Raw genomic sequence first — 57,671 nt, 5'->3', positions numbered from 1 at the left:
TGGGACGACAGGCGCTCGAGTTCGCTGCGGGTCTGCTTCCAGCGCTGCGCGGCCAGTTGCACCTGGCGGGCGAGTTCCTGGCCCGCGGCGTACTCGTCGAGCAGGCGGCGGTGGGTGTCGACCTTGAGCAGCGACTGGTGCTCGTGCTGGCTGTGGATGTCGATCAGCAGTTCGCCCAGCGCCTTGAGGTCGCCGAGCGGGCAGGGCGCGCCATTGATGTAACCGCGCGAGCGGCCTTCGGCGGTGATCACCCGGCGCAGGATGCAGGGGCCGTCAGTGTCCAGGTCGCGCTCGGCCAGCCAGGCGCGGGCTTCGGCGATGTCGCCGAGATCGAAGCTGGCGAGGATGTCCGCCTTGTCGGCGCCGGGGCGCACCACGCCGCTGTCGGCGCGATCGCCAAGGGTCAGGCCCAGGGCGTCGAGCATGATCGACTTGCCGGCGCCGGTTTCGCCGCTGATGACGCTCATGCCGCCGTCCAGCTCCAGATCCAGGTGTTCGACGATGGCGTAGTTGTGTACGGACAGGTGCACCAGCATGGCGGGGCCTCCCAGAATGTTGTCTGGTTATTTATACAGTGTTTTGTCCGCGGCTGACAATCCTCGTCGCCCGCCTTCGCGGGTGGTTGCGCGGCGAGCCCTTGAAGCGGCGCAATCCGCCCCCATATAGCCGGCAGACGTGCGAGTTGAGGCTCGTCGAATCATTCAGAGGAGAGAGGCATGGCTGACGAACAGAACCAGGAACCGCAGATTCCCGAGGCAGAAGCGGCGCTCGACGCTACGCCGGGCGATGAACTGGCTGCTCGCGTGCAAGCGCTGGAAGAGCAGTTGGCGACTGCGCAGGATCAGTCGCTGCGCATGGCCGCCGACCTGCAGAACGTACGCCGTCGCGCCGAGCAGGATGTCGAGAAGGCGCACAAGTTCGCTCTGGAGAAATTCGCCAACGACCTGCTGCCGGTGGTCGACAGTCTGGAGCGCGGGCTCGAGCTGTCGAGCCCGGATGACGAGGCGATCAAGGCGGTGCGCGAGGGCATGGAGCTGACGCTCAAGCTGTTCCTCGACACGCTCAAGCGCTACCAGCTCGAGGCCATCGACCCCCATGGGGCGCCGTTCAATCCGGAGCACCACCAGGCCATGGCCATGCAGGAAAGCACCAACGTCGAGCCCAACAGCGTGCTCAAGGTGTTCCAGAAGGGCTACCTGCTCAACGGACGCCTGCTGCGCCCGGCCATGGTCGTGGTCAGCAAGGCGCCGGCCGAAGCGCCGCCGTCGATCGACGAGCAGGCTTGAAATCGGCCAGTGTGGCCCCATTTATTGAGTCAAGCGTTTTAGTGCTACCGCAGCTGTCGAGACATGGCGGCGGATATATCAAAGTTTCGGGAGAGTGAAATGGGCAAAATCATCGGTATCGACCTGGGGACTACCAACTCCTGTGTCTCCATTCTTGAAAACGGCAACGTCAAGGTCATCGAGAACGCCGAGGGCGCGCGCACCACGCCGTCGATCATCGCGTACGCCAACGATGGCGAGATTCTGGTCGGCCAGTCGGCCAAGCGCCAGGCGGTCACCAACCCGCACAACACCCTGTATGCGGTGAAGCGCCTGATCGGCCGGCGCTTCGACGAAGAGGTGGTGCAGAAAGACATCCAGATGGTGCCGTACAAGATCGTCAAGGCCGACAACAGCGACGCCTGGGTCGAAGTCAACGGCCAGAAGATGGCGCCGCCGCAGATTTCGGCTGAAATCCTCAAGAAGATGAAGAAGACCGCCGAAGACTACCTCGGCGAGACCGTGACCGAAGCGGTGATCACCGTGCCGGCCTACTTCAACGACAGCCAGCGTCAGGCCACCAAGGATGCCGGTCGCATCGCTGGTCTGGACGTCAAGCGCATCATCAACGAGCCGACCGCGGCGGCGCTGGCCTATGGCATGGACAAGGCCAAGGGCGACCACACGGTGATCGTCTATGACCTGGGTGGCGGTACCTTCGACGTCTCGGTGATCGAGATCGCCGAAGTCGATGGCGAGCACCAGTTCGAAGTGCTGGCCACCAACGGCGACACCTTCCTCGGTGGCGAGGACTTCGACATCCGCCTGATCGACTACCTGGTCGACGAGTTCAAGAAAGAAACCGGCATGAACCTCAAGGGCGACCCGCTGGCCATGCAGCGCCTGAAAGAGGCGGCGGAAAAGGCCAAGATCGAGCTGTCCTCGAGCCAGCAGACCGACGTCAACCTGCCGTACATCACCGCCGATGCCAGCGGTCCCAAGCACCTCAACGTGAAAATCTCCCGCGCCAAGCTGGAGTCGCTGGTCGAGGACCTGGTGCAGCGCACCATCGAGCCTTGCCGCCTGGCCCTGAAGGATGCCGGTATCGACGTCGGCGCGATCAACGACGTGATCCTGGTCGGTGGCCAGACCCGCATGCCGCTGGTGCAGAAGCTGGTGACCGAGTTCTTCGGCAAGGAAGCGCGCAAGGACGTCAACCCGGACGAAGCCGTGGCCATGGGCGCCGCCATTCAGGGCGCGGTACTGGCGGGTGACGTCAAGGACGTGCTGCTGCTCGACGTATCGCCGCTGACCCTGGGGATCGAGACCATGGGTGGGGTGATGACCGCGCTGATCGAGAAGAACACCACGATTCCGACCAAGAAATCGCAGGTGTTCTCCACCGCCGACGACAACCAGAGCGCCGTGACCATTCACGTGCTGCAGGGCGAGCGCAAGCAGGCCGCGCAGAACAAGTCGCTGGGCAAGTTCGACCTGGCCGAGATTCCGCCGGCGCCGCGCGGCGTACCGCAGATCGAAGTGACCTTCGACATCGACGCCAACGGCATCCTGCACGTCGGCGCGAAGGACAAGGCCACCGGCAAGACCCAGTCCATCGTGATCAAGGCCAACTCCGGTCTGTCCGAGGAAGAGATCGAGCAGATGGTGCGTGACGCCGAGGCCAATGCCGAGGAAGACCGCAAGTTCGAAGAGCTGGCCACCGCCCGCAACCAGGGCGATCAGCTGGTGCACGCCACCCGCAAGATGCTCACCGAGGCGGGTGACAAGGCCACCGCCGACGAGAAGGCGGCGATCGAGAAAGCCCTGGGCGAACTGGAAGTGGCGGTCAAGGGCGACGACAAGGCGGCCATCGAAGCGAAGATGAACGCGCTGTCCGAAGCGACCACGCCGCTGGCGCAGAAAATGTATGCCGAACAGCCGCAGCCGGGTGCTGCCGGCGCGGCGGATACCGGTGAAGCCAAGGGCCCTGCGGACGACGTGGTCGACGCCGAGTTCGAGGAAGTCAAGGACAACAAGTAAGCCACGGCTTGCCTGTGTTCCAGCCTGCCGCGCGCTGCGCGGCAGGTGCGATCCGCCACGCGGGGGCTTGCTCCCGCGTTGGTGTGTCTGGACGGTACGAATTTTGAGAGTGCATGAATCCAATGTCTAAACGTGATTATTACGAGGTGCTGGGGGTCGAGCGCGGTGCCAGCGAGAGTGAGCTGAAGAAGGCTTACCGGCGCCTGGCGATGAAGCATCACCCTGATCGCAATCCTGGCGACAAGGCGGCGGAAGAGGCCTTCAAGGAGGCCAACGAAGCCTACGAGGTGCTGTCCGACGCGGGCAAGCGCAGCGCCTACGATCAGTATGGCCATGCCGGTGTCGATCCCCAGATGGGTGGTGGCGGCTTCGGTGGTGGCGGCGCCAACTTCTCCGACATCTTCGGCGACGTCTTCAGCGATTTCTTCGGTGGCCAGCGCGGCGGCCAGCGGGGCGGTGCCCAACGCGGCAGCGACCTGCGCTACACCCTCGAGCTGGATCTGGAAGAAGCGGTGCGCGGCACCACGGTGACCATCCGCGTGCCGACCCTGGTCAACTGCAAGACCTGCGATGGCTCCGGGGCGAAGAAGGGCACCAGCCCGGTGACCTGTACCACCTGTGGCGGTATCGGCCAGGTGCGCATGCAGCAGGGCTTTTTCTCGGTGCAGCAGACCTGCCCACGCTGCCACGGCAGCGGCAAGATGATCACCGACCCTTGCGGTTCCTGCCATGGCCATGGCCGGGTCGAGGAGCACAAGACGCTGTCGGTCAAGGTGCCGGCCGGCGTCGACACCGGCGACCGCATCCGCCTCAGCGGCGAAGGCGAAGCCGGCGCCATGGGTGGCCCGGCGGGCGACCTGTACGTGGTGGTCAACGTGCGCGAGCACGCGATCTTCCAGCGTGATGGCAAGCACCTGTATTGCGAGGTGCCGATCAGCTTCGCCGATGCGGCGCTGGGCGGCGAGCTGGAAGTGCCGACCCTCGACGGCCGGGTCAAGCTGAAGATCCCTGAGGGCACCCAGACCGGCAAGCTGTTCCGCCTGCGCGGCAAGGGCGTGGCGCCGGTGCGTGGCGGCGGTGCCGGCGACCTGATGTGCAAGGTGGCGGTGGAAACCCCGGTCAACCTGGGGCGGCGTCAGCGTGAGCTGCTCGAAGAGTTCCGCCAGTCCCTGGCGGGCGACAGCTCCCATTCGCCCAAGGCCAACGGCTGGTTCGAAGGCGTCAAGCGCTTCTTCGGCGATCTCTGAAACCAGCCGCAAGCTGCAAGACCCGGGCAACCAGAAGTGGTGCGCTTGGCTTGTAGCTTGAGGCTTGCAGCTTGGAGCTGTTTTTATGCGTATTGCAGTCACAGGCGCCGCCGGGCGCATGGGCAAGAACCTCATTGAGGCCGTGCAGCAAGCCGAAGGCGTCATCCTGGGGGCTGCGCTGGCGCGCCCCGAGAGCACGCTGCTGGGGGCGGATGCCGGTGAGCTGGCGGCTGTCGGCAAGCTCGGTGTGGCGCTGTCCGGGAATCTGGATGAGGTGCTCGACCAGTTCGACGTGCTGATCGACTTCACTCACCCCTCGGTGACCCTGAAGAATCTGGACATCTGCCGGCAGGCAGGCAAGGCCATGGTCATCGGTACCACCGGGTTCAGTGCCGCTGAAAAGCAACTGCTGGTCGAGGCGGGCAAGGATATTCCCATCGTCTTCGCCGCCAACTTCAGTGTCGGCGTCAACCTGTGCCTCAAACTGCTGGATACCGCGGCGCGGGTGTTGGGCGACGAGGTGGATATCGAGGTGCTAGAGGCGCATCACCGGCACAAGGTCGATGCGCCGTCCGGTACGGCGCTGCGCATGGGCGAGGTCGTCGCCAACGCCCTGGGGCGCGACCTGGAAAAGGTCGCGGTCTACGGCCGTGAGGGGCAGACCGGCGCCCGTGCCCGCGAGACCATCGGTTTCGCCACGGTGCGTGCCGGCGACGTGGTCGGTGATCACACCGTGCTGTTCGCCGGCGAAGGCGAGCGCGTGGAAATCACCCACAAGGCTTCCAGCCGCATGACCTTCGCCAGGGGCGCCGTGCGTGCCGCAACCTGGCTGCGCGAGCGGCCGGCCGGGCTCTACGACATGCAGGACGTGCTGGGGCTCAAATAGCTGTCCGCACGCCCGTGGCTGGGCGCAGGCAGGCATTCCTGGCGCAGCCACGGGTGCTTCTTGCGCCCCCCGATACCCTGGCGGTGTGCCTGATCAGCGGTTTTTCCTCGGCGACGGCTTTCGAAAATCGGGCTTTTCCTGTAAGCTTCCCGCTTTAGTGTGTCCACTAAAAGTTGCGCAGAATGAATCAGATAAAAAAGCGGGATGACCTTCACACGTCATCCCGCTTTTTTACAATCTGCGTTTGCTCCACGATCTACGGGAGGTCTTCTTGAGTAAGCCAGCCATACTCGCCCTTGCTGACGGCAGCATTTTTCGCGGCGAGGCCATCGGGGCCGATGGCCAGACTATCGGAGAGGTGGTGTTCAACACCGCCATGACCGGCTATCAGGAAATCCTCACCGATCCTTCCTATGCCCAGCAGATCGTCACCCTGACGTATCCGCACATCGGCAATACCGGCACCACCCCGGAAGATGCCGAGTCGGATCGCGTCTGGGCCGCCGGCCTGATCATCCGCGACCTGCCGTTGACCGCCAGCAACTGGCGCAACAAGCAGTCCCTGGCGGACTACCTCAAGGCCAATGGCACCGTGGCCATCGCCGGTATCGATACCCGCCGCCTGACCCGCATTCTGCGCGAGAAGGGTTCGCAGAACGGCTGCATCCTGGTCGGTGCTGATGCCACCGAGGAAAAAGCCCTCGAGCTGGCGCGCGGCTTCCCCGGCCTCAAGGGCATGGATCTGGCCAAGGAGGTCAGTTGCAGCGAGCGCTACGAATGGCGCTCCAGTGTCTGGAACCTGAAGGATGACAGTCATCCCGAGATTCCCGCCAGCGAACTGCCGTATCACGTCGTGGCCTATGACTACGGCGTCAAGCTGAACATCCTGCGCATGCTGGTCGCGCGCGGCTGCCGCCTGACCGTGGTGCCGGCGCAGACCCCGGCCAAGGACGTGCTGGCGCTGAATCCCGACGGCGTGTTCCTGTCCAACGGCCCGGGTGACCCCGAGCCCTGCGATTACGCCATCCAGGCGATCAAGGACGTACTGGAAACCGACATCCCGGTATTCGGCATCTGCCTCGGCCACCAGTTGCTGGCCCTGGCCTCCGGCGCCAAGACCCTGAAGATGGGCCATGGTCATCACGGCGCCAACCACCCGGTGCAGGATCTGGATACCGGCGTGGTGATGATCACCAGCCAGAACCATGGGTTCGCCGTCGACGAGAACAGCCTGCCGAGCAACCTGCGGCCGATCCACAAGTCGCTGTTCGACGGCACCCTGCAGGGCATCGAGCGTACCGACAAGGACGCCTTCAGCTTCCAGGGGCACCCCGAGGCCAGCCCGGGGCCGAACGATGTCGCGCCGCTGTTCGACCGCTTCATCTCCGCCATGGCGGCCCGTCGCTGATCGCTGAGCCCAGGAATTCGAGAGCTATACCATGCCAAAACGTACAGACATCAAAAGTATCCTGATCCTCGGCGCCGGCCCCATCGTCATCGGCCAGGCCTGCGAGTTCGACTACTCCGGCGCCCAGGCCTGCAAGGCCCTGCGCGAGGAAGGTTTCCGCGTCATCCTGGTGAACTCCAACCCGGCCACCATCATGACCGACCCGGCCATGGCCGACGCCACCTACATCGAGCCGATCAAGTGGTCGACCGTGGCCAAGATCATCGAGAAGGAGCGCCCCGACGCCCTGCTGCCGACCATGGGCGGCCAGACCGCGCTGAACTGCGCGCTCGATCTGGAAAAGCACGGCGTGCTGGAGAAGTTCGGTGTCGAGATGATCGGCGCCAACGCCGATACCATCGACAAGGCCGAGGACCGTTCGCGCTTCGACAAGGCGATGAAGGACATCGGCCTGGCCTGTCCGGTCTCGGGTATCGCCCACAGCATGGAAGAAGCCTACGGCGTGCTGGAGAAGGTCGGCTTCCCGTGCATCATCCGTCCGTCCTTCACCATGGGCGGCACCGGTGGCGGCATCGCCTACAACCGTGAAGAGTTCGAGGAAATCTGCGCCCGTGGTCTGGATCTGTCGCCGACCCGCGAGTTGCTGATCGACGAATCGCTGATCGGCTGGAAGGAATACGAGATGGAGGTGGTCCGCGACAAGAAGGACAACTGCATCATCGTCTGCTCGATCGAGAACTTCGACCCGATGGGCGTGCACACCGGCGACTCGATCACCGTGGCCCCGGCCCAGACCCTGACCGACAAGGAATACCAGATCCTGCGCAACGCCTCCCTGGCGGTGCTGCGCGAGATCGGCGTGGAAACCGGCGGCTCCAACGTGCAGTTCGGTATCTGCCCGAACACCGGGCGCATGGTGGTCATCGAGATGAACCCGCGGGTGTCGCGTTCCTCGGCCCTGGCCTCCAAGGCCACCGGCTTCCCGATCGCCAAGATCGCCGCCAAGCTGGCGGTGGGCTACACCCTCGACGAGCTGTCCAACGACATCACCGGCGGGCGTACCCCGGCGTCGTTCGAGCCGGCCATCGATTACGTGGTCACCAAGATCCCGCGCTTCGCCTTCGAGAAATTCCCCAAGGCCGACGCCCGCCTGACCACCCAGATGAAGTCCGTGGGCGAGGTCATGGCCATCGGCCGTACCTTCCAGGAGTCCCTGCACAAGGCCCTGCGCGGCCTGGAGGTCGGCGTTGCCGGTTTCGACCCGAAACTGGATCTGGCCGACCCGGAAAGCGAAAGCACCCTCAAGCGCGAGCTGATCGTGCCCGGCGCCGACCGCATCTGGTACGTGGGCGATGCCTTCCGTGCCGGCAAGACGGTCGAGGAAGTGTTCGAGCTGACCCGCATCGACGAGTGGTTCCTGGTGCAGATCGAGGACCTGATCAAGGACGAGGAGCGGATCAAGACCCAGGGTCTGTCCAGCATCGACCGTGACGCCATGTTCGCCCTCAAGCGCAAGGGCTTCTCCGATGCGCGCCTGGCCAAGCTGCTCGGCGTCACCGAGAAGAACCTGCGCAGCCATCGCCACAAGCTCAAGGTGCTGCCGGTGTACAAGCGCGTCGACACCTGCGCCGCCGAGTTCGCCACCGACACCGCCTACCTGTATTCGACCTACGAGGAAGAATGCGAGGCCAACCCCTCGGGCCGCGACAAGATCATGATCCTCGGCGGTGGCCCGAACCGTATCGGCCAGGGCATCGAGTTCGACTACTGCTGCGTGCACGCGGCGCTGGCCATGCGTGAAGACGGTTACGAGACCATCATGGTCAACTGCAACCCGGAGACCGTGTCCACCGACTACGACACCTCCGATCGCCTGTACTTCGAACCAGTGACCCTGGAAGACGTGCTGGAAATCGTCCGCGTCGAGCAGCCCAAGGGCGTGATCGTGCAGTACGGCGGGCAGACCCCGCTGAAACTGGCCCGAGCCCTGGAAGAGGCCGGCGTACCGATCATCGGCACGTCGCCCGACGCCATCGACCGCGCCGAAGACCGCGAGCGCTTCCAGCAGATGGTCGAGCGCCTCAATCTGCGTCAGCCGCCGAACGCCACCGCGCGCAGCGAGGAGGAGGCCCTGGCGGCATCCAAGGTCATCGGTTACCCGCTGGTGGTGCGGCCCTCCTATGTGCTGGGCGGTCGGGCCATGGAAATCGTCTACCAGGAAGAAGAGCTCAAGCGTTACATGCGCGAGGCGGTGAAGGTCTCCAACGACAGCCCGGTGCTGTTGGATCACTTCCTCAACTGCGCCATCGAAGTCGACATCGACGCCGTGTGCGACGGCGAGCGTGTGGTGATCGGCGCGATCATGCAGCACATCGAGCAGGCCGGCGTGCACTCCGGCGACTCGGCCTGTTCGCTGCCGCCCTATTCGCTGCCGGCGCACATCCAGGACGAGATCCGCGAACAGGTCAAGAAAATGGCCCTGGAACTGGGCGTGGTCGGCCTGATGAACGTGCAGATGGCCGTGCAGGGCGAGGACATCTTCGTCATCGAAGTCAACCCGCGCGCCTCGCGTACCGTGCCGTTCGTGTCCAAGTGCATCGGCCTGTCGCTGGCCAAGGTCGCCGCCCAGGTGATGGCCGGCAAGACCCTGGCCGAAGTCGGCTTCACCGAGGAAATCATTCCGCCGTTCTTCAGCGTCAAGGAAGCGGTGTTCCCGTTCGCCAAGTTCCCCGGCGTCGACCCGATCCTTGGCCCGGAAATGAAATCCACCGGCGAGGTGATGGGCGTGGGCGACAGCTTCGCCGAAGCCTTCGCCAAGGCCCAGCTGGGCGCCAGCGAGATTCTGCCCAACAGCGGCTGCGCCTTCATCAGCGTACGCGACGACGACAAACCGCTGGTGGCCGATGTCGCCCGTGACCTGATCGGCCTGGGCTTCGAAGTGGTGGCCACTGCCGGCACCGCCAAGCTGATCGAGGCCGCCGGTTTGCCGGTGCGCCGGGTCAACAAGGTGACCGAAGGCCGCCCACATGTCGTCGATATGATCAAGAATGACGAAGTCACGCTGATCATCAATACCACCGAGGGGCGTCAGTCGATCGCCGACTCCTACTCGATCCGTCGTAACGCCCTGCAGCACAAGATCTGCTGTACCACCACGCTGGCGGGTGGTCAGGCGATCTGTGAGGCGCTGAAGTTCGGTCCCGAGAAGACCGTGCGTCGCTTGCAGGACCTGCATGCAGGAATCCAGGCATGAACAAGTACCCCATGACCGTCCAGGGCGCCCGCGCCCTGGAAGAAGAACTGGCCCACCTGACCAAGGTGGTGCGTCCCAAGCTCAGCCAGGACATCGGCACCGCCCGCGAGCTGGGTGACCTCAAGGAAAACGCCGAGTACCACGCCGCCCGCGAACAGCAGGGCATGGTCGAGGCGCGCATCCGCGATATCGAAGGTCGCCTGCAGAATGCGGTGATCATCGACGTCACCAGCATCGCCCACACCGGCAAGGTGATCTTCGGCACCACCGTGGAGATCGCCAACGTCGAGACCGACGAAAGCGTGTCCTACCAGATCGTCGGTGAGGACGAAGCCGACATCAAGCAGGGCAAGATCTCCGTCGGTTCGCCCATTGCCCGTGCCCTGGTCGGCAAGGAAGAGGGCGACGTGGTGGCAGTGAAGACCCCGAATGGCCTGGTCGAGTACGAGATTGTCGAAGTCCGCCACATCTGATCCGGCCGCCGCGTCCGGCATGGCCACGACCCTCTGGCTGCTGCTGCAGACCCTCTGGGTCGGTGGCCTGTGGATATTGCACTTCATGGTGCTGCCGGGGCTCTCGGCAGCGAAGCTGGCGCCCTTGCTGATCGAGGAAGTGGCGCGTGCGCTGGTGCCGCAGATGGTGATCGTCACCCTGGTGTGCGTGCTGTTGCAGGCGGGCCTGCTGGCGAAGGTGGCGGGGCTGTCGGCGCTGTGGCGCGAGCGTCGCGGGCAGTTGCTGCTGGCGACGCTGGTCGTGGCGCTGGGCTTGCTGGCCTCGCTCGAGGGCTGGCCACAGGCGCTGTACTTGCAGCGCTTCAGCTATCTGCTGCTGGCGTTTTTCGGGCTGCTGCTGGTGCAGCAGCCGGTGCCGGTGCGAAAGCAGCCATAAGCTGCAAGCTACAAGCCTCAAGTAAAAGCAGCATGGGGCTTGACAGACTTGAGATGCTGGGCGGCATTCTGATTGGCTTGCAGCTTGCAGCTTGCAGCTTGCAGCTTGCAGCTTGCAGCTTGCAGCTTGCAGCTTGCAGCTTGCAGCTTGCAGCTTGCAGGGGGCGGCCATCCGTCTTGCAGCTTGCAGCTGCTTTAACCCTGATAGCGGCTGATATTGGACAGGTTCTTGTTCGGCTTGGGGTTCTTGCGGTACAGCAGCGCCATCTTGCCGATCACCTGCGCCAGTTCGGCCTTGCTGGCCTTGCACAGCTCATCGATCACGGCCAGGCGATCTTCGCGTTCGACGATGCGCAGTTGTACCTTGATCAACTCGTGATCGTTCAGCGCGCGCTCCAGTTCGGCCAGCACGCCTTCGGTCAGGCCATTGTCGGCTACGATCAATACCGGTTTCAGGTGGTGGCCGATAGATTTGAATTGTTTCTTCTGCTCTTGAGTGAGCGGCATAATCTGAACCCTGCGTCTGATCTGGTAAAAAGCGGGCTAGTTTAACCGAGCCTCTTCGGGCCCGCCCAGCTATTCATTATTCGTCCATCCGAGGTGTTTGCGTGGCCCGTTCCAAAACCAGCCAGCGTTGGCTGAAAGAGCATTTCGACGATCCGTACGTCAAAATGGCGCAAAAGGACGGCTACCGTTCACGTGCCAGTTACAAGCTGCTGGAGGTGCAGGAAAAGGATCGAATCCTGCGCCCCGGCATGACCGTGGTCGACCTGGGGGCCGCCCCCGGCGGCTGGTCGCAGGTGACCAGCCGGCTGATCGGCGACAAGGGGCGGCTGATCGCCTCGGATATCCTCGAGATGGACAGCATCGCCGATGTGACCTTCATCCAGGGGGATTTCACCGACGATGCGGTATTCGCCCGCATCCTCGAAGCGATCGATAATCACCCGGTGGACCTTGTGATTTCCGATATGGCCCCCAATATGAGTGGGGTAAGGGCCGCGGATCAGCCGCGTGCCATGTATCTGTGCGAGCTGGCGCTGGATCTGGCCACTCGCGTGTTGAACCCTGGCGGTGATTTCCTGATCAAGATTTTCCAGGGCGAAGGTTTCGACGAGTATCACAAGCAGGTGCGGGGTCTGTTCGACAAGGTGCAGATGCGCAAGCCGCTGTCCTCGCGCGATCGCTCCCGGGAACAGTACCTGCTGGCCAGGGGCTTTCGTGGCCGTGGCGAAGAGTAAAACCAAAGGCGTGGTTGTCAGTCCAAGCGGATAGGTGCATGGTCTGATGTCTCATAAAGGGTTACAGACGGCGTCAGCTATGCGCGGGCGTTTGTAGTAAGTTAGATCGGTACATAACTGGTCGTCATGCGAAGCGCGCTTCGGCAAGGGGCCTGCTTCAGAGGGTAGCTAATTGAACGACATGGCAAAGAATCTGATCCTGTGGCTGATCATCGCCGCTGTCCTGGTGACGGTGATGAACAATTTCTCCAGTCCGAGCGAGACCAACAAGCTCAACTACTCGGAGTTCATCCAGCAGGTTCAGGATGGTGGGGTCAAGCGCGTCACCGTCGATGGCTACATCATCAGCGGCATGCGTTCCGACGGCTCGTCGTTCGAGACCGTGCGCCCGGCTATTCAGGACAATGGCCTGATCAAGGACCTGATGGACAACAACGTCGAGATCGTCGGCAAGCAGCCCGAGCAGCAGAGCATCTGGACTCAGCTGCTGGTCGCCAGCTTCCCGATCCTGGTGATCATCGCCGTGTTCATGTTCTTCATGCGTCAGATGCAGGGCGGCGCTGGCGGCAAGGGCGGGCCGATGAGCTTCGGTAAGAGCAAGGCGCGCCTGCTCTCCGAAGATCAGGTCAAGACCACCTTTGCCGATGTCGCCGGCTGCGACGAGGCCAAGGAAGAGGTCAGCGAACTGGTCGAGTTCCTGCGCGATCCGGGCAAGTTCCAGCGCCTCGGCGGGCGTATTCCCCGCGGCGTGCTGATGGTCGGCTCGCCGGGTACCGGTAAGACCCTGCTGGCCAAGGCCGTGGCGGGTGAGGCGAAAGTCCCGTTCTTCACCATTTCCGGTTCCGATTTCGTCGAGATGTTCGTCGGTGTCGGTGCCTCCCGCGTGCGCGACATGTTCGAGCAGGCCAAGAAGCATGCGCCGTGCATCATCTTCATCGACGAGATCGACGCCGTCGGTCGTCACCGTGGCGCCGGCATGGGTGGCGGTCATGACGAGCGCGAGCAGACCCTCAACCAGTTGCTGGTGGAGATGGACGGCTTCGAAATGAACGACGGCATCATCGTCATCGCCGCGACCAACCGTCCCGACGTGCTCGACCCGGCGCTGCTGCGTCCGGGCCGCTTCGACCGCCAGGTGGTGGTCGGCCTGCCGGATATCCGCGGTCGCGAGCAGATCCTCAACGTGCACATGCGCAAGGTGCCGATGGGCGACGACGTCAAGGCGGCGGTCATCGCCCGCGGTACGCCCGGCTTCTCCGGCGCCGACCTGGCCAACCTGGTCAACGAGGCGTCGCTGTTCGCCGCCCGTGCCGGCAAGCGCCTGGTGGAAATGAAGGAGTTCGAGCTGGCCAAGGACAAGATCATGATGGGCGCCGAGCGCAAGACCATGGTCATGTCCGACAAGGAGAAGCTCAACACCGCGTTCCACGAGGCGGGTCACGCCATCGTCGGGCGCCTGGTGCCCGAGCACGATCCGGTCTACAAGGTGTCGATCATCCCCCGCGGCCGCGCCCTCGGCGTGACCATGTTCCTGCCGGAAGAAGATCGCTACAGCCTGTCCAAGCGCGCCCTGATCAGCCAGATCTGCTCGCTGTACGGCGGCCGTATCGCCGAGGAGATGACCCTGGGCTTCGATGGCGTCACCACCGGTGCCTCCAACGACATCATGCGCGCCAGCCAGATTGCCCGGAACATGGTCACCAAGTGGGGCCTGTCCGAGAAGCTCGGCCCGCTGATGTATGCCGAGGAGGAGGGCGAAGTGTTCCTCGGACGCGGCGCGGGTGGCCAGAGCAGCAATATCTCCGGCGATACCGCCAAGCTGATCGATCAGGAAGTGCGCAGCATCATCGATCACTGCTACGACACCGCCAAGCGGCTGCTGGAAGAGAACCGCGACAAGCTCGACGCCATGGCCGAAGCGCTGATGAAGTACGAGACCATCGATGCCGATCAGATCGACGACATCATGAACGGACGTATCCCGCGCGAGCCGCGTGACTGGACGGGCGGTGGCAGCGATGCCGGCAAGCCGATCGCCAAGTCCGACGAGGCCGATCGCCCGGAGAAACCCATCGGCGGTCCTGCCGCCGAGGTGTAAGGTCCTCCATGTCCGTAGCGCAAAACCCGAACCGGCTGCCGTGTGGCAGCCGGTTTCTTGATTTAAGCCATCCGCATGTGATGGGTATCCTCAACGTCACGCCCGACTCCTTTTCCGATGGCGGTCGCTTCGCCAGGCGCGATGCCGCCTTGCGGCATGCCGAGGGCATGCTGCTGGCCGGCGCCAGCCTGATCGACGTCGGCGGCGAGTCCACGCGCCCGGGGGCGCAGGCGGTCTCGGCGGACGAAGAGCTCGAGCGTGTGGCGCCGGTGGTCGAGGCGATCGCCGCCGAGCTGGATGTGATCGTTTCCGTGGATACCTCCACGCCCGAGGTCATGGCCGAGTCGGCCCGTCTCGGTGCCGGGTTGATCAACGATGTGCGCTCGCTGCAGCGCGAGGGCGCGCTCGAGGTGGCGGCGCGCAGCGGCCTGCCGGTATGCCTCATGCACATGCGCGGCGAGCCGACGACCATGCAGCAGCGCCCGGAATATACCGATGTGCTGGTGGCGGTCGAGGATTTCCTGCGCGAGCGCCTGGCGGTGTGCGCGGCTGCGGGAATCCCGGCCGAGCGCATCATCCTCGATCCCGGCTTCGGCTTCGCCAAGACGCTGCAGCACAATCTCGATCTGTTCCGGCGGATGCCGGCCTTGCATGAGTTCGGCCTGCCCCTGCTGGTCGGTGTGTCGCGCAAGAGCATGATCGGCGCCGTGCTGGGGTGTGAGGTCGATCAGCGCCTGTATGGCAGTCTTGCCCTGGCCGCCCTGGCGGTCGCCAAGGGCGCAACAATTCTACGCGTGCACGATGTGGCGGAAACCGTCGATGTCGTGCGCATGGTCGCCGCAGTCGAGTCGGCGCGGTAACGAAAGGGAGTCGTGTCTTGAGTCGAAAGTATTTTGGTACCGATGGCATTCGTGGTCGTGTCGGTGAGTATCCCATTACCCCCGAGTTCATGCTCAAGCTCGGCTGGGCAGCGGGAATGGCCTTTCGCAAGCAGGGCAAGTGCCGCATCCTGATCGGCAAGGACACGCGTATCTCCGGCTATATGTTCGAGTCGGCGCTGGAGGCCGGCCTGTCCGCGGCCGGTGCCGACGTGCTGTTGCTCGGGCCGATGCCGACCCCGGCAATCGCCTACCTGACGCGGACCTTCCATGCCGAGGCGGGGATCGTCATCAGTGCCTCGCACAACCCCCATCACGACAATGGCATCAAGTTCTTCTCCGGGCAGGGTACCAAGCTGCCCGACGATGTCGAACGGATGATCGAGGAGTTGCTCGATACGCCGATGACCGTGGTCGACTCCGAGCAGTTGGGCAAGGTCTCGCGGATCAACGATGCCGCGGGCCGCTACATCGAGTTCTGCAAGAGCAGCGTGCCGAGCAGTACCGATTTCGCCGGTCTGAAAATCGTCCTCGATTGTGCCCATGGCGCGGCCTACAAGGTGGCGCCCGCGGTATTCCAGGAACTGGGCGCCGAGGTCTCGGTGCTGTCGGCCCAGCCCAATGGGCTGAACATCAATGCCGGTTGTGGTTCGACCCACATCGAGAACCTGCAGGCCGAGGTGGTGGCGCGTCAGGCGGATCTGGGCATCGCCTTCGATGGCGATGCCGACCGCGTGCTGATGGTCGATCACACCGGCGCGCTGGTCGACGGTGACGAACTGCTGTACATCATCGCCCGGGATCTGCAGGCGCAAGGCCGGTTGCAGGGCGGGGTGGTCGGTACCCTGATGAGTAACCTGGGGCTCGAGCTGGCCCTGAGCGAACTGGGCATTCCCCTGGTGCGGGCCAAGGTCGGCGACCGCTACGTGATTGCCGAACTGTTGGCGCGCAACTGGCAGCTCGGTGGAGAGAACTCCGGGCATCTGGTGTGTGTCCAGCATGTCACCACCGGTGATGCCATCGTTGCCGCGCTACAGGTGCTGCTGGCCATCCGCCGACGGCAGCAGAGCCTGGCCGAGGCGCGCCAGGGCATGCGCAAGTGCCCCCAGGTGCTGGTCAACGTGCGTTTTGCCGGTGGCGTCGATCCGCTCGAGCACCCGGATGTGCAGGCTGCCAGTGCGCGGGTCAGCGAGAGCATGGCGGGGCGCGGTCGTGTGCTTTTGCGCAAATCCGGAACCGAGCCGCTGGTGCGGGTGATGGTCGAGGGCGAGGACGAAGCCCAGGTGCGTGGCTATGCCGATGAATTGGCTAAAATTGTTGCTCGCGTCTGTGTCTGATTCGGCTTGCCAGTACCGATACTGTTGGGTAACATCTGCGCCCTCTTTGACCGACGAGGTACAGCATGCGTCGCCCACTGGTTGCTGGTAACTGGAAAATGCACGGTACCCGCGCCAGCGTCGCAGAGCTGCTCGACGGTCTGGCTCGGCAGGTGTTACCGGCTGACGTCGATACCGCCGTATTCCCGTCCTGCGTGCATATCGCTCAGGCGGTGGATGGCCTGGGGTCGATGGCGGTAGGGGCGCAGGATTGCGCGGTCGAGTCCGGGCAGGGTGCCTTCACTGGCGAAGTATCCGCCAGTCAGTTGCTTGATGCGGGCTGTAGCATGGTGCTGGTCGGCCATTCCGAGCGTCGCCTGATTCTGGGCGACAGCGATGAGCAGGTCGTGCGCAAGTTCGCTGCCGCTCAGGTGGTGGGCCTGCTGCCCATGCTCTGTGTCGGCGAGACCCTGGAGCAGCGCGAGGCTGGCGAGACGCTTGCGGTGGTTGGGCGTCAGCTCGACAGCGTGATCGACGCCCTGGGGGTCGAGGTCTTCGCCAGGGCGGTAGTGGCTTACGAGCCGGTATGGGCGATAGGTACCGGGCTGACGGCATCGCCCGAGCAGGCCCAGGATGTCCATGCGGCGATCCGTGCGCGGCTGGCGGCGAAAGATGCCGGCGTGGCGGGTGCTTTGAGAATTCTATATGGCGGCAGCGTGAAGGCCGCCAACGCGGCCGAGCTGTTCGGCATGCCTGATATCGATGGGGGGCTTGTGGGTGGAGCCTCTCTGAATGCGGATGAGTTCGGTGCGATCTGTCGCGCCGCAGGAAGCTGAGAATATGCTGGAAACAGTCGTAGTAGTTCTTCATCTGCTGGGTGCGATCGGTGTGGTTGTGCTGGTTTTGCTGCAGCAGGGCAAGGGTGCCGATGCGGGCGCTTCGTTTGGTGCGGGTGCCTCGAATACCGTGTTCGGTAGCCAAGGAACCACTACCTTTCTGAGTCGTGTTACTGCTATACTCGCCACCGCTTTTTTCATTACCAGCTTGGGGTTAGCGTATTTTGCTAATCAAAAAGCTGATACGCTTGGTCGGGCTGGTCTGCCCGATCCGGCAGCGCTGGAAATCCAGCAGGAGTCAAAACCTGCTGCAGCAGAAGATGTACCGGTGCTTGAACAACAGGCGCCAGCTTTGGAGCAGCAAGACGTACCTCAAGCTTCCGAAGAGCAGTAAAGCGTTATTTGCCGAGGTGGTGGAATTGGTAGACACGCTACCTTGAGGTGGTAGTGGCCATAGGCTGTAGGGGTTCGAGTCCCCTTCTCGGTACCAATTTACAAGCAGGCCCGCTACATGCGGGCTTTCTTGTTGCTGGAGCGTCGGTTGACCCGGTTGCGGGTTCGGCCGTATACTTCGGCCCCAGCTTTGACGCGGGGTGGAGCAGTCCGGTAGCTCGTCGGGCTCATAACCCGAAGGTCGTTGGTTCAAATCCAGCCCCCGCAACCAGTAGTAGCGGAGCCCCTTTCAAGGGGCTTTTTGCTAGCTGGTGAACAGGTTTGCCGTTGCACAGACGGTTTTATGGATGGGCGTTTCGCCCATTTTTTATTTGCACAGCATGCGCGAGGGGTTCGGGTGTCGAGCAAGCTAGAACAGTTGCAGGCCTTGGTGGCCCCGGTAGTCGAGGCGCTCGGCTATGAATGCTGGGGTGTCGAGTTCCTGTCGCAAGGGCGGCATTCTCTGCTGCGCATTTATATCGATCATGCCGATGGCATTCTCATCGACGATTGCGAGAAGGTCAGTCGGCAGATAAGCGGTGTTCTCGATGTCGAGGACCCGATCGCGGCGGAGTACACCCTCGAGGTGTCATCGCCGGGCATGGATCGGCCGCTGTTCACATTGCCACAGTTCGCCAGTCATGCTGGCGAGCAAGTGAAGATCAAGCTGCGCTCGCCGTTCGAAGGGCGCCGCAACTTTCAGGGTCTGCTCCGCGGTGTGGAGGAGGAAGACGTGGTGGTACAGGTGGATGACCACGAGTTTCTCTTGCCGATCGATCTGATCGACAAGGCCAACATTATCCCCCGGTTTGATTGAGACGCGGATCCCGCGGGGTACGCGGATTGCGTGGATCCAAATGGATTGCGAAAGGCGAGGCGTACGATGAGCAAAGAAGTACTGCTGGTTGTTGAGTCGGTATCCAACGAAAAAGGCGTGCCGGCCGCTGTGATTTTCGAGGCGCTCGAGTTGGCCCTGGCCACGGCGACCAAGAAACGTTATGAAGACGAAGTCGAGTTGCGCGTGGCGATCAATCGCCAGAGCGGCAACTATGAAACCTTCCGCTGCTGGACGGTGGTCGATGAAGCCGATTTCGAAGATCCGGCTCACCAGGTGACCACTGACATGCCGCGCGCCGTCGAGGCGAACGCCAAGGTCGGCGACGTGCTCGAGGAAAAGATCGAGTCCATCGAGTTCGGCCGTATCGCGGCGCAGACCGCCAAGCAGGTCATCGTGCAGAAGGTGCGCGAGGCCGAGCGTGCGCAGGTCGTCGAGGCCTATCGCGAGCGTCTGGGCGAAATCATCGCCGGCACCGTGAAGAAGGTCACCCGCGACAACGTGATCGTCGACCTGGGCAACAATGCCGAAGCATTATTGGCCCGCGAAGACATCATCTCGCGCGAAACCTTCCGCGTCGGTGCTCGCTTGCGTGCGCTGCTCAAGGAAATCCGTACCGAGAACCGCGGTCCGCAGCTGATCCTGTCGCGTACCGCGCCGGAAATGCTGATCGAGCTGTTCCGCATCGAGGTGCCGGAAATCGCCGAGGGCCTGATCGAAGTCAAGGCCGCTTCGCGTGATCCGGGCTCGCGGGCCAAGATCGCGGTGCGTTCCAAGGACAAGCGCATCGATCCGCAGGGTGCCTGTATCGGTATGCGCGGTTCGCGCGTGCAGGCGGTCTCCGGTGAGCTGGTCGGCGAGCGTGTCGACATCGTGCTGTGGGACGACAACCCGGCGCAGTTCGTCATCAACGCCATGTCGCCGGCCGAAGTGGCGGCGATCATCGTCGACGAGGATGCCCATGCCATGGACATCGCTGTCGGCGAAGACAACCTGGCCCAGGCCATTGGCCGTGGCGGCCAGAACGTGCGCCTGGCCAGCCAGCTGACCGGCTGGACGCTGAACGTGATGACCGAGGCGGACATCCAGGCCAAGCAGCAGGCGGAAACGGGCGATATCCTGCAGGGCTTCATCGACGAGCTGGAAGTCGACGAGGAACTGGCCCAGGTGTTGGTCGAGGAAGGCTTTACCAGCCTGGAAGAAATCGCCTACGTGCCGATGGAAGAGATGCTCAGCATCGATGGTTTCGACGAAGAAATCGTCAACGAACTGCGCTCGCGAGCGAAGGATCGTTTGCTGACCAAAGCCATCGCCACAGAAGAAAAACTGGCAGACGCCCAACCGGCCGAAGACCTCCTCGCTCTCGAGGGTATGGACAAAGGCCTGGCGCAGGAACTGGCAGTGCGCGGTGTGATTACCCGCGAAGACCTGGCCGAGCAGTCTATTGACGACCTGCTCGACATCGACGGCATCGACGAAGAGCGTGCCGGCAAGCTGATCATGGCCGCCCGAGCCCACTGGTTCGAGTAAGTTTTACGGCCTGAGGAGAGAAGTGCATGACGCAAGTCACGGTGAAAGAACTGGCCCAAGTGGTCGACACACCGGTAGAGCGCCTGCTGCAGCAGATGCGTGAGGCGGGTTTGCCGCACAGCAGTGCCGAGCAAGTTGTCACCGATAACGAGAAGCAAGCCCTGCTCGCTCATCTGAAGAGTAGCCACGGCGACAAGAAAGCCGAAGAACCGCGCAAGATTACCTTGCAGCGCAAGACCACCAGCACCCTGCGGGTCGCCGGTAGCAAGACCATCAGCGTTGAAGTGCGCAAGAAGAAGACCTTCGTCAAGCGCAGCAACGAAGAGATCGAGGCCGAGAAGCAGCGTGAGCTCGAAGAGCAGCGCGCCGCCGCCGAAGCCGTTCGTCTGAAAGCCGAGGAGGAAGCCAGGCGTCAGGCCGAGGAAGAGGCCAAGCGCCAGGCTTCCGCGCCGGTCGCCGAGCAGGCGCCTGCGCTCGAAGCGGTGCCGGCGGCGGTGGATATTCCGGTCGTCGCGCCCGTGCTCGAAGAGCGCAAGAAGGACGAGCCGCGCCGCCCCGACAAGGCACGCAGCGATGATGCCGACCGTCGTGGTGACCGCAAGACCACCCAGCACCGCCCGACCGTCAAGGAAAAGGCGCCTGCTCCGCGTGTCGCACCGCGTACCATCGACGAGGAAAGCGACGGTTTCCGCCGTGGCGGCCGTGGCAAGTCCAAGCTCAAGAAGCGCAATCAGCATGGCTTCCAGAGCCCGACCGGTCCGATCGTGCGTGACGTGGCCATCGGCGAGACCATCACCGTCGGCGAGCTGTCCCAGCAGATGTCGGTGAAGGCCGCCGAGGTCATCAAGTTCATGTTCAAGATGGGCACCCCGGTGACCATCAACCAGGTGCTCGATCAGGAAACCGCGCAACTGATCGCCGAAGAGCTGGGCCACAAGGTCAAGCTGGTCAGCGACAACGCGCTGGAAGAGCAACTGGCCGAGTCCCTGAAGTTCGAAGGCGAAGCGATTTCCCGTGCGCCGGTGGTGACCGTCATGGGTCACGTCGACCACGGCAAGACCTCGCTGCTCGACTATATCCGTCGCGCCAAGGTGGCATCCGGCGAGGCAGGCGGTATCACCCAGCACATCGGCGCCTACCACGTGGAAACCGATCGCGGCATGGTGACCTTCCTCGACACCCCGGGCCACGCCGCGTTCACCGCGATGCGTGCCCGTGGCGCCAAGGCCACCGACATCGTCATCCTGGTGGTGGCGGCCGACGACGGCGTGATGCCGCAGACCCAGGAAGCCGTACAGCATGCGAAAGCCGCTGGCGTGCCGATCGTGGTCGCGGTGAACAAGATCGACAAGCCCGATGCCAACCCGGACAACATCAAGAACGGCCTGGCCGCGCTCGATGTGATCCCGGAAGAGTGGGGCGGCGACGCACCTTACGTGCACGTCTCGGCCAAGCTGGGTACCGGCGTCGACGAGCTGCTCGAAGCGGTGCTGCTGCAGGCCGAGGTGCTCGAGCTGAAGGCGACGCCGTCGGCCCCGGGCCGTGGCGTGGTCGTCGAATCGCGCCTGGACAAGGGCCGTGGCCCGGTCGCCACCGTGCTGGTGCAGGACGGTACCCTGCGTCAGGGCGACATGGTGCTGGTCGGTTCCAACTACGGCCGTATTCGCGCCATGCTCGACGAGAACGGCAAGCCGGTCAAAGAGGCCGGCCCGTCGATTCCGGTCGAGATCCTCGGCCTCGACGGTACGCCGGAAGCCGGTGACGACATGACCGTGGTCGCCGACGAGAAGAAGGCCCGCGAAGTCGCCCTGTTCCGTCAGGGCAAGTTCCGCGAAGTGAAACTGGCACGTGCCCATGCGGGCAAGCTGGAAAACATCTTCGAGAACATGGGCCAGGACGAGAAGAAGACGCTCAACATCGTCCTCAAGTCCGACGTGCGCGGTTCGCTGGAAGCGCTGCAAGGCTCGCTCAGCGGCCTGGGCAACGACGAAGTGCAGGTGCGTGTGGTCGGCGGCGGTGTCGGTGGTATCACCGAGAGCGATGCCAACCTGGCGCTGGCGTCCAACGCCGTGCTGTTCGGCTTCAACGTGCGTGCCGATGCGGGCGCGCGCAAGATCGTCGAGCAGGAAAGCCTGGACATGCGCTACTACAACGTCATCTACGACATCATCGAGGACGTCAAGAAGGCGCTCACCGGTATGCTCGGCAGCGACGTGCGCGAGAACATCCTGGGTATCGCCGAGGTTCGCGACGTGTTCCGTTCGCCGAAGTTCGGTGCGATCGCCGGTTGCATGGTGCTCGAAGGCACCGTCTACCGTAACCGTCCGATTCGCGTACTGCGCGACGACGTGGTGATCTTCGAAGGCGAACTGGAATCGCTGCGTCGCTTCAAGGACGACATGGCCGAAGTACGTGCCGGCATGGAGTGCGGTATCGGCGTGAAGAGCTACAACGACGTCAAGGTCGGCGACAAGATCGAAGTGTTCGAGAAAGTCCAGGTGGCCCGTTCGCTCTGACGAGCAGCGACACGCCTCAAGCGGCAAGTTTCGAGAGGTTGGCCTGGCCGATCTGTTGAGCTTGCCGTTTGGCTTTTTGGTAATTTTTTTAGCTTGAAGCTTAAAGCTTGAAGCTTGAGGCAGCTTTTATGGCCAAAGACTATAGCCGGGCCCAGCGTATCGGCGACCAGATACAACGCGAGTTGGCGCAACTGATTCGTACCGAGATCAAGGACCCGCGCCTGGGTGGCCTGGTGACCGTCACCGCCGTGGACGTCAGTCGCGATGCCAGTCATGCCAAGGTGTTCGTCACCGTCATGGGAGCCGAGCCGCAAGAAGGCGTCGACCCGGTCGTGCAGAGCCTCAAGGTGCTCAACGACGCCAGCGGTTTCCTGCGTATGCAACTGGGCAAGGCGATGAAGCTGCGCAGTGTGCCGAACCTGCGTTTTCACTACGACGAGAGCGTGATCCGTGGTGCCCAGTTGTCGGCGCTGATCGAGCGTGCGGTGACCGAGGACAGCAGGCACGGCGATACCGATACCGAAGCCAAGGAGTAAGTACGTGGCCCAGGTAAAGCGTATTCGTCGCAAGGTCGACGGCATCATCCTGCTCGACAAGCCCAAGGGCTTCAGTTCCAACGCCGCGCTGCAGAAGGTGCGCTGGTTGCTCAATGCCGAGAAGGCCGGCCATACCGGCAGCCTCGATCCGCTGGCCACCGGCGTGCTGCCGCTGTGCTTCGGCGAAGCGACCAAGTTCTCCCAGTACCTGCTCGATGCCGACAAGGGCTACGAGACGGTCATGCAGCTGGGGGTCACCACCACCACGGCGGATGCCGAGGGTGAGGTGCTCGAACGGCGTGAGGTGAAGGTCTCGGCGGCCGACATCGAAGCCCTGTTGCCGCGCTTTCGTGGCGATATCAGCCAGGTGCCGCCGATGTACTCGGCGCTCAAGCGCGACGGCCAGCCGCTGTACAAACTGGCGCGTGCAGGGGAAGTAGTGGAGCGTGAGGCGCGTTCTGTTACTATTGCGCGCCTGGAGTTGCTCGACTGCGCCGCCGATCGGGCGCGCCTGGCGGTCGATTGCAGCAAAGGCACCTATATTCGCACCCTGGTCGAGGACATCGGCCAGTTGCTGGGCTGCGGTGCTCACGTCGCCGAGCTGCGTCGGGTCAAGGCCGGGCCGTTCGATCTGACGCAGAGCGTCAGCCTCGATACGCTGCTGCAGGCGCACGAGGAGGGTGGCAACGAGGCGCTGGATCGCTTTCTGCTGCCGGTGGACAGTGGCCTGCAACACTGGCCGCTGCTGAGCTTTTCCGAGCACAGCGCGTTCTACTGGCTGCAGGGACAGCCGGTACGCGCCCCGGAGGCGCCGAAGTTCGGCATGGTACGGGTGCAAGATCACAACGGTCGCTTCATCGGTATCGGTGAAGTGAGCGAAGACGGGCGCATTGCGCCGCGTCGCCTGATTCGGTCGGCATGACCGTGGCGGGCCGCTTCGGCGGTTCGTATCGAGGGTGGCTGTCAATAGGCACGGTCATTCCTCCTTTTAAAACACGGGAAGCGATTCCCGGCCTATTGAGACCGTCGCTCGCGACAGTCTCCTACTGAGAGGATGCCCACATGGCACTCAGCGTTGAAGAAAAAGCTCAGATCGTTAACGACTACAAGCAAGCCGAAGGCGATACCGGTAGCCCGGAAGTCCAGGTTGCTCTGCTGTCCGCCAACATCAACAAGCTGCAAGGTCACTTCAAGGCCAACGGTAAGGACCACCACTCGCGTCGTGGCCTGATCCGCATGGTCAACCAGCGCCGCAAGCTGCTGGATTACCTGAAGAGCAAGGACACCAGCCGTTACAGCGCCCTGATCGGTCGTCTGGGTCTGCGTCGCTAAGCAATGCCTAGGCGCCGTTGACCGCAAAAGCTGGAAGTGGGCTCGCCTCGCTTCCAGCTTTTGCGTTTATGTTTCGCCCGTTTTAGTGCTTCACCCGTTTTGGACCGTGCCGGGCCGACTCCCGCGCCACCGCCCACGAATTCGCAAGAAACCGCTTTCCCCAAAGGCAACAGAGAGAAGGAAAACACCGTGAACCCGGTAATCAAGACATTCCAGTTCGGTCAGTCGACCGTCACCCTCGAGACGGGCCGTATCGCCCGCCAGGCCTCCGGCGCAGTGCTGGTCACCGTTGACAACGATGTCAGCGTGCTGGTCGCCGTCACCGGCGCCAAGAGCGCCGATCCCAGCAAAGGCTTCTTCCCGCTGTCGGTGCACTACCAGGAAAAGACCTACGCCGCGGGCAAGATCCCCGGCGGCTTCTTCAAGCGTGAAGCGCGCCCGAGCGAGAAAGAGACCCTGACCTCGCGCCTGATCGACCGTCCGATCCGGCCGCTGTTCCCGGAAGGCTTCCAGAACGAAGTGCAGGTCATCTGCACCGTGGTCTCGACCAGCAAGAAGACCGATCCGGACATCGCCGCGATGATCGGTACCTCGGCTGCCCTGGCCATTTCCGGCATTCCGTTCGACGGCCCCATCGGCGCCGCGCGCGTGGCCTTCCACCCGGAAACCGGCTACCTGCTGAACCCGACCTACGAGCAGCTCAAGGCGTCCAGCCTGGACATGGTCGTGGCCGGCACCAAGGATGCCGTGCTGATGGTCGAGTCCGAGGCCAAGGAACTGACCGAAGACCAGATGCTGGGCGCCGTGCTGTTCGCCCACGACGAATTCCAGGTGGTCATCAACGCCGTCGCCGAACTGGCCGCCGAAGCCGGCAAGCCGACCTGGGACTGGCAGCCGAAAGCGGAAAACACTGCACTGCTGTCTGCCATTCGCAGCGAGTTCGGCGAAGCGATCTCCCAGGCCTACACCATCATCATCAAGCAGGACCGTTACGCGCGCCTGGGTGAGTTGCGCGAGCAGATCGTTGCCCGCTTCTCCGGCGAAGACGGTCAGCCGACCCCTGCCGAAGTCAAGGATGCCTTCGGCGAGATCGAATACCGCACCGTGCGCGAGAACATCGTCAACGGCAAGCCGCGTATCGATGGCCGTGACACCCGCACCGTGCGTGGTCTGAACATCGAGGTCGGCGTGCTCGACAAGACCCACGGCTCGGCGCTGTTCACCCGTGGCGAAACCCAGGCGCTGGTGGTGGCCACCCTCGGTACCGCGCGTGACGCGCAGTTGCTCGACACCCTCGAAGGCGAGAAGAAAGACCCCTTCATGCTGCACTACAACTTCCCGCCGTACTCGGTGGGCGAGTGTGGTCGCATGGGCGCCACCGGCCGCCGCGAAATCGGCCACGGTCGTCTGGCCCGTCGTGGCGTCGCCGCCATGCTGCCGACTGCCGACGAGTTCCCGTACACCATCCGCGTGGTCTCGGAAATCACCGAGTCCAACGGCTCCAGCTCCATGGCCTCGGTCTGCGGTGCCTCGCTGGCGCTGATGGACGCCGGTGTGCCGATGAAGGCGCCGGTAGCCGGTATCGCCATGGGCCTGGTCAAGGAAGGCGAGAAGTTCGCCGTGCTGACCGACATCCTCGGTGACGAAGACCACCTCGGCGACATGGACTTCAAGGTAGCCGGTACCGCCAAGGGCGTCACCGCGCTGCAGATGGACATCAAGATCCAGGGCATCACCGAAGAAATCATGGAAATCGCCCTGAACCAGGCGCTGGAAGCGCGCCTGAACATTCTTGGCCAGATGAACCAGGTGATCGCGCAGTCGCGCAGCGAACTGTCGGCCAACGCTCCGACCATGATCGCGATGAAGATCGACCAGGACAAGATTCGCGACGTGATCGGCAAGGGTGGCGCCACCATCCGCGCCATCTGCGAAGAAACCAAGGCTTCGATCGATATCGAGGACGACGGCTCGATCAAGATCTTCGGCGAATCCAAGGACGCTGCAGAGGCGGCGCGTCAGCGCGTGCTGAGCATCACCGCGGAAGCCGAGATCGGCAAGATCTACATCGGCAAGGTCGAACGCATCGTCGACTTCGGCGCTTTCGTCAACATCCTGCCGGGCAAGGACGGTCTGGTGCACATCTCCATGCTCAGCGATGCGCGTGTCGAGAAGGTCACCGACATCCTCAAGGAAGGCCAGGAAGTCGAAGTGCTGGTGCTGGACGTGGACAACCGCGGTCGCATCAAGCTGTCGATCAAGGACGTCGCTGCCGCCAAGGCTTCGGGTGTCTGATCCGGGCTGAAGCGTGCGCTATGGAGAGGGCCCTTCGGGGCCCTTTTTCATGGGCGCGGATAATCGGCGGCGGGCCCTTCGGTCTTTCGTGCAATCTGCCTGAGCGGTTTGTCCCGAACATGCAGTTTGCACGGAAAACGACGAATTGTTATTTATATAACTTATTGATAAATAACGATTATTTTGTGTGGATGAGGTTGGCACAGGGCTTGCGATAGTAAGGGGGAGACTGCAGCCCGGAACCGGTTGTGGCTAATCCGCATGTATACAGGAGTGATACCCATGAAACAGCCAATCAATAAGTTCGCCTTTGCCGCCATCACCGCGACCGCCCTGAGCTTGTCCATGGCGGGTAGCGCTTTCGCCGATACCTACAGCAGCACCCAGCCGACCATGCTGGCCGCCAACACCATGGACAAGGCTGAAGAAGCCGTGTCCGATACCTGGATCACCAGCAAAGTGAAGTCCACCTTCCTGGCTGATGACGGTCTGAGCGGCCTGGATATCAAGGTCGAGACCAACAAGGGCGTTGTGGCACTGTCCGGCGTTGTGGCTACCGAAGCCGAGCGCGATCTCGCCGTCGCCAAGGCCAAGGAAATCAAGGGCGTTACCGCCGTTGCTGCCGATGGCCTGAAAACCGCTGACTGATCATGTTTCCGGGCAGGCTCTAGCGAGTCTGCTCCTACCCGAGCAGGAGGAATGAGTCATGAATTCCGACGTCATCAAAGGTAAGTGGAAGCAGCTGAGCGGAGACATCAAGGCACGTTGGGGCAAACTGACCGACGATGACCTGGATGTCGCCGAAGGCCACAGCGAATACCTGGCTGGTAAGTTGCAGGAACGCTATGGCTGGACCAAGGAAAAGGCTCAGGACGAGCTGCGCGATTTCAACAGCAAGTTGTAAATCGCTTGAGGCGCCTCGTGCGCCACTGCCTATACAAAAAAACCTGGGTCGCTCCCGGGTTTTTTTGTGGCCTGCCATCCCTGGCGGGCCGGCGCGAGCGACGTCAAGCATGGCTCCGAGCGAATGGCACTATGGCGGATTCTCGCATGCCCCGGCATTCATGGATGTTCTCCGTTCGCCGCGGGTGCCGGAATGCGCCGCAGCACATCGTCGTAGGGCGTTAGGTCGAGGAAGGCGGTCACCTCCGCCGCCTTTCCGCTTCGCATGCGGAGAATCCACGCATAGCTGTTGCGATAGGCAACGCCGTCGCGCGCCATGCCTTCGCCGTCCCAGTGGACGATGACATGCTCGCCGTCCGCCCAGACCTGCCTGTTCACCGGACGCACCGGGGTCGACAGGCGAGATGCGAACGGGTGTACGGCGCGGTCGAGAAAGACGTCGCGTCCCCGGAGGGTGCCTGCGCTCGGGCCGGACCCTTTGATCGTCCAGACGACATCGGTCGCCAGGAGCTCGTCGAAGAAGCCGGTTCCGCCACTTGCCCAATGGTCGAACGCTTCGGTGACGATCCGCTTGTTGCGGGACTCGGCGTCGGTGGCGTCAGCAGCGTTTGCCGATTGCGACAGCAGGGCCAGGACACCCAGGATCACGAGGACTGCGCGGATACGGCAGGAAGTCGGTGATGGCATGTATTCGCTCCTTCTATCGGGGATGTCCCGGTTGTCGGCATGGGGGACGAGCGCATCGATTTCCTCCCGCGACACGAGTCGGACGGAAACGATCTTCCAGCCGTCCGAAGTGCACTCACTGCCAGACCCGCGAGGTTCGTGCTCTGTTGCCAGGGATTGAGGCTGATTGGCAGTCATCGTCGTCTGTCTCCAGCCGACTCCGGTAGCCTGCTTGTCCGGTTTACTTGCACGATCCTCCGGATTTGGGCGCTTCGGGTTGGCTCGCTCGATACCCCGCACGACATCGATGCCCTCGCGCCGCTCACCAGGCGCGAACCGCTCTAGCGCCTCTTGACCGGGCCCGGCAACGGCGTCATCAGGCACATGGCCCAGGGGAACTGGAACATGGGGCGAACGTGCGCGTCGCTCAGGTTTCCTGAAGGACATCGCTGGATCGATGAGCGCTGACGACCCTTCGCTTCGTTGCGCCGCAAGCGCGTGACGATCAGTTGCCGCGCTTGCTTTCGATCTTCTGCAGGCGGTTGCCTTCGAAGCGCAGGAAGTAGTTCATGCCGTTGCGCGGGCCGTAGCTCCATTCTTCGACTTCCACTTCGTTGCCGAAGCCGTAGCGGTCGATGATTTCCTTGTAGCCGAGAAAGTCACGGCGATTGGGTTCGCCACATTTGGCCAGCACCTCGCCGCTGGCATCGCCGGTGCTGGCCAGGGCGTTGCCGCAGCGCCAGGTGGCGGCCTGGGTCGTACCGGCGACAAGCAGGAGCAGGACAGCGGCGATGAATCCTTTCATCAGCGACTGCGCTTGCGCTCGATGCGCGTCAGCCGGTTACCCTCGAAGGTCAGGATGCTGAACATGCCATTGCTGGGCTGATAGGCCCACTCCTCGATAGGCGTTTCGCGCCGGTTGTACGGGCCCAGGGTGTAACCCACCGGGTCGCGATAAGTCGGTTCGCCGCATTTCTCCAGTACCTCGAAGGTACGATCGCCCAGGTTCACCAGCTTGCTGCCGCAGCGCAGGGTATCGGCCTGGCTCAGGAGGGGGCAGGCGCAGAGCACCAGCAGCAGGCTCGGACCTTTCATGTTCGCTTCACTCGCTGTCCAGATGCAGGGGGCTGGCCACGCGGCCATCCGCTTCGGCCTGTCCCTGGGTGACGTCGAGCAGGTAGACGCGCTCGTCCGCCAGGCCGCCACGTTCGACCAGGTAGGCCTTGATGGCCGCGCCGCGGGCCTGCGCCAGGCGGCGTTGCAGCGGGGCGCTGTTGGCCCAGGATTGCAGCACGGCATCGCGCAAGCGGGCGCTGCGCTCGTCCTTGCCCAGTTCGGCCCATTGCGCGGGTGGCTGCTGTTTCAGCCGGGCGCGGTAGATGCCTTCGAGCAGCGGGCCTTTCTCGTCATCCGGCACCTCGAGCTGCTCGGCGGCGGCCGGTACCTGGTCTCCGCGGCGCTGCATGATGCGGTACAGGTAGTCCTGGTACTCGCGTTCCAGGCGCTGTTCGGCCAAGGGCGGGCCGTCGCTGCTCTGGGCGCTGAGGCCTTCGACTTCCAGGCGCAACGCCGGGCGTTCCTGCAGGGCGTTGGCCAGCATGTCCAGGGACGCCTGGGCCTGCGCGTCCAGTTCGGCGCTGCCGGGGGCGAAGACCACCGTGCTCAGGTCCATGTCGGCGCCGCCGCCGACCAGACCGCCGATGAACTTGAACGGTGCCTGGGCCGCGCGCAGCACCAGGTTGCGCAGGGTTTGCCAGACGATGGGCATGACACTGAACTCAGGGTTGTTGAGGTCGCCCTGAACCGGCAGCTCCAGGGCGATCCTGCCCTGGGTATCCTTGAGCAGGGCCACCGCCAGACGAATCGGCAGGTCGACCGCGTCGGGGCTGTCGACCCTGTCGCCGAGTTGCAGCTGTTCGACCACCACCTTGTTGTCGGCATTGAGCTTGCCGGCGCTGATGCGGTAGTGCAGATCCAGGTTGAGGCGGCCCTTGCGGATGCGGTAACCGGCGAACTTGCCGGAGTAGGGCGTCAGGGTGGTCAGTTCCAGCTGTTTGAACTGGGTGGCGATATCCAGGCTCTGCAGCGGGTCGAACGGGTTCAGGCTGCCCTTGATGCTGACCGGCGCGTACCGGTCCACCTTGCCGCCGATATCCACCGCGGCGGGTTTCGCCGTGCCATTGTCGAGGGTGCCGATACGCCCGTCGAGCTGCTGGATGGCGGTGGCGAAGTTGGGCCTGAGGCTGAAGTCGGCGAAGTTGGCCGAGCCGTCCTTGAAGGTCACCTCGCCGATATGGATGGCCAATGGCTGCTCCGCGGCCGTGCCGGACGCTGCCTGGTCGTCGCTGGCGGCCGGCTGCGCGATCAGCAGTTCGCTGGCATTGGTGCTCAGGTCTTCGTTGATGATGAAGCGGGCGTAGGGTTGGTCGAGGCGCACCCGGTCGATGCTCAGCCGTTCACCGTGGCGATAGTCGAGGCCGTCGAGGTCGAGCTGTCGCCAGCGCACGAAGTCGCGGCCCTTGAGGGTGTCCAGGGTGTGCATCTGGGTGATCTGCGCCTTGCCGTTGACGCGCAGGGCCAGGGGTTCGGTACCGCTCAGGCCGACCTCGAGATCGCTGCCCAGCAGGCCGCTGCGCAGCTCCAGGCGCACGAACGGGCTGAGATAGGCCTGGGCCAGGCGCAGGTCGATATTGCGCGTGGCTACCTTGAGGGTGGCGCTGGTCGGGTTCAACTGCACCTGGCCTTCGGCCTGGAGCTTGCCCTGTTTGCCGACGCCGGTGTCGAGCTTGAGGGTGAAGGGCGAGGTGCCGAGGCTGTCGAAGTTCTGCAGGTCGAGATCCAGCGGGCCGAGTTGCAGCTCTACTTTCTCTTTTGGCTGATGGTCGCTCAGGTGGACGCGGTAGTCACGCAGCTGCACGTCGCTGACCAGTACCTGCCAGGGCCTGGCCGCTTCGGCGCTGGTGTCCGGCGCTTGGCTGTCGGCGGTTTGCCCGGTTTGCCCGGTTTGCTCGGTGGCGGACGCCGCGGGCGCTTCCCCGGCCGGGCTGCTCAGCAGTTTCTGCCAGTCGATCTGGCCATCGGCTTCGCGTGCGGCCCAGGCTTCCAGTTGCTGGCCACGCACCTTGCCGATCAGCACCTGTTGCTTGGCCAGGTCGAGGGAAGCTTCGCTGATCTCGAGTTCGCTCAGCTTGAGCAACGGCTTGCCATCCAGGGTCTGCATGGCGAACGGCGCCACCTTCACCCGGGTATTGTCGAGCAGTAGCTCGGTGCCGTCAGCCAGGTTCAACTGGTAATCGGTGGCCAGGCTGAGCACGCCTTGCTCGAGCGCCAGGGGCACGGCGTCACGCACGTAAGGCCAGAACGCCTTCATCGATTCGTCGCGGATGCTCAGTGTGCCGCTGGAGCTGATCGGGCTCAGGCTCAACTGGCCGCTCCAGTCGATGCGGCCACCTTGCGGGCCGGTGGCCACCAGGGTCATCTGCGCGTTGTCGTCCGGCAGGGTGCTGAGGTTGTGCAGCTCGAGGTTGAGGTCGTCGTAGACGATATCGATCGGCTCTTCCGGGCGCAGGTCCTGAAAACGCAGGTAGCCGCCGCCCAGGTCGATACGGTCGATGCGCAGGGCGAAGGGTTCCGTGTCGTTCTCTTCAGGGTCCGCCTCACTGGCCGGCAGCTTGAACAGCTGGCTCAGGTTGAGCGTACCGTCCTGGGCGAACAGCACCTCGGTGTGGGGTTTTTCCAGCGTCACGGCGGCCAGGTGCAGGGCGCCGCTCCACAGGCTGTCCGCCTGCAGGTTGACATAGAGGTGCTCGAAGGCCAGCTGTTCCTTGCCGGGTTCGCCGACATGCAGGCCCCACAGGCGCAGCTCGAGGGTGAAGGGGTTGAGCTGCAGACGATCCAGCCGGGCCGGCTGCGTCGCATACTGGGCCAACTGCTGGTTGGCGATGCGCAGGCCGATACCTGGCAGGATGAGGAAGCCGAGCAGGCTGTACAAACCTGTGGCGATCAGCAGAGCGGTGGCGACGCGTTTCAGTCCTTTGGGCATGGTGACGCTTCATCTGTCCTGGCGAGAGGTGCCTTGGATTATGGCACGAGCCGCGGGTTCCGGCAGCGGCCACGCGGAAACGGCCTAGAAACGCAGGATCAGGGTCTTCAGTGGCGGGTTGCCGTCCTGCGACGGGAAGTCCGCCGCCGGCAGCAACTGCTCGCAGTCGCGCACCGGCCGCCCCAGTTTGCCGGCGCAGCGCAGCACCTGTTCGCGCCATTCGCCCAGGGGGACTTTCGCCAGGTTGTTGCAGCACACCAGGGTGCCCTGTTCGCTGGTGGCGAGAATCGCCGGTTTGAGCAGGCTCTGGTAGTCGCGCAGCAGGTCGACGGTGCCGAAGGCGCTCTTGGCCCAGGCCGGCGGATCGAGGAAGACCAGGTCGAACTGGCGCGGCGCCAGGCGCGGGTAGTTCGGCAGCTTCTGGCCACGGCGCTGGGCGACGGGCAGGCCGGCCCACTGGCGGATCGCCGGGAAGTAGTCCGACTGGATGAACTGCATGGGCGCCAGCGCAGGGTTGAGCAGGCCGTTCTCGCGGCCGATGGCCAGGTTGCCCTCGGCGAAGTCCAGGTTGACCACCTCGCGGGCGCCACCGGCGGCGGCGCTGAGGCCGACGCCGCAGGTGTAGGCGAACAGGTTGAGTACGCTTTTGCCGGCGCTGTGGCGCTTGATCCAGCCACGGGTATTGCGCAGGTCGAGGAACAGCAGCGGGTCCTGGCCGGGGTGGCGTCCGCGCACCCGGTAGGTCAGGCCCCATTCCTGGCCGCTCTGATCGGCCAGGGCCGCACTGCTGGGCTGGTACACCGGATCGCGGCGATCGATCCGCGAGTTGCCCTGGGAGCGGTCGTTGTAGACCAGCAGGGTGGCGAACCCCAGCACCTCATCGACCTGCCGCTGCAGGGCCAGCAGGTCGTCGCGTTGCAGCGTCTGGTGGAAGCTCTGCACCAGCAACTGGCGGCCATAACGGTCGACGGTCAGGCCGCCGGCACCTTCCTGGCTACCGTGGAACAGGCGGTAGCAGTCGGTTCCCTGCTCATGCAACTCGGCGATCAGGGCGTGGCGATTGGCGAGTGCGGCGCGCACTGCCTGGTCGAGAGACGGCATGCGCGGCGACTCGTGAATGAGGGCCGCGCAGTTTATCACCTCTGTCGCCGTCAGTAGGGCGGCAGGCCCATGCGCCGGCGTGAGCGGTGCAGGGCGCCGCTGCGCACGGCCCAGCGCAGCACCGGGGCCAGGCTGTGCACGCCGCCGTGGATCAGGCGGCTGCGCAGCGCCGTGATGCGCTGTTCGAGCATGTCCTGGGCCCAGTCCGGCAGCAGGTCGATCCCGGCCTGCATCAGCAGGCGGCCGACCGGTGCCGCCAGGGCGCTGGGCGCCGGGGCGGTGAGCAGGATGCGCAGGATCTCCCGCGAGCGCTGGTCGCACAGCAGTTGCCCGCGCATCGCCTGCAGGTAGGCTTCGGCCTCGGCTCCGTTGCGTGGCACCTCCCGGGCGCCGAGGCGTTCGGCGATCAGGGCGGTTTCCGCGTAATAGCGGTCCTGGTCGGCGCCGCTCAACCGCGGATTGCGGTAACGCAGGTGCGCACGCATGAAGCTGTGCACCTCCGCCACGTGTACCCAGGTCAGCAGGGCCGGATCGCTGGCGGCATACGGACGGCCGTCCGGTGCGCTGCCGACCACCTGCAGATGGATGCGTTTGACCTTGTCGATCAGCCAGTCGGCATCTTGGCGGCTGGCGAAGGTGGTGCCGGAAACGAATTGCCCGGTGCGCCGCAGGCGGCCGAGCAGATCCTCGCGGAAATTGGAGTGATCCCACACCCCGGCCAGGGCCAGCGGGTGCAGCGCCTGCAGCAGCAAGGCGCTGATGCCGCCGATGAGCATGCTGGTGAAGTCGCCATGCACGCGCCAGCACACCGAGTCGGGGCCGAACAGGCCGGGGTCGCCCCTGGGGTTGTCGAAATCGATCTGGCCGAGGGCAACGCCGCTGAGGCCCAGCACCTGGCTTTCGATACGGCGGCGGATGAATTCCATGGGGGCAGACTAAAGCTACAAGCTACAAGCTACAAGCTACAAGCTACAAGCTACAAGCTACAAGCCTATGCTCTATGCGCTTGAGGCTGCAGCCCGTAGGGTGGATCGGGGCGCGTAGCCGGCGCTTTTCCATCCACCACAGCGGTATCAGGTTCGAGAACCATCGGTGGAAGGGTGAAGCGTGTTCCACCCTTAAGCGCAGAATTGCCCGATTCGTGTAGGAGCCGCGACCTCGCGGCGAATCGTGGGCATGCCGCGACTTCTGCGGCATGGCCGCCATCGCATCGCGCCGGGGTCGACGCTCCTACGTGCGAACCCAGACCGTGAACGGGCTCTTGCAGACCAAGGAGCAAGACGGTATCTACGTCTTGCGCTCGGCGATCAGGCTGTCGACCACGCCCGGGTCGGCCAGGGTCGAGGTGTCGCCGAGGCTGTCCAGTTCGTTGCAGGCGATCTTGCGCAGGATGCGCCGCATGATCTTGCCCGAACGGGTTTTCGGCAGCCCGGCTGCCCACTGGATCAGCTCGGGCTTGGCGAAGCTGCCGATTTCCTTGCCGACCAGGGCGAGCAGTTCCTGCTTCAGCGCCTCGCTGGGCTCGACCTCGTTCATGGTGGTGACGAAGGCATAGATGCCCTGACCCTTGAGGTCATGGGGATAGCCGACCACGGCCGCTTCGGCCACCGCGTCGTGCAGTACCAGGGCGCTCTCCACCTCGGCGGTGCCGATACGGTGGCCGGAGACGTTGATGACGTCGTCGATGCGCCCGGTGATCCAGTAGTAGCCCTCTTCGTCGCGGCGCGCGCCGTCGCCGCTGAAGTAGTAGCCGGGATAGGCGCTGAAATAGGTGTCGAGCATGCGCTGGTGATCGCCATGGATACTGCGGATCTGGCTCGGCCAGCTTGCTTTGATGGCGAGCACGCCGCTGCCGGCGCCGTGGATTTCCTGGCCCTGTTCATCCAGCAGCACCGGCTGCACGCCGAAGAACGGCCGTGTCGCCGAGCCTGGCTTGAGGTCGGTGGCGCCGGGCAGCGGCGTGATCATGATGGCGCCGGTTTCGGTCTGCCACCAGGTGTCGACGATGGGGCAGCGCTGTTCGCCGACCACGTGGAAATACCATTCCCAGGCTTCCGGGTTGATCGGCTCGCCGACACTGCCGAGCAGGCGCAGGCTGCTGCGCGAGGTCTTTTTCACCGGCGCCTCGCCTTCGCGCATCAGCGCGCGGATCGCCGTCGGGGCGGTGTAGAAGATGTTCACCTGGTGCTTGTCGATCACTTGCCAGAAGCGCGAGCTGTCGGGGTAGTTGGGCACGCCCTCGAAGATCAGGCTGGTGGCGCCGTTGGCCAGCGGCCCGTAGACGATGTAGCTGTGGCCCGTGACCCAGCCGACGTCGGCGGTGCACCAGTAGATATCGTCGTCGTGGTAGTCGAACACGTACTTGTGGGTCATCGCCGCCTGCAGCAGATAACCGGCGGTGCTGTGCAGCACGCCCTTGGGTTTGCCGGTGCTGCCGGAGGTATAGAGGATGAACAGCGGGTCCTCGGCGTCCATGGGTTCGGCCGGGCACTCGGCGCTGGCGCCGTGCACCGCCTCGTGGTACCAGAGATCCCGGCCGGCGACCCAGTCGATCCTGCCCTGGGTACGTTCGATCACCACCACGGTGGAGACCTCGGGGCAGCCCTGCAGCGCCTTGTCGACGTTGCCCTTGAGCGGGATGTACTTGCCGCCGCGCACGGCTTCGTCGGCGGTGATCACGGTGCGGCAGTCGGCGTCGAGGATGCGATCGCGCAGGGCGTCGGGGGAGAAGCCGCCGAACACCACCGAGTGCACCGCGCCAATGCGCGTGCAGGCGAGCATGGCGTAGGCGGCCTCCGGCACCATGGGCATGTAGATGCACACGCGATCACCTTTCTGCACCCCGCGCTCCTTGAGCACATTGGCCAGGCGGCAGACGTGGCGGTGCAGCTTGTTGTAGGTGATGTGGGCCGATTCATGGGGGTCGTCGCCTTCCCAGATGAAGGCGATCTGCTCGCCGCGCGTGGCCAGGTGGCGGTCGATGCAGTTGTGGCTGAGGTTCAGCTGGCCGCCGCTGAACCAGCGTACATCGCCGCTTTTCAGGTCGCCGCTGTAGACGCTGTCCCAGGGCTTGAACCAGTCGAGAAAGGCCTTGGCCTGTTCGGCCCAGAAGCGTTCAGGCTGCTCCACGGACTGGCGGTAGAGGCGCTGATAGGCGGCATCGTCGAGGTGGGCCCGCTGGCGTACGTCAGCGGCAACGGGGTGGCGGGTGATGGTGAACATGGCGGTTTCCCCTTTTTGTCGTTATGCGACTAAGGGTAGCAATCCACAGGAGAAGTTCGGCGCCGGGCGACGTAAGGAGCATGCCCGCCGGGCTGCCTGGGCAAGCAGCCGGCGCGCTGATGGCTGCGGAACTGGCCGGGTAACCCGGGTCGAACGCCGCGACACCCGGGAGCCGTGCTGCCTGTGCGTCTGCGGTCCCGGGTTACGCCTGCGGCTACGGGACGCTGGCCTTGGGGTCAGCCGCGGTGGCGGCTGCGGAAGTAGTTGATCAGGCCCTGAGTCGAACCGTCTTCGGCGGCGCTGTCCTCGTCGCCGACCATCCGCGAATAGACGCCCTTGCCCAGCTCCTTGCCCAGCTCCACGCCCCACTGGTCGAAGGCGTTGATTCCCCAGATCGCGCTCTGGGCGAATACCTTGTGCTCGTACAGCGCCACCAGCGCGCCCAGGCGCCGTGGGCTGATGCGCTCCAGCACCAGGGTGTTGCTCGGCCGGTTGCCGGGAATCACCTTGTGCGGCGCCAGGCGCTGCACTTCCTCTTCGCCCAGGCCCTTGGCGCGCAGTTCCTGTTCGGCCTCCTCGCGCGACTTGCCGAGCATCAGCGCCTGGCTCTGCGACAGGCAGTTGGCGAACAGCCACTGATGGTGATCGGCGAGCGGGTTGTAGCTGACCACCGGCACGATGAAATCGGCCGGAATCAGCGGCGTGCCCTGGTGCAGCAACTGGTGATAGGCGTGCTGGCCGTTGCAACCGACGCCGCCCCAGATCACCGGGCCGCTGGGGCCGCTGACCGGACTGCCATCCTGGCGCACGCTCTTGCCGTTGGACTCCATGTCCAGCTGCTGCAGGTGCTTGGTGATGTTGCGCAGGTAATGGTCGTACGGCAGGATCGCGTGGCTCTGGGCATTCCAGAAGTTGCCGTACCACACGCCGAGCAGGGCCAGCAGCACCGGCATGTTGGCCTCGAAGGGCGCGCTCTGGAAATGCTCGTCCATGCTGTAGGCGCCGGCCAGCAGTTCCTTGAAGTTGGACATGCCGATGGCCAGGGCGATGGGCAGGCCGATGGCCGACCACAGCGAATAGCGCCCGCCGACCCAGTCCCACATGGGGAAGATGTTCTCTTCATGGATGCCGAAGGCCACCGCCGCCTCGCGGTTGCTCGACACCGCGATGAAGTGGCGGTACAGCTCGGCTTCCGAACCGCCCTGGGCCAGGTACCAGCCGCGGGCGGCCTGGGCGTTCTTCAGGGTTTCCAGGGTGTTGAAGGATTTCGACGAAACGATGAACAGGGTGGTCTCGGCGCGCAGCTTGGCCGCCAGCTCGTGGAATTCGCTGCCGTCGATATTGGCCAGGTAATGGCAGCGCACGCCGCGCTGGGCGAACGGCAGCAGGGCTTCGGAAACCAGTTGCGGGCCGAGGAAGGAGCCGCCGATGCCGATGTTGACCACGTCGGTGATGGGTTTTTCCGTGTAGCCGCGCCAGAGGCCGTCATGGATGCGCCCGACCAGTTCGGTCATCTGGTGCAGCACGCGCTGTACGTCGGGCATGACGTCGACGCCGTCGACCAGCACCTTGTCGCCCATGGGCCGGCGTAGCGCCGTGTGCAGCGCCGGACGCCCCTCGGAAGCGTTGACCCGCTCGCCATCGAACAGGGCGCGGATCGACTGCTCCAGGCCCACTTCGCGAGCCAGGCGCATCAGCAGCGCCAGGGTTTCATCGGTAATCAGGTTCTTCGAGTAATCGAGGAACAGGCCGCAACTGCTCAGGGACAGCTGATCGAAACGGTGCGGGTTGCCGGCGAAGGCCTCGCGCATGCTGAAACGCTGCATACCCAGCCGGTGCTGCTGCAGGGCCTGCCAGGCGGGTAACGCGAGAACGTCGAGTGGCTGTCGGTAATAGGCCATGAGCGGCTTCCTTGTTGTCGGGCACACCTGCGCCTGGATGATAAAAGGCTGTGGCTATCTCGCTCCCGCAGCTTCGGCTGCACGGTTCAGGCACGGCCAGAAAAAGCCCGGAGCAATCTGATGTCGATCAGATAAGGTTTTTGCAGGAGCAGAGGGCGCCTACAAAAGAGTGGCAAACCGCCGCCCGTGTGTAGGAGCGTCGACCTCGGCGCGATGCGATGGCGGCCATCGCACAACGCGTGTCATGGCCACCAATCGCCGCGGGGGCGCGGCTCCTACAGAATCGGGGCAAACCGCCGTTTTGCGGGCCAAAGGCTTAACTGACTGGTATCAGGAGCAATCCGGGCTTCAGTGTATCCATGTTCGCCCGCCCCGTGCAGAGGGCGCCCTGACGCCGATCAGTAACCGTCGCCCAGGGTGAAGGTCAGGTTGTCGATCAGGCGGGTGTTGCCCAGATAGGCCGCGACCAGCACCACCAGCTCATGGTCACCGCGGCTGACCGCGCGCAGGGTCTCGGCCTCGCGCACTTCCAGGTAGTCGCCACGCAGGCCGGCGGCGGCGTGCTGGCGCTGCGCCTCGTCCAGCAGGCTGGCGAGGTCGCGCCGGCCCGCCTGGATGGCCGCGGCGATCTGCTGCAGCGAGCGGTAGAGGATACTGGCCGTGCTCCGTTGCTCGTCGCTCAGGTAGCCGTTGCGCGAGGACAGCGCCAGGCCGTTGCCGTCGCGTACCGTCGGCTCGCCGATGATCTGGATCGGCATGTTCAGGTCGCGTACCAGGGTGCGGATCACCGCCAACTGCTGGAAGTCCTTCTGGCCGAAGATCGCCAGATCCGGCTGTACCATGTTGAACAGCTTGGTCACCACGGTGGCGACGCCGGCGAAGTGCCCGGGGCGGCTGGCGCCGCACAGGCCTTCGGAAACGCCGGGCACGCTGATCAGGGTCTGCTGCTGCATGCCCTGGGGATACATTTCGTCGACGTCAGGGGTGAACAGCAGGTGGCAGCCCGCCTCGACCAGGCGTTCCTGGTCGGCGAGCAGGCTGCGCGGGTATTTGTCGAGGTCTTCGCTGGGGCCGAACTGCAGCGGGTTGACGAAGATGCTGGCGACCACGAAGTCGGCGCGCTGGGCGGCCTTCTCCACCAGGGCGGCATGCCCGGCATGCAGGTTGCCCATGGTCGGCACCAGGCCGATCTGTTTGCCCTCGGCACGGGCCTGGGCGACGGCGGCGCGCAGTTCGCGCACGCTCTTGACCGTATTCATGCGGAGAATCCGTGTTCGGCTGCCGGGAAGCTGACGTCCTTGACCGCTTTCACGTAGGCGGCGAGGGCGTCCTGGATACTGCTCTGGCCTTGCATGAAGTTCTTCACGAACTTGGGCACGCGCCCGCTCAGGGACAGGCCGAGCATGTCGTGCAGCACCAGTACCTGGCCGTCGGTCTGCGGCCCGGCGCCGATGCCGATGACCGGCACCTTGACCGCGCGGCTGATCTCGCCGGCCAGCTCGCTGGGCACGCATTCGAGCAGCAGCAGGGCGGCGCCGGCCTGTTCCAGGGCGATGGCGTCGGCGACCATCTGCCGTGCCTGGGCCTGCTGACGGCCCTGAACCTTGTAACCGCCGAGGATGTTCACCGCCTGCGGGGTCAGGCCCATGTGTGCGCACACCGGCACGCCACGCTCGGCCAGCCGGGCGATGGATTCGGCCAGCCAGGCGGCGCCCTCGACCTTGACCATGTGCGCCCCGGCCTGCATCAGCAGGCCGGCGTTGTGCAGGGTCTGCTCGAGGGTGGCGTAGGCCATGAACGGCAGGTCGGCGACGATCATCGCGCCCTGGTTGCCGCGCTTCACGCTGGCGGTGTGGTAGGCCATGTCGGCCACACTGACCGGCAGGGTGCTGTCGTGCCCCTGTAACACCATGCCCAGCGAATCGCCGATCAGCAGGACGTCGACCCCGGCCTGGCAACTGGCCCGGGCGAATGTGGCGTCGTAGCAGGTCAGCATGGCGATCTTCTCACCCTTCTGCTTGAGCGCTTGCAGGGTGGTCAGGGTTACATCAGGCATGAAAAGTATCCTCACTCTGAACCTGTTAAAAGTTTGCTGCGCGTCGGCCCTGCTGCGTTAAAACCAGGCTCGGAGTGCTCATTTACAGGAGTAAACTCCGCCTCCTCGCCTGTTTTTGCGGGGGCGCCTAGCCCTTGCATGGCGCTAGCTCGCGAAACTTTGAACCGATTCGTAGGCATCGAGTTGGCAGTTGCACTGCTTCAATTTGGCCTGTCTCGGCCTCTTCTTGCACCGGTGCGGGGCAATGGGACGCCTATAGTCCTGATGGGAAGGGTGCAAGTCAATCGCATGTGTTACCGAGCCGTTACGGCGTTACCCGGGCGGCTACTGCGGCAGGCGCTCGAGGCCGACGAAGGGGCAGGCCGCGAGCAGCTCGTCCAGTTGGCGACCGTCGGCCAGGCGCAGGTTGCCGGCGATTTCCGCCAGCGGGTAGAGCACGAAGGGGCGGGCATGCATATGGTAGTGCGGCACGCGCAGGCGTGGCTCGTCGAGCAGGCGTTCGCCGAACAGCAGGATGTCCAGGTCGAGGGTGCGCGGCCCCCAGCGTTCATGCCGCTCGCGGCCCTGGTCGAGTTCGATGGCCTGCAACGCATCGAGCAGGGCCAGTGGCTGCAGCCGGGTGTCCAGCGCCGCCACAGCATTGGTATAGCGCGGCTGGCCGGGCAGCAGGGAATCGCTGCCATAGAAGGACGATACGGCGGCCAGCCGGCTATCGGGCAGGCGTGCCAGGGCGGCCAGGGCATGGCGCAGTTGCTCGGCGGGCTCGGCCAGGTTGCTGCCCAGGCCGATATAGACGCGTTCCATCTGCCTTACTCGCCGGCGCCGCCGCTTTGCTCGCCAGCGCGTTTACGCTTGCCGCTGCTGCGGCGGCGCTTGCGGGGCGCGCCGGGGCCGTCGTCCTTGCTGCCAAGGTTGCGGATCATCAGGCGCCGCTCGCTGTCGCTGGCGTCCTGGTAGTCGGTCCACCAGTCGCCCAGGCCGTTGGTTTCCTCGCCAGCGCTTTCGCGCAGCAGGAGGAAGTCGTAGCCGGCACGGAAGCGCGGATTCTCCAGCAGCAGGTCGGCGCGTTTGCCGCTGCGCCGTGGCAGGCGCTCCTGCATGTCCCAGATCTCGCGGATCGGCATGGTGAAGCGCTTGGGCACGGCGATACGCTGGCACTGTTCGCTGATCAGCTCGTGGGCGGCTTCCTGCATGGCCGGGATCGGCGGCATGCCGCGTTCCTGCAGGCGGATGACGCGCGCCGGCAGCGCCGGCCACAACAGCGCGGCGAAGAGGAAGGCGGGCGTCACCGGCTTGCCCTGCTGGATACGCAGGTCGGTGTTGTCCAGGGCGTTGCGGATCAGGGTGTCGGTGTAGTCCGGGTTCTGCTCGAGGGCGGCGGCGCTGGCCGGGAACAGTTGACCGAACAGACCGTAGTCGAGCAGCAGCTCGTAGGTGTAGATGGCATAGCCGGTGAGGAACAGCTTGAGCACTTCGTCGAACAGGCGCGCGGCGGGAATTTCGCGCAGCATCGGCGCCAGGCGGTAGATCGGCGCGGCGCTGTGCTTTTCGATGTCGAAGTCCAGCTTGGCGGCGAAGCGCACCGCCCGCAGCATGCGCACCGGGTCTTCCTGATAGCGCTGGGTCGGATCGCCGATCAGGCGGATCAGGTTGTTGCGGATGTCGTGCACGCCGTGGGCGTAATCGAGGATGCGCTCGGTGGACGGATCGTAGTACAGGGCGTTGATGGTGAAGTCGCGGCGCTGGGCATCGTCTTCCAGGGTGCCGTAGACGTTGTCGCGCAGGATGCGCCCGCTTTCGTTGCGCGAGGCCTGGTTGCTGTCTTCTTCCTCGTCGCCCTGGGGGTGGTTGGCGCGGAAGGTGGCGGTTTCGATGATCTCGCGGCCGAAATGCACGTGAACCAGCTTGAAGCGCCGGCCGATGACCCGGGCGTTGCGAAATTCGGCGCGCACCTGTTCGGGGGTGGCGCTGGTGGCGACGTCGAAGTCCTTGGGCTCGATGCCCAGCAGCAGATCGCGTACGCAGCCGCCGACCAGATAGGCCTGGTAGCCGGCATTCTGCAGGCGTTCGACCACACTGACGGCGTAACGGCTGATCTGCCCACGCTGGATCGGGTGCTGATTGCCGTTCAGCACTTGCGGCGTACTGTGTGGCTGGTGGGCGCGGCGCAGGGGAGAGCGTAGAGACTGGAACAGCTTTTTCAGCATGGGATGCACTGTTTGACGAAATGAGCGGCCAGAATAAAGGAAGGGCGCAGAAATAGCGCGGATTCTAGCATTATGTGAGGGGATGGTGTAGGCGGAGGCAGGCCGGGGATGAAGCACTGGGGGAGCCGGAACTCCCCCACAAATGGGTGTGTGCTTTGTTCTTGTTATGCGGGCTTGTTGTTATTGTTCAATACCCGTCCCAGTGAACCAGGGTTCCTGGAAAACCTCCCGGATCATCGGGAGCAAGAGCAAACGGATTGCTTTGGATGCTGACGCTACCTCAGGTCTTCGACCCAACCAGAACAGGTGCTGTCTGCCGACAGTTTTATTGTTCTCTCTCCGGCCGTGGGGCAGAACCCCATGGGGCAATTCCTCTCCAAAAGAATCAGTTAGCTGCGTCTCCTGCGGTCTTGTTCTTATTGTGCTGGAGTCGTTACGTCTTATTTTTATTGTCTTGGACGATGCTTGTTATTGTTGTTGTGCCAGAGATAGAGCATAAGCCATGCCAATATTTATTTTTCTTTGTAAATCAGTATCTTGTGATTTTTGTTGATGGCTTTCAGGCATGAAAAAGCCGGGTCCACGTTACCGTAGGACCCGGCTTTGTTACGGCATGCTGCGCGCTGGTAACAGCCGGGCCAGAGGCTTCTCGGCTGCCACTAGGGTCTGTTGACGTTTCAGCACGGCCGCGCTATGGCGTCAGGGCATCGCCCGCACTCGATGAAAAGCGCTGGAGGCTGGAAAGCTGGACGAGAAACCGCTGTTTCGCGTCGTGCTCGAACCGCTTTTCGTTCAGCCTCCAGCTTTCCAGCGCTGTTTCCGGCTCTTCGAGCGCATAGCGCGATTGCCTTAGGGTCTGTTGACGTTTCAGCACGACCGCGCCGGAGCCCGTTTTGCCGCGAGGCAAGGCACGAGCCGCGAAGTTTAGCGGGCTAAATGAGCCGGCGAGAAACGCAGCATCGCGGCAAAACGGGCCCGGCCCTTCGGGTGGGGCCGCCTAGGTTGCGCGAAAAATCTCGCCATACGTTGTTGGAGGACTTGGCAAGGGAACGCCATTCCCGGCGTCCTCCGCCTAGCGGATCGCCGCCCGGCCTGGCGAGATTTTGCGCGGCAACGCGGCTTGCGCTGAAACGTCAACAGACCCTAGGTCATTCGGTGGACACGCCGGACTTGCGCCGTGGAATGCCCAGGCGCTGGCGTCGCTCCCACAGGCACTTGCGGCTGATGCCCAGCTTGCGCGCCAGTTCGGTCTCGGTCATGTGGTCCTGGTGCTCGAGGACGAAGTGCTGGAAGTAATCCTCCAGCGACAGGTCTTCGCTCGGGTCGTGGGCGGTGTTGTTGGCGCCGGCGGCCTGGTGCGGCAGGCCGACGAAGTCGCCGTCCTCGAGGTCGTCCAGTTCGATGTCGATACCCAGCAGCTCGGCCGAAATGGCCGTGCCCTCGCAGAGGATCACCGAGCGCTCGATGGCGTTCTCCAGTTCACGTACGTTGCCCGGCCAGCTGTAGTGACGAATCGCCTGCTCGGCGTCGTGGGCGAAATGCAGGTCGTTGCGGCCCATGCGCGTGCACTGGCGCAGCAGGAAGGCACGGGCGATCTCCAGCACGTCGTTGCCGCGCTCGCGCAGGGGCGGCAGCTTGAGGGCGATCACGTGCAGGCGGTAGTACAGGTCTTCGCGGAACTGGCCGACTTTCGACAGGGTCTTGAGGTCGCGGTGGGTCGCCGCGATCAGGCGCACGTCGACCTTCTGCGATTGCACCGAGCCGACCCGGCGGATTTCCCCTTCCTGCAGCACGCGCAGCAGGCGTGCCTGGGCTTCGAGGGGCAGTTCGCCGATCTCGTCGAGGAACAGGGTGCCGCCATCGGCCGCCTCGACCAGGCCGGCGCGGCTGGCGCTGGCGCCGGTGAAGGCGCCTTTCTCGTGGCCGAACAGTTCCGACTCGATCAGGGTTTCCGGGATCGCCGCGCAGTTGACCGAGATCAGCGGCGCCTTGGCCCGCTTCGACAGGTTGTGCAGCGCCCTGGCGACCAGCTCCTTGCCGGTGCCGGACTCGCCCTGGATCAGGACATTGGAGTCGGTGGGCGCGACCTTGCGGATCTTGCTGTACAGCTCGAGCATGGCCGGGCTGGAGCCGATGATGCCGATCTCGCCGTTGCTGTTGTCGGCGACCTTGTCGCTGCCGCGGGCCGGCGCCGCTGCGGCGGTGTCGCGCGAGGCCTGGCGGTCACGCAGGATGCGCGCCACGGCCTGCAACATTTCGTCATGGTCGAAGGGTTTGGCGATGTAGTCCACCGCGCCCATCTTCATCGAGTCGACCGCCGAGCGCAGGCTGGCATAGCTGGTCATGATCAGCACCGGGGCGCCCTGGGCCAGCTTGATCAGCTCGGTGCCCGGCGCGCCCGGCAGGCGCAGGTCGCTGACGACCAGATCGAAACCCGGGATATCGAAACGCTCCTGGGCTTCCTGGACGGAACCGGCTTCGCTGACCTGGTACTGGTTTCGTTCGAGCAGGCGACGCAAGGCAGAGCGGATGATGGTTTCGTCTTCGACGATGAGGATATGAGGCATTAATCGAATCTCTCGACGGTCTCGGAACCCGTTCTCTAGGTGTCTGCGCCTCGCTGAACTGCGCTGGAAACCGAGAATGCGGTTCTTCGGTAGTAGCTGGATTAAGTCGCTATGGACGTCGCCCCGACATGCCTCGGCAACGTCACCCGGATACGGGTGCCACGTTGTCGCTCGGGATCGGCCGGGCTGTCGATTGTTATCTGTCCATAATGCTCTTCCACGATGGAATAGACCAGCGCGAGGCCGAGCCCGGTTCCCTTGCCCGGATCCTTGGTGGTGAAGAAGGGCTCGAACAGGCGATCCATGATCACCTTGGGAATGCCGCTGCCTTCATCTTCCACGATCAGGTCGACCGTGTGTTCCGAGGCTTCGCTGCGCACACGGATGGCGGCGCCGGCCGGCGAGGCGTCGCGGGCGTTGGCCAGCAGGTTGATCAGCACTTGCGCCAGGCGTTGCGGATCGCCCTCGGCCCAATGGTCGGGCTCGCACAGGTTGAAGAACTGCACTTCCACGCTGCGCCGGTTGAGCGCCAGCAGGGCGATGGCGTCCTGCGCCACCTGGGCCAGGCACACCGGCTCGTCGGCCTGCAGGTGGCTGCCGGAGTGGGCGAAGTTCATCAGCGAGTGGACGATCCGGGTGACGCGCTTGGTCTGCTCGAGGATCTGCCCGCTGATCTCGATCAGCTCGCTGTCGCCCTCGCGCTCTTCGCGCAGGTTCTGTGCCAGGCAGGCGATGCCGGTGATCGGGTTGCCGATTTCGTGGGCCACGCCGGCGGCCAGGCGGCCGATGCTGGCCAGGCGCTCGGAGTGCACCAGCTTGTCTTCGAGCATCTGGGTTTCGGTGAGGTCCTCGACCAGCAGCACCAGGCCGCTGTTGCCCGGGGCCAGGGGTTCGTCGATCGCCGCCTTGTGCAGGTTCAGCCAGCGGGTCTGGCCGTCGAGCGCCAGGCGCTGCTTGTGCAGGTGTTCGTCGGGCAGTTCGATGAAGCGCTGCAGCAGGCCGCGCCAGGGCTCGCCCAGGGTCGACAGGCGCGAGCCGACGATGCGCTGCGCGGGAATTTCGGTGAGCTCCTCCATGGCCTTGTTCCACATCAGGATTTCCTGATCCTTGGCCAGGGAGCAGACGCCCATGGGCAGTTCCTGCAGGGTCTGGCGGTGGTAGCGGCGCAGGGCATCGAGTTCGGCGGCGAGGCCGGTCAGGCGCGAGTGGTAGTCCTCCAGGCGGCTCTCGATGAAATGGATGTCCTCGGTGACATAGCTTTCGCTGCCGGACTTGTAGGGCAGGAAGGATTCGACGATGTCCTGGGCCACGCTGGGGCCCATCAGCCCGGAGAGGTTGGCCTCGAGGCGGTCGCGCAGGCGGCGCAGGGCATAGGGGCGGCTCTCGTCGAACGGCAGGTGCAGGTCGCGCAGGGCCTGTTCGACTTCGCGCTGGGCGGTCTTGGCGCCCAGCGGCTTGGCCAGTTGCGTGGCGAACTCCTGCGGCGACAGCGCCTGCAGTTCGCGGCGCTGGGGCCGGCGCACGTTGTCCACGGCGCAGGCCTCGGCGGCGCTGTTCTCTTCCGGGCTGGCGTTGGTGAACACCGAGACTAGGGTGAACACCAGGACGTTGGTGGCCAGCGAGGCGATGGCGGCCATGTGCCAACTGCTGTCGTCGAGCACGTAGACCAGGTCGAAGAACGGCAGGTACAGGCCCTGGATATTGCCCAGCATGGGCAGCAGCATGCTCACCGTCCACACCGCGATCCCCGCCAGCAGGCCGCCGATGAAACCACGGCGGTTGGCCGTCGGCCAGTACAGCACCGAGAGCACGCCGGGGAGGAACTGCAGGGTGGCGACGAAAGAGACGATGCCCAGCTTGGCCAGGTCCTGCTCGGCGCCGAGCACGGTGTAGAAGCCGTAGCCGGCCATGATGATGGCGACGATCAGCGCCCGCCGCGTCCATTTCAGCCAGCGGTAGATGTTGCCCTCGGCCGGTGGCTGGTAGAGCGGCAGCACCACGTGGTTGAGCAGCATGCCCGACAGCGCCAGGGTGGTGACGATGATCAGGCCGCTGGAGGCCGACAGGCCACCGACATAGGCGATCAGCGCCAGCGCCGGGCTGTCCACGGCGATGCCCAGGCCGAGGGTGAAGTACTCCGGGCTGGTGGTCGCGCCCAGGCGCAGGCCGGCCCAGAGGATCAGCGGCACGGCCAGGCTCATCAGCAGCAGGAACAGCGGCAGGCCCCAGCTGGCACTGACCATCGCCCGTGGGTTGAGGTTTTCGGTGAAGGTCATGTGGTACATGTGCGGCATGACGATGGCCGAGGCGAAGAACACCAGCAGCAGGGTGCGCCAGGGGCCTTCCTGCAACGGCGTGTGCAGGCTGGCCAGGGCCGCCTGGTTGAGCACCAGCCATTGCTCCAGGTCGCGCGGGCCGTCGAACACGCCATACAGCGCATAGAGGCCGATACAGCCGAGGGCGAGCAGCTTGACCACCGACTCGAAGGCGATGGCGAACACCAGGCCTTCGTGCTTCTCCCGGGTGGCGATGTGGCGGGCGCCGAAGAGGATGGTGAAGAGGATGATCAGGGCGCAGAAGCTCAGGGCCACCTGGGCCTGCACCGGCTCGCGGGTGAGGATGCCGATGGCATCGGCGATCGCCTGGATCTGCAGGGCCAGCAGCGGCAGGACGCCGACCAGCATGCACAGGGTGCTCAGTGCGCCGGCCCAGGTGCTGCGGAAACGGAAGGCGAACAGGTCGGCCAGCGAGGACAACTGATAGGTGCGGGTGATGCGCAGGATCGGGTAGAGCAGCACCGGCGCCAGGAGGAAGGCGCCGGACACGCCGAGGTAGCTGGCCAGGAAGCCGTAACCGTACTGGTAGGCCAGGCCCACGGTGCCATAGAAGGCCCAGGCGCTGGCGTAGACGCCCAGCGACAGGGTGTAGGTCAGCGGGTGGCGGATCACCCAGCGCGGGATCAGCCCGCGCTCGCTGCTCCAGGCCACGCCGAACAGCACCAGCAGGTAGGCGGCGCTGATCAGCATCAGCTGGCTGAGGCTGAAGCTGGTCAGCATCGCGTTGGCCCTGCGAATAAAGGTAAACGGTGATCAGCGGGTCGCGCCAGGTCGGCGTTCATCGGCATCACGCTGGCCCTGCGAGTAAAGGTAAACGGCGGTGCCAGGTCAGCGTTCATCGGTATCACGCTGGTTCTGCGAGTAAAGGTGAACGCGGTCACCGGATCGCGCTGCTCCAGGTCAGAGTTCATCGGTATCACGTTGGCTCTGCAGGATGAAGGTCACCACGATGAGGATCAGCCACAGCATGTAGGGCCGGTACCAGGCGCCATTGGGGTCGATCCACCAGTCCATGATGGCGGGCGAGAACAGGTAGATGCCCACTACCAGGATCAGAACCAATCGATAGATATACATGCCGCATCTCGCTGTCGGAGTGTGCCGATGGTAACGGAAGCGCGGCAGCCTGGCGAAGGGATGCGCTGCGGCGGGTGTGCCAGCTGCGATAAAGGCCGCGCATGCAGGCATCGCGCTGCAGCGGTCATGCTCGCGTGCTGTTATGGTGCGTACTGTTCGTTGTGGGGCATGCTGTGCATCAAATCGGCGCGCGTCGCGCTGGCTGGCGCCTTGGTCGCCGCGGCCCGGCAGGCTGCCGGCGCTGGCACAAGTCTTGCGCAGCCATGCCCATCGCCCAGGCTTGCAGGAGGCCCGCCGTGTCGATCCATGTCGCACTGCATCACGTCACTCATTACCGCTATGACCGTGCCGTCAACCTCGGGCCCCAGGTCATCCGCCTGCGCCCGGCGCCGCACAGTCGCACGCGGATCCTGTCCTATTCGCTGAGCGTCGAGCCGGGCGAGCATTTCATCAACTGGCAGCAGGACCCCCAGGGCAACTACCTGGCCCGTGTGGTGTTCCCGGAAAAGACCCGGGAGCTCAAGGTCGAGGTGGATCTGGTCGCCGAAATGGCGGTGTTCAACCCCTTCGACTTCTTCCTCGAGCCCTATGCCGAACGCATTCCCCTGACCTACACCGAGGGCGAGCAGCGCGAGCTGGCGCCCTACCTGGTCAAACTGCCGGCCGAAGAACGCTTCGCCGCCTACCTGGCGAGCATCGACCGCACGCCCAAGCCCAGCGTGGATTTTCTGGTCGCCCTGAATCAGCGCCTGGCGGCGGACATCGCTTACCTGATCCGCCTGGAGCCCGGGGTGCAGACCCCCGAGCAGACCCTGGTCAATGCCTCCGGCTCGTGCCGTGATTCATCCTGGCTGCTGGTGCAGCTGTTCCGCCACCTGGGCCTGGCCGCGCGCTTCGTCTCCGGCTACCTGATCCAGCTCACCGCCGACGTCAAATCCCTGGACGGCCCCTCCGGCACCGAGGTGGACTTCACCGACCTGCACGCCTGGTGCGAGGTGTACCTGCCCGGCGCCGGCTGGATCGGCCTGGACCCCACCAGTGGCCTGTTCGCCGGCGAGGGGCACATTCCGCTGGCCTGCAGCCCGGAGCCGTCGTCGGCGGCGCCGATCAGCGGCGCGGTGGACGAGTGCGAGTGCGAGTTCGAACATGAGATGCGCGTGGAGCGGATCTGGGAAGCGCCGCGGGTGACCAGGCCCTACAGCGACAACCAGTGGCGCGCCATCGTCGAACTCGGCCAGCGTATCGACGAGGACCTGCAGGCGGCTGACGTACGCCTGACCATGGGCGGCGAACCGACCTTCGTGGCCCTCGACTACCCCGACGATGACGAATGGAACACCGCGGCCCTGGGGCCGAACAAGCGGCGTCTGGCGGCGGATCTGTTCCATCGCTTGCGTGAACACTACGCACCGGCGGCGCTGGTGCATTTCGGCCAGGGCAAGTGGTACCCGGGCGAGCAGTTGCCGCGCTGGTCGCTCAACGCCTTCTGGCGCCGCGATGGCCAGCCGATCTGGCAGGACCCGGCGCTGTATGCCGACGAGCAGCGCGACTATGGCGTGGATGCCGAGCTGGCCGCGCGCTTTCTCGCCGGGGTGGCCGAGCGCCTGGGCGTCGACGGGCAGTACCGGTTTCCGGCCTACGAGGACTGGCTCTACTACCTGTGGCGCGAGGGCAAGCTGCCGAGCAACGTCACCCCGGAGGATGCGCGCCTGGCCGACCCGCTGGAGCGCGAGCGCCTGCGCACGGTGTTCGGCCAGGGCCTGGACAAGGTGGTCGGGCATGTCCTGCCACTGGCCCGGCGCTCCAAGCAGGATGGCTGGCTGAGCGGGCCCTGGTTCCTGCGCGACGAGCATTGTCGCCTGGTGCCCGGCGATTCGCCGCTGGGTTACCGCCTGCCCCTGGATTCCCAGCCCTGGGTCAAGCAGACCGATTACCCCTATGTGACGCCGGCCGACCCGTCCCAGGTGTTCGCGCCGCTGCCGGCGACCGTGCAGTTGCAACGCCAGTTGCGCGGCGTGTGGAGCGGCAGCAAGGGCAGCGCCAGCCTGCGGCCCAAGCCGGGGCAGTCGGCGCCGGACATCGTGCGTACCGCCCTGTGTGCCGAGCCGCGGGGTGGACGGCTGTACCTGTTCATGCCGCCGGTGAGCCACCTCGAGGATTACCTGGAACTGGTCGCGGTGATCGAGGAAACCGCCGCCGAACTGGGCTGCCCGGTGCTGCTCGAAGGCTACGAGCCGCCCCATGATCCGCGTCTGCAGTTCTTCCGGGTGACCCCGGACCCGGGCGTCATCGAGGTCAATATCCACCCCGCCGGCAACTGGAACGAACTGGTCGAACGCACCGAATTCCTCTACGAGCAGGCGCGCCAGTGCCGCCTGAGCAGCGAGAAGTTCATGATCGACGGTCGCCACACCGGCACCGGCGGCGGCAACCACTTCGTGCTGGGCGGCGCCACGCCGGCGGACTCGCCGTTCCTGCGCCGGCCCGACCTGCTGCGCAGCCTGATCAGTTACTGGCACAACCACCCGTCGCTGTCCTACCTGTTCTCCGGGCTGTTCATCGGCCCGACCTCCCAGGCGCCGCGGATCGACGAGGCCCGCAACGATTCGCTCTACGAACTGGAGATCGCCTTCGCCCAGATGCCCGATCCGGGCCGTGATTGCCCGCCGTGGCTGGTCGATCGCCTGCTGCGCAACCTGCTGGTGGACGTCACCGGCAATACCCACCGCGCCGAGTTCTGCATCGACAAGCTGTACTCCCCGGATTCGGCCTCCGGGCGCCTCGGCCTGCTCGAACTGCGCGCCTTCGAGATGCCGCCCCACGCGCAGATGAGCCTGGCCCAGCAACTGCTGCTGCGGGCCCTGATCGCGCGTTTCTGGAAGGAGCCCTACGCCCCGGCCCGGCTGGTGCGCTGGGGGACCGAGCTGCACGACCGCTACCTGCTGGCGCACTTCGTCGAGCAGGATTTCGCCGACGTGCTGCAGGAACTGTCCAGCTTCGGTTACCGCCTGCGCGCCGACTGGTTCGCCCCGCACTTCGAATTCCGTTTCCCCAAGGCCGGCGACTTCAACGTCAAGGGCATCGACCTGGAACTGCGCCAGGCGCTGGAGCCCTGGCACGTCCTGGGCGAGGAGGGCGGCGCCGGCGGCACGGTACGCTACGTCGATTCCTCGCTGGAGCGCCTGCAGGTGAAGATCGCCGGCATGGCGCCGGATCGCTACGTGCTCACCTGCAACGGCGTGCCGGTGCCGCTGCGGCCGACCGGCAAGGTCGGCGAGTTCGTCGCCGGGGTGCGCTTCCGCGCCTGGCAGCCGGCCACCTGCCTGCAGCCGACCATTGGCGTGCACGCGCCGCTGATCTTCGATCTGGTGGATACTTGGATGAACCGCTCCATAGGCGGTTGCCAGTATCATGTCGCCCATCCGGGAGGACGCAACTACGAAACCCTGCCGGTGAACGCCTACGAGGCGGAAAGCCGGCGCCTGGCGCGTTTCTTCCGCCTGGGCCACAGCCCGGGAAAACGTCCGCCATTGGTGCCGGTCAGCAACGATGAACTGCCTATGACCCTGGATCTGCGCCGCAGCTGAGTCTGCGCTGCCTGTTTGCGAGCCTCCGCGGGCGCCGATGCGCCCGGCGCGTGTCGCGTGCTCGGACGCTTCGGCGGTTATCCTGTCCGCCGGAGCCCGATTGCCCGCCCGTGCCAGAGAGGCGCTGGATATTGTGAAGATTCGCTGCCGAGATTTCGATGTCTGACCTGCTTGCCGATTATCCGCTGACCGACGCGGCGTACCATGAACTGCTCGATGCCGAGGGCCAGGTACGCCCGCACTGGCGCCGCCTGTTCGCCCAACTGCAACGCAGTCGGCCGTCCCAGTTGCAGCAGCGCCAGGCCATGCTCGCCCGGCAGATCCAGGAAAACGGCGTCACCTATAACGTCTACGCCGATCCCGACGGTGCCGACCGGCCCTGGGAGCTGGATCTGCTGCCCAACCTGATTCCCGCGCACGAGTGGCAGCAGATCGCTGCCGGAGTGGCGCAGCGCGCCGCGTTGCTCGACCGGGTGCTGGCCGACCTGTATGGCCCGCAGCAACTGCTCAGCGAGGGGCTGCTGCCGGCCGAGCTGGTGTTCGGTCACGACAATTTCCTCTGGCCCTGCCAGGGCCTGCAGCCACCGGGCGGCACCTTCCTGCACCTGTACGCGGTGGATCTGGCGCGGGCGCCGGATGGCCGCTGGTGGGTCACCGCCGACCGCACCCAGGCGCCATCCGGCGCCGGCTACGCCCTGGAAAACCGGCAGATCGTCTCGCGCGCCTTTCCCGACCTGTACCGCGACCTCGGCGTGCAGTACCTGGCCGGTTTCTTCCGTACCCTGCAGGACACCCTGGCGCGCCAGGCGCCCGCCGATGGCGAGACGCCGCTGGTGGTGCTGCTGACCCCCGGGCGTTTCAACGAGAGCTATTTCGAGCACCTGTACCTGGCCCGTCAGCTCGGCTACCCGCTGGTCGAAGGCAGCGACCTGACCGTGCGCGATGCCACCGTCTACCTCAAGACCCTGGCCGGCCTGCGCCGGGTGCATGCGGTGTTGCGCCGGCTCGACGACGACTTCTGCGATCCCCTCGAACTGCGCACCGATTCCGCCCTGGGCGTACCCGGCCTGCTCGAGGCGGTGCGCCAGGGCCGGGTGCTGGTGGCCAATGCCCTCGGCAGCGGCGTGCTGGAGGCGCCGGGCCTGCCCGGTTTCCTGCCGGCGATCAGCGAGAAGCTGCTCGGCGAGCCGCTGCTGTTGCCGAGCATCGCCAGCTGGTGGTGCGGCGAGCCGCCGGTGCTGGAAGAGGCCCTGGAGAAATTGCCGGAGCTGCTGATCCGCCCGAGCTTCCCCTCGCAGAGCTTCACCCCGGTGTTCGGCCGCGACCTCGACGAGGCGCAGCGCCAGGCCCTCGCCGCGCGCCTGCGGCTGCGCCCGTACGCCTATGTCGCGCAGGCCCTGGCGCAGCTGTCCCAGGCGCCGATCTGGCAGGCCGAGGAGCGCAGGCTGCAGCCACGCGCCATTGGCATGCGGGTGTTCGCCGTGGCCAGTGCCGAGGGTTACCGGGTGATGCCGGGCGGCCTGACCCGGGTGGCGGCCGAGGCCGATGCTGAAGTGGTGTCGATGCAGCGCGGCGGTGCCAGCAAGGACACCTGGGTGCTCGGCGAGCGCCACGCCCCCGGCGAACCCTGGCAGGGCATCCGGCCCATCGGCATGGCCGACCTGGTGCGCAGCGACCCCTACCTGCCATCGCGGGTGGTCGAGAACCTGTTCTGGTTCGGCCGCTACAGCGAGCGTTGCGAGGATGGCGCACGCCTGCTGCGCATCATGCTGGCGCGCTACGTCGACGACGATGACGATCCCCAGGCCCTGCAGGCCGCCCTGAACCTGGGCGAAAGCCTCGGCCTGCTGCCGGACGACGAATACGGCGAACTGGATGAACGCCTGTTGCAGGCCATGCTCGGCAGTGAATGGCCGGCCAGCCTGCGGGTCAACCTGCAGCGTCTGCAATGGACCGCCGGCAGCGTGCGCGGCAAGCTGTCCCAGGCCAACTGGCAGGCCCTGGTCGAACTGCAGCGCGATGCCCAGAACCTGGAGGGCAAGGCGGGGGATTTCGGTGAGCTGCTGGACTTCCTCAACCGCCTGCTGATGTCGCTGGCAGCGCTGTCCGGCTTCGCTCTGGACGACATGACCCGCGACGACGGCTGGCGTTTTCTGATGATCGGCCGTTGCCTCGAGCGCCTGCAGTTCCTGTGCGAGAGTGTCGGCGGCTTCCTGCGCAGCAGCACCCCCGACGATCAGTCGGCGCTGGAGTGGCTGCTCGAACTGGGCAACAGCAGCATCACCTACCGCACCCGCTACATGGCCTCGGCGCAACTGATTCCGGTGCTCGACCTGTTGCTGCTGGACGAGCAGAACCCCCACGCCGTGCTGTTCCAGGTGCGTACCCTGCTGCGCTCGCTGGAGCGCCTGGGCGAACGCTTCGACCTGCCGGCCGTGCCCGTGCTCGCCCAGCTCGAACGGCAGCTGAGCGGCGTCGACCTGGGCACCCTGGAGAACCCGTTGTTCGGCCCGGGCAGCGTACGCGCCGTGCTCGATGGCCTGGCCAGCCTGCTCGAGGCGCTCAGCCAGGCGGCCGGAGAGACCTCCGACAATCTTGCCCTGCGCTTCTTCGTGCATGTCGATGCCAGCCAGGGAACCCAGTCGTCATGAGCGCGCGCTACCAGATTCTCCACGACACCCATTACCGCTACTCGTCGGCGGTGTCCCTGGCCCAGCAACTGGCCCACCTGTGGCCGCGGGCCTGTGCCTGGCAGCATTGCGAGGAGCGCCAGTTGCTGATCAGCCCGCAGCCCTGTCAGCGCCACGACACCCAGGACGTGTTCGGCAATCCGTTGACCCGCCTGGTGTTCGAGCGGCCCCACGACGAGTTGAAGGTCAGTGCCCGCTTGCGCATCGAGGTGCTGCCGCGCGCCTACCTCGACCTGCAGGACGCCCCGGCCTGGGAGGCGGCCTGCCAGTTGCTCAGTTACACCGGCAAGGCCCTGGACGCCGAGATACTGGAGGCGGCCCGCTACCGTTTCCAGTCGCCCTATGTGCGCCTCAAGCGCGACTTCAGCCTGTTCGCCGACGACTGCTTCCCGGCCGGCCGGCCCTTGCTGCTGGCGGTTCGCGCGCTGATGCAGAAGATCTTCGACGAATTCACCTTCGATGCCGAGGCCACCCAGGTGGCGACGCCGCTGGTCAAGGTGCTGGAAGAGCGGCGGGGCGTGTGCCAGGACTTCGCCCACCTGATGCTGGCCTGCCTGCGTTCGCGCGGGCTGTCGGCGCGTTACGTCAGCGGTTACCTGCTGACCCAGCCGCCCCCGGGGCAGCCGCGCCTGATCGGCGCCGACGCCTCGCACGCCTGGGTCTCGGTGTATTGCCCGCGCAATGGCTGGGTGGATTTCGACCCGACCAACAATGTCCTGCCGGCCCTGGAACACATCACCCTGGCCTGGGGACGGGACTTCGCCGATGTCTCGCCGTTGCGCGGGGTGATCCTCGGCGGTGGCGAGCACGACCCCGAGGTGCAGGTGACGGTGCTGCCGCTGGCGGCCGACTGAAGCCGCCGCAAACTAGGGGCGCGCAGCGATTTGTGCCGGTATGGCGGGTGGAGGCTGCTAACGGCCTCGAAAAGAACATGCAGCACGCTTGCCACGTTTGTGGGTTGAGCGGTCACGCAAGAAAACGCTGATCATTTTTTCACCCCCATGGCTTGTTGCACCCGTGGCAGCAGCGCATCGGTTGCCGCCAACAGTTCGGCCAGCAGGGCATCGTCCACGTCCATATAGCCTTCGTACTCCGCCAGATTACGGCGTTCGTGGCAGAGCGCGAACAGGCGCATAGCCGTCAACGCCAAGGCGTGAGCCGCGTTGTAGGCCAGGTCAAAGCGGCTGGCGAAAGACAGGGCAGGGCTGTGGGCATCCTTCAGGCGATCCATCCATGGCTGAACTCAGTAGCCCCTCACACTCCTTGTGATCTGGCGGTTCAGCTTTTAGACCTCCGCTGCGCACGAGGTTTTCCAGATTGTCGTTACTGCCGATTGGATAGCTCTTCTGGGTTGTGGCCAATCAAGTCGATTTTGTCCTGTTGCTCTACTCGTATCACAAAGCTATTGCCTGCCGCTTTCTTGGCCTGCCAGTCGGGCAGGGTGTAGAGCGTCGGGTTAATGGCGCGGCCAAGCTGCTCTTCGACAGGTAGCAGGCGTTCCATTAAATCGCTGTAACTGAGGTCTTCGCCAATCAGCATAAGGTCGATGTCACTGCCCGAATGTTCGCTGCCTTTGGCAACGGAGCCATAGATGAACGCCCACACCAGTTGTTCAGTCAGGGGGACCAGTGCCGTTCGAAGCTGTTCGGCAATGCCGAAGGTTTTGCGCACAATGCCCAGCAGTTCCGAGTAGATTGGGCACTCCGGATTGGCCTGGTAGTGCGTCTGGTTGCCCTGGCGGGTCATGCTCAGTATGCCCGCGTTGTGCAGACGTTCCAGCTCGCGCATCAGACCGCCCTTGCCGACCTGCGCCCAGCGGGAGATCTCGTTGGCATAAAAGCTCCTATCCGGCTTGCCATACAGTAAGCCCAGCACTTTTTGCTGGGTTGCGGAAAATAAAGCATCACTAAGCGAGATAGCTGGCATGGGAAGCTCGATAAGTCCTAATAAGGGAACGATAAGTCCCTTTCAGGTAATCTTCAAGGTGATGGCTGCAAGGGGATACATCAGAGCGGGAACTTGCGTCCGAAAGCTGCTGCAGCGCTGGCAGACCATTGAAGAACCAAAGGATGTGCCCGCGTTCAGCCTCGCGCCGGACGCGCCGCGCGCCACAGGCGGCTGGCCAGGGTCACCAGCAGCAGGGCGACGGCCCCGGCGACGATGCCGGCCACGGCATTGAGCAGGGTCGGGGTCAGGGCGCCGAGCAGGCCGTTGCTGGCGCCGGCCACGGCGGCCCAGTGTTCGATCAGGTGGTGCGCGGCCGGGATGCCATGGGTGAGGATGCCGCCGCCGACCATGAACATGGCGGCGGTGCCCAGGATCGACAGGCTCTTCATCAGGTAGGGCGCGGCCAGCAGGATGCCGCGGCCGAAGCGGCGCTGCAGGCGGCTGGCCAGGCCCTCGCCGGGGCGCTGGCTGAGCAGCAGCCCGGCGTCGTCCAGTTTGACGATGCCGGCCACCAGGCCGTAGACGCCGACGGTCATGA

Annotated in this window: 46 protein-coding genes, 2 tRNA genes and 1 pseudogene (2 of these 49 cut by a window edge); 28 read left to right on the top strand and 21 right to left on the bottom strand. The window is 64.7% G+C overall.

The window, feature by feature from the left end; translation table 11 throughout:
- Nucleotides 1–536, bottom strand: the 5' portion of a protein-coding gene (gene recN, locus DNK34_RS09110) for a DNA repair protein RecN (RefSeq protein WP_131175374.1). 1,138 nt of this gene lie to the left of the window's left edge; only the first 536 of its 1,674 coding nucleotides appear in the window; the start codon lies at nucleotides 534–536; its stop codon lies off the left edge, out of view.
- Nucleotides 537–716: 180 nt separating this feature from the next.
- On the opposite strand from recN, the gene grpE reads away from it, so the two are divergent.
- The 8 genes from grpE (at nucleotide 717) to DNK34_RS09070 (ending at nucleotide 10,987) form a co-directional block, all read left to right on the top strand.
- Complete coding sequence (gene grpE / locus DNK34_RS09105) at nucleotides 717–1,286, top strand: nucleotide exchange factor GrpE (protein ID WP_131175375.1); 570 nt, start codon at nucleotides 717–719, stop codon at nucleotides 1,284–1,286.
- Between the two features lie 99 nt (nucleotides 1,287–1,385).
- Nucleotides 1,386–3,305, top strand: a complete 1,920-nt coding sequence (gene dnaK / locus DNK34_RS09100; RefSeq protein WP_131175376.1) for a molecular chaperone DnaK — start codon at nucleotides 1,386–1,388, stop codon at nucleotides 3,303–3,305.
- Between the two features lie 122 nt (nucleotides 3,306–3,427).
- On the top strand, nucleotides 3,428–4,552 hold the full coding sequence (gene dnaJ / locus DNK34_RS09095; RefSeq protein ID WP_131175377.1) for a molecular chaperone DnaJ: 1,125 nt from the start codon (nucleotides 3,428–3,430) through the stop codon (nucleotides 4,550–4,552).
- Nucleotides 4,553–4,637: 85 nt separating this feature from the next.
- Complete coding sequence (dapB, locus tag DNK34_RS09090; protein ID WP_131175378.1) at nucleotides 4,638–5,438, top strand: 4-hydroxy-tetrahydrodipicolinate reductase; 801 nt, start codon at nucleotides 4,638–4,640, stop codon at nucleotides 5,436–5,438.
- 271 nt (nucleotides 5,439–5,709) lie between these two features.
- A complete protein-coding gene (carA, locus tag DNK34_RS09085; protein ID WP_131175379.1) occupies nucleotides 5,710–6,846 on the top strand; it encodes a glutamine-hydrolyzing carbamoyl-phosphate synthase small subunit in 1,137 nt (378 codons plus the stop codon).
- Nucleotides 6,847–6,877: 31 nt separating this feature from the next.
- A complete protein-coding gene (gene carB / locus DNK34_RS09080) occupies nucleotides 6,878–10,099 on the top strand; it encodes a carbamoyl-phosphate synthase large subunit (protein ID WP_131175380.1) in 3,222 nt (1,073 codons plus the stop codon).
- Entirely contained in the window at nucleotides 10,096–10,572 is a 477-nt protein-coding gene (gene greA / locus DNK34_RS09075; RefSeq protein WP_131175381.1) for a transcription elongation factor GreA, read from the top strand. Before carB ends, greA begins: the two co-directional genes overlap by 4 nt.
- A 19-nt stretch (nucleotides 10,573–10,591) precedes the next feature.
- Nucleotides 10,592–10,987, top strand: a complete 396-nt coding sequence (locus DNK34_RS09070) for a DUF4149 domain-containing protein (protein WP_242675323.1) — start codon at nucleotides 10,592–10,594, stop codon at nucleotides 10,985–10,987.
- Nucleotides 10,988–11,181: 194 nt separating this feature from the next.
- Here the strand turns inward: DNK34_RS09070 and yhbY are convergent, their stop codons facing one another.
- On the bottom strand, nucleotides 11,182–11,493 hold the full coding sequence (yhbY, locus tag DNK34_RS09065; protein WP_131175383.1) for a ribosome assembly RNA-binding protein YhbY: 312 nt from the start codon (nucleotides 11,491–11,493) through the stop codon (nucleotides 11,182–11,184).
- A gap of 101 nt (nucleotides 11,494–11,594) precedes the next feature.
- On the opposite strand from yhbY, the gene rlmE reads away from it, so the two are divergent.
- The 17 genes from rlmE (at nucleotide 11,595) to DNK34_RS08980 (ending at nucleotide 27,735) form a co-directional block, all read left to right on the top strand.
- The gene (gene rlmE / locus DNK34_RS09060; protein WP_131175384.1) at nucleotides 11,595–12,227 is read left to right on the top strand and encodes a 23S rRNA (uridine(2552)-2'-O)-methyltransferase RlmE; all 633 of its coding nucleotides are present in this window, start codon (nucleotides 11,595–11,597) and stop codon (nucleotides 12,225–12,227) included.
- A gap of 181 nt (nucleotides 12,228–12,408) precedes the next feature.
- Nucleotides 12,409–14,325 carry an ATP-dependent zinc metalloprotease FtsH gene (gene ftsH, locus DNK34_RS09055; RefSeq protein WP_131175385.1) on the top strand — a complete coding sequence of 639 codons (1,917 nt, stop codon included), beginning with the start codon at nucleotides 12,409–12,411 and terminating at the stop codon, nucleotides 14,323–14,325.
- A gap of 8 nt (nucleotides 14,326–14,333) precedes the next feature.
- On the top strand, nucleotides 14,334–15,185 hold the full coding sequence (gene folP, locus DNK34_RS09050) for a dihydropteroate synthase (RefSeq protein ID WP_131175386.1): 852 nt from the start codon (nucleotides 14,334–14,336) through the stop codon (nucleotides 15,183–15,185).
- Nucleotides 15,186–15,202: 17 nt separating this feature from the next.
- Nucleotides 15,203–16,540 carry a phosphoglucosamine mutase gene (gene glmM, locus DNK34_RS09045; protein ID WP_131175387.1) on the top strand — a complete coding sequence of 446 codons (1,338 nt, stop codon included), beginning with the start codon at nucleotides 15,203–15,205 and terminating at the stop codon, nucleotides 16,538–16,540.
- A gap of 65 nt (nucleotides 16,541–16,605) precedes the next feature.
- On the top strand, nucleotides 16,606–17,355 hold the full coding sequence (gene tpiA, locus DNK34_RS09040; RefSeq protein ID WP_131175388.1) for a triose-phosphate isomerase: 750 nt from the start codon (nucleotides 16,606–16,608) through the stop codon (nucleotides 17,353–17,355).
- 4 nt (nucleotides 17,356–17,359) lie between these two features.
- Entirely contained in the window at nucleotides 17,360–17,749 is a 390-nt protein-coding gene (secG, locus tag DNK34_RS09035; RefSeq protein ID WP_131175389.1) for a preprotein translocase subunit SecG, read from the top strand.
- A gap of 10 nt (nucleotides 17,750–17,759) precedes the next feature.
- Nucleotides 17,760–17,845 (top strand) — tRNA-Leu (locus tag DNK34_RS09030).
- 97 nt (nucleotides 17,846–17,942) lie between these two features.
- Nucleotides 17,943–18,019, top strand: a tRNA-Met gene (locus tag DNK34_RS09025).
- Nucleotides 18,020–18,145: 126 nt separating this feature from the next.
- On the top strand, nucleotides 18,146–18,604 hold the full coding sequence (gene rimP / locus DNK34_RS09020; RefSeq protein ID WP_131175495.1) for a ribosome maturation factor RimP: 459 nt from the start codon (nucleotides 18,146–18,148) through the stop codon (nucleotides 18,602–18,604).
- Nucleotides 18,605–18,670: 66 nt separating this feature from the next.
- A complete protein-coding gene (gene nusA, locus DNK34_RS09015; protein WP_131175390.1) occupies nucleotides 18,671–20,152 on the top strand; it encodes a transcription termination factor NusA in 1,482 nt (493 codons plus the stop codon).
- Between the two features lie 26 nt (nucleotides 20,153–20,178).
- Nucleotides 20,179–22,668, top strand: coding sequence for a translation initiation factor IF-2 (infB, locus tag DNK34_RS09010; RefSeq protein ID WP_131175391.1), 2,490 nt, complete (start codon nucleotides 20,179–20,181; stop codon nucleotides 22,666–22,668).
- Between the two features lie 128 nt (nucleotides 22,669–22,796).
- On the top strand, nucleotides 22,797–23,204 hold the full coding sequence (rbfA, locus tag DNK34_RS09005) for a 30S ribosome-binding factor RbfA (protein ID WP_131175392.1): 408 nt from the start codon (nucleotides 22,797–22,799) through the stop codon (nucleotides 23,202–23,204).
- A 4-nt stretch (nucleotides 23,205–23,208) separates the two neighbouring features.
- Entirely contained in the window at nucleotides 23,209–24,126 is a 918-nt protein-coding gene (gene truB, locus DNK34_RS09000) for a tRNA pseudouridine(55) synthase TruB (RefSeq protein WP_131175393.1), read from the top strand.
- Nucleotides 24,127–24,266: 140 nt separating this feature from the next.
- Nucleotides 24,267–24,536, top strand: a complete 270-nt coding sequence (gene rpsO / locus DNK34_RS08995) for a 30S ribosomal protein S15 (protein ID WP_074881307.1) — start codon at nucleotides 24,267–24,269, stop codon at nucleotides 24,534–24,536.
- 189 nt (nucleotides 24,537–24,725) lie between these two features.
- Nucleotides 24,726–26,831: a polyribonucleotide nucleotidyltransferase gene (pnp, locus tag DNK34_RS08990; RefSeq protein WP_131175394.1), complete on the top strand. Its 2,106-nt coding sequence runs from the start codon at nucleotides 24,726–24,728 to the stop codon at nucleotides 26,829–26,831.
- A 282-nt stretch (nucleotides 26,832–27,113) separates the two neighbouring features.
- The gene (locus DNK34_RS08985; protein WP_131175395.1) at nucleotides 27,114–27,479 is read left to right on the top strand and encodes a BON domain-containing protein; all 366 of its coding nucleotides are present in this window, start codon (nucleotides 27,114–27,116) and stop codon (nucleotides 27,477–27,479) included.
- 58 nt (nucleotides 27,480–27,537) lie between these two features.
- Nucleotides 27,538–27,735 (top strand): CsbD family protein, encoded by a 198-nt coding sequence (locus tag DNK34_RS08980; RefSeq protein WP_131175396.1) that lies wholly within the window; start codon nucleotides 27,538–27,540, stop codon nucleotides 27,733–27,735.
- A 158-nt stretch (nucleotides 27,736–27,893) separates the two neighbouring features.
- Here the strand turns inward: DNK34_RS08980 and DNK34_RS08975 are convergent, their stop codons facing one another.
- The 16 genes from DNK34_RS08975 to DNK34_RS08895 all read right to left on the bottom strand — a co-directional run bounded on the left by DNK34_RS08975 (nucleotide 27,894) and on the right by DNK34_RS08895 (nucleotide 48,909).
- Nucleotides 27,894–28,598, bottom strand: coding sequence for a nuclear transport factor 2 family protein (locus tag DNK34_RS08975; protein ID WP_242675324.1), 705 nt, complete (start codon nucleotides 28,596–28,598; stop codon nucleotides 27,894–27,896).
- 307 nt (nucleotides 28,599–28,905) lie between these two features.
- Nucleotides 28,906–29,205, bottom strand: a complete 300-nt coding sequence (locus DNK34_RS08970; RefSeq protein WP_131175397.1) for a DUF2845 domain-containing protein — start codon at nucleotides 29,203–29,205, stop codon at nucleotides 28,906–28,908.
- Nucleotides 29,205–29,495: a DUF2845 domain-containing protein gene (locus DNK34_RS08965; RefSeq protein WP_131175398.1), complete on the bottom strand. Its 291-nt coding sequence runs from the start codon at nucleotides 29,493–29,495 to the stop codon at nucleotides 29,205–29,207. The genes DNK34_RS08970 and DNK34_RS08965 overlap by 1 nt, the downstream gene beginning before the upstream one ends.
- Nucleotides 29,496–29,502: 7 nt before the next feature.
- Nucleotides 29,503–32,442, bottom strand: coding sequence for a DUF748 domain-containing protein (locus DNK34_RS08960; RefSeq protein ID WP_131175399.1), 2,940 nt, complete (start codon nucleotides 32,440–32,442; stop codon nucleotides 29,503–29,505).
- A gap of 84 nt (nucleotides 32,443–32,526) precedes the next feature.
- Complete coding sequence (locus tag DNK34_RS08955; protein ID WP_131175400.1) at nucleotides 32,527–33,543, bottom strand: class I SAM-dependent rRNA methyltransferase; 1,017 nt, start codon at nucleotides 33,541–33,543, stop codon at nucleotides 32,527–32,529.
- 50 nt (nucleotides 33,544–33,593) lie between these two features.
- Nucleotides 33,594–34,469 (bottom strand): oxygenase MpaB family protein, encoded by an 876-nt coding sequence (locus tag DNK34_RS08950; RefSeq protein WP_131175401.1) that lies wholly within the window; start codon nucleotides 34,467–34,469, stop codon nucleotides 33,594–33,596.
- 361 nt (nucleotides 34,470–34,830) lie between these two features.
- Nucleotides 34,831–36,765, bottom strand: coding sequence for an acetate--CoA ligase (acs, locus tag DNK34_RS08945; RefSeq protein WP_131175402.1), 1,935 nt, complete (start codon nucleotides 36,763–36,765; stop codon nucleotides 34,831–34,833).
- 236 nt (nucleotides 36,766–37,001) lie between these two features.
- Complete coding sequence (pgi, locus tag DNK34_RS08940) at nucleotides 37,002–38,666, bottom strand: glucose-6-phosphate isomerase (protein ID WP_131175403.1); 1,665 nt, start codon at nucleotides 38,664–38,666, stop codon at nucleotides 37,002–37,004.
- 398 nt (nucleotides 38,667–39,064) lie between these two features.
- Complete coding sequence (gene panC, locus DNK34_RS08935; RefSeq protein ID WP_131175404.1) at nucleotides 39,065–39,925, bottom strand: pantoate--beta-alanine ligase; 861 nt, start codon at nucleotides 39,923–39,925, stop codon at nucleotides 39,065–39,067.
- Nucleotides 39,922–40,722, bottom strand: coding sequence for a 3-methyl-2-oxobutanoate hydroxymethyltransferase (gene panB / locus DNK34_RS08930; protein WP_131175405.1), 801 nt, complete (start codon nucleotides 40,720–40,722; stop codon nucleotides 39,922–39,924). The genes panC and panB overlap by 4 nt, the downstream gene beginning before the upstream one ends.
- Before the next feature lie 324 nt (nucleotides 40,723–41,046).
- Entirely contained in the window at nucleotides 41,047–41,526 is a 480-nt protein-coding gene (gene folK, locus DNK34_RS08925) for a 2-amino-4-hydroxy-6-hydroxymethyldihydropteridine diphosphokinase (RefSeq protein WP_131175406.1), read from the bottom strand.
- Between the two features lie 5 nt (nucleotides 41,527–41,531).
- Nucleotides 41,532–42,929, bottom strand: a complete 1,398-nt coding sequence (locus DNK34_RS08920; RefSeq protein WP_131175407.1) for a polynucleotide adenylyltransferase PcnB — start codon at nucleotides 42,927–42,929, stop codon at nucleotides 41,532–41,534.
- 691 nt (nucleotides 42,930–43,620) lie between these two features.
- Nucleotides 43,621–43,803, bottom strand: coding sequence for a hypothetical protein (locus tag DNK34_RS08915; protein WP_131175408.1), 183 nt, complete (start codon nucleotides 43,801–43,803; stop codon nucleotides 43,621–43,623).
- Between the two features lie 274 nt (nucleotides 43,804–44,077).
- Nucleotides 44,078–45,496, bottom strand: coding sequence for a sigma-54-dependent transcriptional regulator (locus DNK34_RS08905; RefSeq protein ID WP_131175410.1), 1,419 nt, complete (start codon nucleotides 45,494–45,496; stop codon nucleotides 44,078–44,080).
- Nucleotides 45,497–45,597: 101 nt separating this feature from the next.
- Nucleotides 45,598–48,552: a sensor histidine kinase gene (locus DNK34_RS08900; RefSeq protein WP_131175411.1), complete on the bottom strand. Its 2,955-nt coding sequence runs from the start codon at nucleotides 48,550–48,552 to the stop codon at nucleotides 45,598–45,600.
- 180 nt (nucleotides 48,553–48,732) lie between these two features.
- Entirely contained in the window at nucleotides 48,733–48,909 is a 177-nt protein-coding gene (locus DNK34_RS08895; protein ID WP_131175412.1) for a hypothetical protein, read from the bottom strand.
- 296 nt (nucleotides 48,910–49,205) lie between these two features.
- Between DNK34_RS08895 and DNK34_RS08890 the strand changes: the two genes are divergently transcribed.
- The 3 genes from DNK34_RS08890 to DNK34_RS08880 all read left to right on the top strand — a co-directional run bounded on the left by DNK34_RS08890 (nucleotide 49,206) and on the right by DNK34_RS08880 (nucleotide 56,040).
- Nucleotides 49,206–52,496 (top strand): transglutaminase family protein, encoded by a 3,291-nt coding sequence (locus DNK34_RS08890; RefSeq protein ID WP_131175413.1) that lies wholly within the window; start codon nucleotides 49,206–49,208, stop codon nucleotides 52,494–52,496.
- Nucleotides 52,497–52,654: 158 nt separating this feature from the next.
- Entirely contained in the window at nucleotides 52,655–55,147 is a 2,493-nt protein-coding gene (locus DNK34_RS08885; RefSeq protein ID WP_131175414.1) for a circularly permuted type 2 ATP-grasp protein, read from the top strand.
- Nucleotides 55,144–56,040 carry a transglutaminase family protein gene (locus tag DNK34_RS08880; protein WP_131175415.1) on the top strand — a complete coding sequence of 299 codons (897 nt, stop codon included), beginning with the start codon at nucleotides 55,144–55,146 and terminating at the stop codon, nucleotides 56,038–56,040. Before DNK34_RS08885 ends, DNK34_RS08880 begins: the two co-directional genes overlap by 4 nt.
- A 131-nt stretch (nucleotides 56,041–56,171) precedes the next feature.
- Here DNK34_RS08880 and DNK34_RS08875 read toward each other — a convergent pair.
- The 3 genes and pseudogenes from DNK34_RS08875 to DNK34_RS08865 all read right to left on the bottom strand — a co-directional run.
- Nucleotides 56,172–56,520, bottom strand: a pseudogene (locus DNK34_RS08875) (hypothetical protein).
- On the bottom strand, nucleotides 56,510–57,112 hold the full coding sequence (locus tag DNK34_RS08870; protein ID WP_131175416.1) for a nucleotidyltransferase domain-containing protein: 603 nt from the start codon (nucleotides 57,110–57,112) through the stop codon (nucleotides 56,510–56,512). The pseudogene DNK34_RS08875 and the gene DNK34_RS08870 overlap by 11 nt, the downstream one beginning before the upstream one ends.
- A 155-nt stretch (nucleotides 57,113–57,267) precedes the next feature.
- Nucleotides 57,268–57,671, bottom strand: the 3' end of a protein-coding gene (locus DNK34_RS08865) for a DUF808 domain-containing protein (protein WP_131175417.1). Its footprint extends 547 nt past the window's final position; only the last 404 of its 951 coding nucleotides appear in the window; its start codon lies off the right edge, out of view — the gene reads right to left on this strand; its stop codon occupies nucleotides 57,268–57,270.

The organism is Phytopseudomonas dryadis (assembly GCF_004327355.1).
Classification (GTDB): Bacteria; Pseudomonadota; Gammaproteobacteria; order Pseudomonadales; family Pseudomonadaceae; genus Aquipseudomonas; species Aquipseudomonas dryadis.
The sequence above is the reverse complement of the archived record's forward strand: the minus strand, read 5'-3'. Positions and strand labels throughout refer to the sequence as shown.

What these genes read in the sequence shown, in the direction of transcription:
- grpE (WP_131175375.1), top strand. Translation starts at nt 717, where the DNA reads ATGGCTGACGAACAGAACCAGGAACCGCAGATTCCCGAGGCAGAAGCG.
- dnaK (WP_131175376.1), top strand. Translation starts at nt 1,386, where the DNA reads ATGGGCAAAATCATCGGTATCGACCTGGGGACTACCAACTCCTGTGTC.
- dnaJ (WP_131175377.1), top strand. Translation starts at nt 3,428, where the DNA reads ATGTCTAAACGTGATTATTACGAGGTGCTGGGGGTCGAGCGCGGTGCC.
- dapB (WP_131175378.1), top strand. Translation starts at nt 4,638, where the DNA reads ATGCGTATTGCAGTCACAGGCGCCGCCGGGCGCATGGGCAAGAACCTC.
- carB (WP_131175380.1), top strand. Translation starts at nt 6,878, where the DNA reads ATGCCAAAACGTACAGACATCAAAAGTATCCTGATCCTCGGCGCCGGC.
- greA (WP_131175381.1), top strand. Translation starts at nt 10,096, where the DNA reads ATGAACAAGTACCCCATGACCGTCCAGGGCGCCCGCGCCCTGGAAGAA.
- DNK34_RS09070 (WP_242675323.1), top strand. Translation starts at nt 10,592, where the DNA reads ATGGCCACGACCCTCTGGCTGCTGCTGCAGACCCTCTGGGTCGGTGGC.
- yhbY (WP_131175383.1), bottom strand. Translation starts at nt 11,493, where the DNA reads ATGCCGCTCACTCAAGAGCAGAAGAAACAATTCAAATCTATCGGCCAC.
- ftsH (WP_131175385.1), top strand. Translation starts at nt 12,409, where the DNA reads ATGGCAAAGAATCTGATCCTGTGGCTGATCATCGCCGCTGTCCTGGTG.
- folP (WP_131175386.1), top strand. Translation starts at nt 14,334, where the DNA reads ATGTCCGTAGCGCAAAACCCGAACCGGCTGCCGTGTGGCAGCCGGTTT.
- tpiA (WP_131175388.1), top strand. Translation starts at nt 16,606, where the DNA reads ATGCGTCGCCCACTGGTTGCTGGTAACTGGAAAATGCACGGTACCCGC.
- secG (WP_131175389.1), top strand. Translation starts at nt 17,360, where the DNA reads ATGCTGGAAACAGTCGTAGTAGTTCTTCATCTGCTGGGTGCGATCGGT.
- nusA (WP_131175390.1), top strand. Translation starts at nt 18,671, where the DNA reads ATGAGCAAAGAAGTACTGCTGGTTGTTGAGTCGGTATCCAACGAAAAA.
- infB (WP_131175391.1), top strand. Translation starts at nt 20,179, where the DNA reads ATGACGCAAGTCACGGTGAAAGAACTGGCCCAAGTGGTCGACACACCG.
- rbfA (WP_131175392.1), top strand. Translation starts at nt 22,797, where the DNA reads ATGGCCAAAGACTATAGCCGGGCCCAGCGTATCGGCGACCAGATACAA.
- rpsO (WP_074881307.1), top strand. Translation starts at nt 24,267, where the DNA reads ATGGCACTCAGCGTTGAAGAAAAAGCTCAGATCGTTAACGACTACAAG.
- DNK34_RS08985 (WP_131175395.1), top strand. Translation starts at nt 27,114, where the DNA reads ATGAAACAGCCAATCAATAAGTTCGCCTTTGCCGCCATCACCGCGACC.
- DNK34_RS08980 (WP_131175396.1), top strand. Translation starts at nt 27,538, where the DNA reads ATGAATTCCGACGTCATCAAAGGTAAGTGGAAGCAGCTGAGCGGAGAC.
- DNK34_RS08975 (WP_242675324.1), bottom strand. Translation starts at nt 28,598, where the DNA reads ATGACTGCCAATCAGCCTCAATCCCTGGCAACAGAGCACGAACCTCGC.
- DNK34_RS08970 (WP_131175397.1), bottom strand. Translation starts at nt 29,205, where the DNA reads ATGAAAGGATTCATCGCCGCTGTCCTGCTCCTGCTTGTCGCCGGTACG.
- DNK34_RS08965 (WP_131175398.1), bottom strand. Translation starts at nt 29,495, where the DNA reads ATGAAAGGTCCGAGCCTGCTGCTGGTGCTCTGCGCCTGCCCCCTCCTG.
- DNK34_RS08960 (WP_131175399.1), bottom strand. Translation starts at nt 32,442, where the DNA reads ATGCCCAAAGGACTGAAACGCGTCGCCACCGCTCTGCTGATCGCCACA.
- DNK34_RS08955 (WP_131175400.1), bottom strand. Translation starts at nt 33,543, where the DNA reads ATGCCGTCTCTCGACCAGGCAGTGCGCGCCGCACTCGCCAATCGCCAC.
- DNK34_RS08950 (WP_131175401.1), bottom strand. Translation starts at nt 34,469, where the DNA reads ATGGAATTCATCCGCCGCCGTATCGAAAGCCAGGTGCTGGGCCTCAGC.
- acs (WP_131175402.1), bottom strand. Translation starts at nt 36,765, where the DNA reads ATGTTCACCATCACCCGCCACCCCGTTGCCGCTGACGTACGCCAGCGG.
- pgi (WP_131175403.1), bottom strand. Translation starts at nt 38,666, where the DNA reads ATGGCCTATTACCGACAGCCACTCGACGTTCTCGCGTTACCCGCCTGG.
- panC (WP_131175404.1), bottom strand. Translation starts at nt 39,925, where the DNA reads ATGAATACGGTCAAGAGCGTGCGCGAACTGCGCGCCGCCGTCGCCCAG.
- panB (WP_131175405.1), bottom strand. Translation starts at nt 40,722, where the DNA reads ATGCCTGATGTAACCCTGACCACCCTGCAAGCGCTCAAGCAGAAGGGT.
- folK (WP_131175406.1), bottom strand. Translation starts at nt 41,526, where the DNA reads ATGGAACGCGTCTATATCGGCCTGGGCAGCAACCTGGCCGAGCCCGCC.
- DNK34_RS08920 (WP_131175407.1), bottom strand. Translation starts at nt 42,929, where the DNA reads ATGCTGAAAAAGCTGTTCCAGTCTCTACGCTCTCCCCTGCGCCGCGCC.
- DNK34_RS08905 (WP_131175410.1), bottom strand. Translation starts at nt 45,496, where the DNA reads ATGCCTCATATCCTCATCGTCGAAGACGAAACCATCATCCGCTCTGCC.
- DNK34_RS08900 (WP_131175411.1), bottom strand. Translation starts at nt 48,552, where the DNA reads ATGCTGACCAGCTTCAGCCTCAGCCAGCTGATGCTGATCAGCGCCGCC.
- DNK34_RS08895 (WP_131175412.1), bottom strand. Translation starts at nt 48,909, where the DNA reads ATGTATATCTATCGATTGGTTCTGATCCTGGTAGTGGGCATCTACCTG.
- DNK34_RS08885 (WP_131175414.1), top strand. Translation starts at nt 52,655, where the DNA reads ATGTCTGACCTGCTTGCCGATTATCCGCTGACCGACGCGGCGTACCAT.
- DNK34_RS08880 (WP_131175415.1), top strand. Translation starts at nt 55,144, where the DNA reads ATGAGCGCGCGCTACCAGATTCTCCACGACACCCATTACCGCTACTCG.
- DNK34_RS08870 (WP_131175416.1), bottom strand. Translation starts at nt 57,112, where the DNA reads ATGCCAGCTATCTCGCTTAGTGATGCTTTATTTTCCGCAACCCAGCAA.